Below are 57671 nucleotides of genomic sequence, written 5' to 3'. Positions count from 1 at the left end.
ATGATTGTTACAACGATTGTTGCTAATAAGAACGTTAATCCACCCATAGTTGGTGTTCCTGTTTTCTTCATATGACTCTTAGGTCCTTCTTCTCGAATACTTTGCCCAAATTTTAATTTTTTAAGTGTTGGAATTAAAACGGGTACAAGTATCAAAGTCAATAAAAACGCAATGACAGGTAGCGTAAAATTCATAATTGTTCACCTTTTCTTTTGTATATTATCTATCATCCTGTGATTTATGATTCACTAGATGTTTTTTCTTCTTTACTATCTTTTTTATCATTTTTACTTTTGCTTTCATCTTTAGATGTTTCTTCATCATCTGGAACTTGTCCTATTGAATCATCACCATTCGGATGATTGTTAGAAAGTGTAAACTTAACTTTAGTACCAGATTTAATTGTTTGGTTCTGACTGACAGATTGCTCAGAAACATAACCAGAACCCTCTGATTCTACTTCAATACCTGTCGCTTCTTGTAATTTCAATAAGTCTCGTTTAGTCCAATTTTCAGTATCAGGCATCGTCATTTCACCGTCTGTAACGAGTAAAATTCTTTCTTTATCTTGGACATTTTTACCTTTAAGCGGTATTTGTTTCTTAATTTTATCACCTTTACCAATTACAATTGGCTCAAGTTTTTTACCTTTTATTGCATCCGTTGCTTTTTGTGTACTCATATTAACAACATCTGGTACATCTGATTCATTTGTCTTAGCTTTTCCTTCAGTTTCTTCTACATCTAAATATTTCAATGTATTTTCCATAATTGGATTGAAACCTCTTGATACACCATACTCATATGCCTCTAGATCACGTTTTTGTGCAAGTGACATACCAGCATATACAACCACTTCAGGATCTTTAGCTGGCGCATAGCCCATAAAACTTACGAAATAAGGATTTGCACCATCTACATAACCACCGTTTTTAGTATCTGGTACTTGAGCTGTACCGGTTTTACCTGCAACTCTGTAACCATCTATTTTATAGTTAGTAGCATGACTTTCTTTACTATTTACTACTTTATCTAATTCTGTCATTGTCTTCTTGGCTGTATCTTTAGATATTGGATTACCAACTACTTTTTTCTCGCCTTTTTTAATCGTTTCGTTACTTTCTTTGTTTTGAATCGATTTTACATAATAAGGTTCAAGCATATTACCTTGATTTATAATAGCTGTTTCAGCTTGCAACATTTGGATTGGCGTTACAGTAGTAGACTGACCAAATGAAGATGTCTTTCTTTGAAGTTCGTTATCAAATGCAATATTCCCTGGCGCTTCACTATCAAATAAGCCACCTGTCTTTTTACCGAAACCAAATTTCTCATAATATGCCTTTGCTTTATCAGCACCGACTAAGTCTTGAAGTTTCATCATTAATGTATTCGCTGAATATGTAAATCCAGTTGTCATAGGAATATTTCCCCAACCATCATCGTTCCAATCATAAATTTTAAATCCATCTATTTCTCTATGACCTGATTTAAATTTCTTGTTTGGTTCGAATTTACCTTCTTCAATTGCTGCAGCTAGACCATATGTTTTGAATGTTGAACCTGGTTCGTAAGTATTTTGATATAAATCATTCGCCCATTTTTTCCCGAAGTCTTTTTTCGTATCAGGATTAAACGTAGGTCTCTGACTGTAACCTAAAATTTCACCAGTTTTTGCATCCATGACAACCGCAAATAAATCTTTAGGTTCATAGCGATCTACCATTTCGTCGAGTGCATTTTCAACAAAGACTTGAATATTAGAGTCTAATGTAAGATGTACATCATCACCATTTTGCGCTTTAATACTATCTTCACTGTTCGGCACGAGCATCCCCCATATATCTTGCTTATAAGAGTTTTTACCCGTTTTTCCTTTTAAATAGCTATCAAATACTTTTTCAGCACCTGATACACCTTTTAATTTGTTTGTATCTGGATCTTTATCTGCTAAACCGATAAGATGAGATGCGAAGTTACCATTAGGATAAAATCTTTTTTTCTCCGTTTCAAACGTCAATCCTGGTAATTTAAGCTTTTCAATTTGTGTTTTTTGTTTATAAGTTAAATCTTTACCTTTTTGACCAAACTCAACTTGAAAGGCATTTTTAGTTTTAAGTTTATCTAAAATATCATCTTCATCCATATCAAGAATTTTAGCTAATGCTTTAGCTGTTTTCTTCTTGTCTTTTACGTGTCGAGGTTTATCGCTACCTTCGCTCATTTTTTTATCTAATATTGCCACTAATTTATAACTATCTGTATCTTCGGCAAGCACTTTACCATTACGATCATAAATTTTTCCACGTTCAGGTTCAGCGACTGTTTGTCTTAAATATTTCTCACTTGCCCTGTACGCTAAATCTTCACCAGCTGAGTGACCACTGATCATTAAATACGAATATCTTACGGCCAATATAAAAAAGAGCAGTCCGAAAAAACTTACTAAGAGGACTGCTCCTATTTTATTTTTCTTTATTTTAATTTTGGGCATCACTACGCACTACCTTTACATTGTCATTATTCAACTTTAGACCGTAGTCTTCAGCTTTTTCGTAGATGCGTTCGTATGACGATTGTTTCATTGATTCCGTCTTCAAATCACTGTTTGTTGTTTGTTGTTGTTCAATTTTACTGTCTAATTCTGCGATTTGTGTCTTGTTATTATACGCATCCATTTTTAAAGATAGCATATAAATACTTATCAACGCAATCATAGTTATTAATGATATGTATACGACTTTTTCGATCCTCGATATTCCTACTACCTTGGTCTTTTTTACTTTTTTCTTCTGTGGTTCGAGTTGTGGCTCTTGCCACTCATCAGGTCTATAATTCGGATATACTCTTTCTACTGCCATTCAATTGCCACTCCTCTGTTTACTTCAAAATTTCCGCAACTCTTAACTTTGCACTTCTCGCTCTATTGTTATGCTCAAGTTCTTGTTCATCAGAAATAATTGGTTTTTTGTTTACTCTTTTTAGTTTCGGCTTGTACGCTTCCGGTATAACCGGCAATCCCCTTGGTACATCTGGGCCTTTTTCATATTCTTGAAAGACTTGTTTACACAAACGATCTTCTAAAGAATGGAATGTAATAACTGAAATTCTTCCGCCAACTTTAACGTGTTGTATTGCCGCTTCAATAGATGTTTCAAATGCACCTAATTCATCATTAACTGCTATTCTAATCGCTTGGAAGACACGTTTAGCAGGGTGTCCACCCTTTCTACGTTTAGCTGCTGGAATACCTTCTTTAATTAAATCCACTAGTTCGAAAGTCGTTTCTATAGGTGCTTGTTCTCTTCTTGCTTCAATCTTTCTAGCTATTTGTTTTGAAAATTTCTCTTCACCATATCTAAAAAAGATTTTGACAAGTTGTTCATATGACCATTCATTCACCACTTCATAAGCTGATAAAGATTGTGATTGATCCATTCTCATGTCTAATTTAGCATCATAATGGTAACTAAATCCTCGTTCTGGCGTGTCGAGCTGTGGACTAGATACACCAAGGTCATAAAGTACACCATCTACTTTACTAATATGTAGTTCTTCTAATATATGTTCTAAATTTCTAAAGTTGTTTTGTACAAAAATCACTTTATGCATATGGTCCTTTAAGATACCTTTAGCATGTTCAATTGCTGTTTCATCTTGATCGATTGCTATAAGTCGGCCTTGGTCATTCAATTGTTCAACTAGGTACAAACTATGACCAGCTCCACCTAATGTACAATCAACGTAAGTACCATCTGGTTTTATGTCTAATTTATCTACTGTTTCTTTCAATAGTACGGATACGTGATGAAACATTTAATTCACTCCTAAAAATCAAAGTCAATGAGATCTTCAGCAATGTCCTCAAAATTGTCTTCAGATTCATCATAAAAATCATTCCACGTAGAACGATCCCATATTTCAATTCGGTTAGAAACACCAATAACAGTACATTCTTTACTTAAATTAGCGTAACTTCTTAAATTTTGAGGGATGTTAATACGTCCTTGTTTGTCTAGTTCTACTTCAATCGCACCTGAGAAGAACATTCTCATGAATTTACGGGCATCTTTTTTTGTAATAGGTAAGGTTTTGAGTTTTTCTTCGATGCGCGCCCACTCTTCAAGTGTGTAGCCAAACAAACATTTATCTAGGCCTCTAGTGATAATAAAACGTTCATTCAAATCATATCTGAATTTAGAAGGCACAATCATACGCCCTTTAGTATCCAATTGATGTTGGTATTCACCCATGAACATTTTATCTCACCTCACCTTATTTATAATTTACCACATTCCCCCACAATCCTCCACTATTTATACAAGATTTCTTAAAATTTGTGTAAATAGTAAAAAAAACACCCAATTTACGATTTCGTAAATTGGGTGTTAATCCTTGTTATGACTATAGTTCAAGCGTTATATGTTTAAAAGTGTAACGAAGTGGTGGATAGGTGGAGGGACTGAACATAGTAATCCCAAATTGATTCATAACTTGGATAGGATTCCACACTCTTTCTTGTAATCCGTGGTGAGGATGTAATGTATGCTCCACTATTTCGAAATGTCTCATACTGATTTCATTTTCTCTTTCGACATTTAATAAATATCTATCTATTAAGTATTGATATTGGTGCTGATGTATTTGATTATTTTTTTCGACTAATTTTCTGTTTTGATAATCATTGCCAATTTCTTTAATCAGTTTTTGATGAAATTGAGATTGGCTTTCTTTCATTTCTTCAATTTCTCTTAAGACTTCATCAGAAGCTTTTGCTCTAATAAATTTCTCTTTTTCACTTTGAATACCATCTACTAAAACAGTATCTAGATCTAAGTTATAGTTATCGATACATTTTTTCGCTTCTTGCGTTAAATAACTAATACGCATACGTGGTGTAACTATAGGCATTTCAATATTAAATAAATTGAATACACCTTTTAATTCACCCCAATAAATAATTTCACTTGGCCCACCAATGAAACTTAAAGTATTAAATAAATATTCTTCCATTAAAGGTCTAGTTACAACATTATTAGAAAATCGTTCAGGGTGTTCTTCTACAAGATTGAGTAATTCATCTTTAGTAAAGGTTACATCTGTATCTTTATTTAAATAGAACTTTTCATCTTCGTACATAATGAGCTGTCTTTTATCGTCATGCTCATAGAATAAGTGAACATTACCATCCGTTAAAATCATGCGCCTTTTAATAACTTCAGCAAATTGGTCTTGTGTATTTCTAAATGCTGAATCTACTTCTTCATGTTTTTCAATGATTTCCTTGAAAAATGGTACTTCTAAAGATCTTAGTTCTGGATCATTCGCATCAATTAATAACAACCCATATTCTTTAAACACTTCATGTGTGATGACTTTAAAAATTTCACTCCATGATTCAGAAGACTCGATTGCTTTATGAATCAATGATTGAATATTTTTAGAATGAACAGTTTCTCCGATAGAACTGAACATGTCATTTAAAGCATCTTTGATTAGTGTTTTATCAAAATGATAATGAGAAACACTCTTTTCTGGTGGTTCTAACGTACTATATTTCACCTTATTTAACTGTCTTGAAATACGATCATACGCATATGTATGATTCACTTCATCAAAATCATGATCTTCACCTGCTATCCAAAATACAGGAATAACTGGTGTATCTAATTTTTCACTTTGTTCGTTTGCTAAAACGATAATTGAAATGATTTTATGGAATGTATATAAAGGACCAGTAAAGAGTCCAGCTTGTTGACCACCAATAATAACTTTGTGACCACGTTTTAAATTTTCAATGTTTTCAAGTTGTTTATCTGTTAAATCCAATTGAGACATATAATTGTATATGACTTTTGAAAGTGCTTCTTCTCTACCATTTGCTGATAAATTCGAGCGTCTTTCGAATTCAGATTGTTCCCCTGGTTTATATCCATAAAAGTTTATAATTTCAGTATTATGATTTGTATATCTCTCTATAAAACTATTTTGTTGATCAATTACAGTCTTCTTACAGTCCATACGAGTCTTTCTCCTTCGAAATTAATTACTATCAATAGTATAAAGATTGTAGTTAAATAAAACAATCTAACGGCTTATAATTTAAAATTTTATTCAAATGAAGTATAATTAAGGAAAGAACAAGGGGGATTATCATGGCTAAAGTAGAACATTTACAAATTAATTACAAAACTGAAGAAGCATTCGAACAATTTCGTAACTTCGGAAACGAAGGTTTATATATGGTTGAAGAATTAAAAGGAAAAATGATCGATGCTAGTTCAGATTCACCATTTTACGGTATTTATGTTGGCGACAAGTTAGTAGCAAGAATGTGTTTATTTAAGCAAGATGAAGTAGAAAAAACTTACTTCCCAGCATTTAATGATTACCTCATTTTATGGAAGCTAGAAGTATTAAGAGACTATCAAGATAGAGGATACGGCAAACAGTTATTAGATTACGCTAAGAGCTTCGATTTACCAATCAAATGTATCGCACGTAATCAATCTAAAGATTTCTTCTTAAATCATGGTTTCCAAGATATCGAGCAACAAAACCAATCCGGTGAAGATATTGTGATATGGACACCAGATAAATAATATACTAATGGTCCCGTAGAGTTAGTGCTCTACGGGACCTTCTTTTCGTTTATATTCCCCATAATGTGTAGCAAGCAACTGCTGCCAATAAGATAATCATCGTCAGTGCATGTGTCTTTTTAAACATATAAATGATTGCTAAATATTCTCTAATATATGCATTTGGATAGAAGTATGATTTCGATGATCCGCCCGTAACAGTTGCGTTCATTTTAACTTTCTTAGATAAAAATGCTGCTCTTAAAATATGAAAATGATTAGAAACAATCGTAGCAATTGCATGTTGTTTATAAGTGTTCATTATCTTCATAGAGAACACTAAATTTTCTTCTGTATTAGTTGATTTGTCTTCCATTATAATTTCTTCATTACGTATGCCTTGTTCCACTAAATATCGTCTCATCGCTTCAGCTTCACTGATTGCTTCATCCGAACCTTGACCACCACTTACAATCATTTTAGTATCTAAACTTTTTCGTTTTAATTTAATCGCTTTATCTAATCTCGCTTTTAAAAGTGGTGTTACTTTCTCACCTATAATACCTGCACCCAGTACGATAATAAAATCTTGTTTCTTTCTTTTAGAAATGCCACTCACAATCCAAGCGTATAAATTATGCAATATAAATATTAAATTTAAGTAGTAAAACAAACTTGAAATGACAATTAATATTAATCCGTTCCATAATTCTACTAATAGATACGGTTTAAAAACAATGATTAAAAAGTTAATTAAGATGAAAGATCCGTAACCAATGACAATCATGTTTGTTACAATTTTACCTTCATTTGCTATTCGCTTTTTAGTATTTAATAAAGCTAAGAGCATAACCACAATTACAATTAAACAGTAAATGATATTTGCTATGATAATGTAATTAATATTTAGATTTAACTTTAGTGTTGGCACAATGATTTCTATCAATACCGTACTCATTAAACTAATGATAAACAATCCTAATAAGAAGACATTTTTATATTGTCTAAAATCCACTAAATAACTGATTATAAATAAAATTAAAAATGCTAACGTAACAAACATCATCGTCACCTCCTAGCCTATTATTTTCACAATCAAAGTATATCATCATAACCAACAAGATACACATAAAATTATTTTCAGAATTTTCAAAATAAATATTGAATTAGGTCAATATAGCTGATATACTATTTCACATTACTTACTTAAATATAGGAGGCAATTTATATGGAATATCAATCATCAAGTAGTCAAACAAAGGACGAATGTGAATCCACCTTTGGTAACAAAATGTTAACTATGTCGTATCAATCATCAAAAGGATGGTCTTCTCCTATCATTAAAGATTATGCACCTATCACAATTTCTCCAAGTGCACAATGTCTTCATTATGGTCAAACCGTTTTTGAAGATATGGTCGCCTATCATATCAATGACGATATTCATATCTTTAAACCTTTCGAACACTTTGAAAAGTTCAATCAATCACTGAACCGAATCGAAATGCCAGCTATAATTAAAAGCGAACTACTTTTAGGTATCGAACACCTTATTAATCAAGAACGTCAACTATTCGATTTACATGAACATCAACCTGTTAACATTAGAACAGTTATGTTTGCATCAGAGAATAAATTAGGTGTTAGTAAATCTGATACATATGAACTCATTACATTCCTATCTCCACTACCTAAAAAGCTGAATTGCCAAACACCAGAACTTATAAAAGCACATGTAGAAGATGAATATGTTAAATCTGTTACAGGTGGTGCTGGTTTTACACAATTTGGTGGTAACTACGCCGCTTCATACGCTGCAAAATCTAAAGCAGCTCAATTCGGATACGACCATGTAATTTGGCTAGATGGTAGAGAGAGAACCTATATAGAAGAATTAAATAATATGAACATTTTCTTTGTTATCAATCATACACTGATTACGCCAGCATTAGACGGTATTACAGTACCAGGTGTAACACGACAATCAATTATTAAATTAGCAAAAGAATTAGGCTATCAAATAGAAGAAAGACAAATTAGTATTGACGAAGTCCTTCAATCATATAAAGATGGATTATTAACAGAAGTCTTTAGTACGAGTACTTTGAATGCTATCACCCCTGTCTGTGAAATTAAATATAAAGACAATGTTTTAACCATTCATAACAATAAAATCGGACCAATTACACAACATTTATATACAACATATACATTTATTCAGCAAGGTAAGCTTCCAGACCTGCATCAATGGAACTATACAATAGAACGAGAATCGATCGAAATGTAGTATCTGTAAAAAGACTGGCACAAAAAATTTGCCAGTCTTTTTTATTTGGAAAAATCAAAGTTAGCGGGAGGTGCTATGTTGCTTGTTTTGCGAGTCTTGCAATATACAGGCGTTCTATGTTGCTTGTTTGTGGTGTCTTGCAACATACAGAGCTTCTATGTTGCTTGTTTGGGGAGTCTTGCAACATACAGAGCTTCTATGTTGCTTGTTTGGTATGTCTTGCAACATACAGGCGTACTATGTTGCTTGTTTGGGCAGTCTTGATAAATATGAGGCACCTATTTATCTTGTTTGGCCTGTCTTGATAAATACGAGGCACTTATTTATCTTGTTTGGTCAGTCTTGATAAATACGAGGCACTTATTTATCTTGTTTGGTCAGTCTTGATAAATACCAGGCACCTATTTATCTTGTTTAGTCAGTCTTGATAAATAGGAGGTCCTCAACATTGGTTGTCACGCCTCACTTTCAATATTCAGACCTCTAATATTGCTTGTCGCGTCTCACTTGCAATATTCAGCCCTCCAACATTGCTTGTCACGCCCCACTTGCAATATTCAGACCTCTATTTCTAAAAATATGAAAAGGAGTCTAGAACATTTCTGTCCCAGACTCCTTATGAACTTTATTTATCTTTCACTTCTTTAATGACTAAATTATCTAATACGAAATCTTTAGTCCCTTCAAAGTTCACTTGACCTTCATTTTTAACACCTTTATTGTCTGCCTTTTTATCTGTTGATGCTATGCCAATCCATGTTTGACCATTTTTATGACCTTTAATTGTCGTTTTGAATTGACGATGTTTTTTATTATCTACAGTACCTTTCAATGGTGTTTCTTTATATTTTTGATTATCAATACTGTCGTTACCTGTAGCAAAAGCATATGTGTCATCAGATCCTGCTTCATAATCAAATGAAACTTCATATGTCTTATTTGGTTCAAATCTAAAGTTTTGAGGTATCGTTTGATAAGCAAGTTTATTCTTTTCTACTTGACCATTAATTTTTAATGACCATGTACCATCGATGACATCACTTATACGTTTATTATTCCATCCACGTTGTGTATAAGGTGCATGTTTTTCAGATAAGTGTGTTCTGTTATCTTCTACGCCTTCAATATCAGATACGACAAATGGGAATATGCCTTGAGGTACTTTTTCAAAATTTTGTTTAAACACTTTATCTTGTGAATATAATTGTTGATCATTTTCAAAAATTCGAATGTCATCAAAATATGTGACACCTTCACCTTTATCTCTAGAAAGCGTTAAAGTTGCTTTACCATTTTTAGGTGCTTTAAAGTGCACATACATATTTTGAAAATAACTTTCGTTACCTTTCGTTGCAGATTCTTTAGTTGTATTATGAGCGTTAGCTTTAACATAATTTTTAGCGATAGATTTAGTTGTATAATTTTGATGTGTTGTACCATCTGCATCTACACTAATTCGTGCTTTTTGATCACTTCGATTATCCACACCAACATAAACTGCATATTGTTTACCAGGTTTCAAATCTGTTAATTTTTGTTTCAATTCAACATTTTTCTTCGGATTATTAATCGTTAACATATTGTCGCTACTGTTTGATTTCGTAATAGAAACGTCTTTTTTAGATCCTTTAATTTTCCAATCTTTAAGATTTTCTGTATTAAATCCTGGATCTTTAATATGCATATCTTCTCCGTATTTCACTTTCTCTTTATGTTGTTTTGATTTATACAATACATATGGTGTATTCGCTTTAACATTGGTTAAGGTAACTTTTCCATCTTTAACGCGCACATTATCAACATATTGACGACCATGCTCTGTTAGTTGGTATAATTTTAAATGCTTACTGTTCCAACCTTTTGGTAATTCCCAAGTTGATTCTCCACCATCTTCATTATAATGATAGAGCTTTTGTTTCTTACTGTTTAATTGCTTACCATTTTCATCCCAGTTCCACGGAATTAAATATTTATTGCCATCTAATATCTTCTGACCATTTAACGTTATCGTTCTAGATCTATAATTTTCTTTATCATTTTCATAATCATTAGATTTACGTTTAATAACTACTTTATTTTTACCATTTTTTAATTGGATTTCCATTTCAGGTGTCCATTCAACAGTTTGGTCATTTGCTGTCATTTTGACTGGCTTGCCATCTACCCACTTCGTAACTTCAAAGTGCTGTAAGTATTTAGTAGATAAATTTGTTTTAAAAATATTATTAATGTATTCATCAAAGTTGTTTCTACCTTGCCAACCTTCAAAGTCTTTCATATCATATCCACCTAGTAATGGATAATCAGCTGCGCCTGAATAAGTTTGGTAATTACCTACCCAAGAGTCTTTCTCGTGGTTTCGAATAAATCTTGCGACTTTTGAATTAATCCCTTTGTTTTCATAACCACCATAAGTTAAATCTGCAGCCCAATGTTGGAATGTTGAATCATATTCCATACCGTGACCCCATTCAACAGCTACTCTCCAACCTAAATCTTGTATTTCTTTTGCTAATTGATGAGACATCCAAGCTTGGTTATCACCTGATTGACCATTGCCCCATACATCTACATAAATAAAGTCTAAATCTTTACCTACTTTATCTTTAAAAGCTTTTAATCGGTCTTTCCTACCATGCAACATGTCATATTTTGCATCAATGTTAATACCTTGATCTAACCAATTCCAACCATAATTATACGTACCGTCTTCATTTTTTCTTAAACGGTCGGGATTAAATGCTATAGACTCTGGATATGTTTCACTCGCATTAATATGTACGCCAAACTTTGCACCATATTTCTTACCGTTCTTAAGTAATTTCTTCATATCTTCTGCGCCACCAATACGTTGACCAATATTATCATAATCAAGATGACCAGAATCGTGACCCTCACTACCATATCCTTTTAAAATAATTGACTGACCTAATCCATCTGTATTTAAATTAACTTTTTTAACACCATCAAGTGATTTTAAAAATGGATTTTGTGCTTGTGAACCGAAATTCATTGCGATACGGTGTGCAACTAAATCAGGTACAGACTCTGAACCTGTCGGATGATTCATGATAGCTCTATATGCAATAGCACCATCTTGCCAGTCTGTTTTTCCATCACCATTTTCATCATCCGTTATAACAACTTTTGTTTTCGGCATTAAATGTTGTTCTTTAGCATTTTCATAACCTTGACCAGGCTACAATATCCATTTAGAACTGGATAAACCGACATATTTATCTTTATCTACTTGTTCCGAAGTCGCATTTATTCTCGTATAATCTAACTCTCCAGTTCCTTCAGAATGTTGTGAATTACTCCAAACACCTGCACTCGTCTTATCATTTGAAACAAAACCATACATCATTGGATAATTAAAATCATCTTCAATATCTTTGCTAACTTTAAAGTTTTTATCGCCACTTTTCATCGTATTTGTAGACATACGTGTTGTTTGTAAGTTAGCATTTTTCTGTTTAGAATTCACAGAAACTAATGAATGATTAGGTATTTCAAAATCTTTTATTATAGTATCATCACTTTTACCATCTAACTTATTTTTATAATCCTTCATATCAAAATGCAATTGGTTATCTTTAACCTTCATCTCAATTGTAAATTCAGCATCTATTTTTTTATCTTTATTAGAAGCAATTAATTGATATTGAGCTGCATGTGCATTAAGTTTTTTATACTTAACTTTCGGTTGAACCGATTTACCATTCACTTTAATCGTCTTAATTTCTTTAACTTGGCCATCCATCTTCTTACCATTTTTCAAAGTATATTCAATAGCCCTTGGAAATGACTTATCAACCTTCACTTTCATCTTATTGCTCTTTAATACGTCGCCTTTGTCTTTTGCTTCTACATGATGATTCGTCAGCGTTAATAAGCTGAACAACATAACAGAAACAATTGATACGACAAACAGTTTTTTCCTCCATACAAATGTTTTATTACTAAAATTCAAATTAAACACCCCTTTTTAAATTTGAAAACTTACATTTATTGTATACTTTTATATCATTATAGTCTAGCGTTTTTGTTCTATAACGTTTGATTTAACTTTCTATTTTGTTCATATAAACAAAAAGAACAAAATAATGAGATTCATCATTTCGTTCACAATTCATACTATTTATTTATAATTTTTAATTACTCTGACTATCAGTGCAATCATGGGAAAAATCATTAAGACAAGAACAATATAATATAAATTAACAATACTATTTTCCCAAGTAATTGGCACAATCACACCAAGCGCCATAATAAGCACTAAAATGATAATATTTACAAACATGCATACTAACAAATCACGAAAACTTGATTTATTCTTGTAATCGAATGTTTGCTTCCAAAAATTTATATATGTCATAAGCAACCCTCCATTAAATTTACAAAATATACCAAATATATCAATTAATATCAATTGTTTTTTAGTTGATTATTTAAAGATTTAAATTCTTTATTTATAACATCAATATTATGTCGTAAGTGAATACAACTTTCAATCAGCTCAACATTGAATAAAAACAAATCTTTATATATAATATATTCAAATCATAGACATTAATGAAAATTCAAAATATAAATGTGCAAAATAATATATAAAAGGAGTGATATTTCATGGAAATCATCGAACAAAAAATGCAAACATATTTTGAATGGTTACAACAAAATTATAAATATAAAAAGTTGGAGACTTCCACTGAAATAACTACTCCATTTAAAAACCATTTAAATGACTATATAAGAATATATGCAGATTTATTACCTGATAATCATATTAGACTATCAGATGATGGCCAAACATTTAATGAATTAGACATGTTAGATATTGATTTAACAAAAACACGAAAAAGATTAATTCATTCAATTCTGAACCAATTTAATTTAAGTTTAAAAGATGATGAAATCATAACAAATGTTGACAGTGACAGCTTTCCACAATCAAAACATAATTTAATTCAAGGTATATTAAAAATATACGATTTGACTTTAACAACTAAATCCAATGTATCTAACTTATTTTATGAAGAAGTTTTTGACTTTTTTTATAATGAGGAAATTACGGGCTCAGCAAAAGTGGCAATCCCTGGTGAAACTGGTATAAAATATTCAATTGATTTTATAATACCAGGAACAAAATTAAAATCAGAAAAGCTTGTGAATTTTTCTAATAACCTGGATTATAACAGAATAACAAGTGATCTATTTGCTTATCGTGATGTTAAGAATAATAGACCAAATAGAAATAATTTAAATTCTCAAATGTTAATTATCGCTAATGATTTAGAAAATACCATTTCGAAAAAAGCACAACAAGTAGCTGATTATGAAGGAATTCAAATTCTTAAATGGTCAAATAAAGATGAAATATTAAATACTCTAAAATAACTTACCAATTGTTGATTATAAAATGGTTACTCAATTAGAAATAACAAAGCACCTTAGCCAAAAATGGCTAGGTGCTTTATCTTTGACCTTTTATACTATTTATTATTTATTATAATCTTTTGGTTTACTTCATTAACTTCATGTTTAGTTGTCCAGGTACCTAATCTAAGATTTCTATAGATTTTATTTCACTTTCATCAAAATCATATAATGACTTACCGACAGACAAGTGCATAGAATCTTCGCCAGATTCGTTATCTACTTCATCATCGTAATTTGTAACTTTACCAATAAATTCTTGACCATCCTTTAAAGTTACCAATGCATTTTTACCAATATAAGTCCACAATTTCAACGTTGATTTTCCTTTCTTATTAAAGAATATATCATTATAAACCTATAGCGTTTCAATATTTCTAAAGTAATTGTTAAAAAACTTATTCATAAGGACTTTTATTCTTTTAGTACTCTCTCAAATATAATATATTATAAATTTACCTTATTTCCACTTTATGTAAATTACAGAAAATAATCTACAACATAAATACTTGATGATCCATGTTGTACATTATTATACTTTTGACACTTATTTGACACATGCACCCTTCTTTACTATTACTAATCTTCTATAGAATACCCTTTGTAGTTAATACAATTTTTATAACGTTGGCGTAAAAGTTCTAATACCACATATAACAAGGTACAAACATATACAAAAAAATCCCGTCATATCAACGTTACAAGTAACGAGATACAACGGGATATTGGTAATTTACGTCCTGGGAGGGATTCGAACCCCCGACCGACGGCTTAGAAGGCCGTTGCTCTATCCAGCTGAGCTACCAGGACATTTTCAACACAAGAATAATTATATCGAATAGATACTGATTTATCAATACTTTTTAAAAAGAAAAAGGTTTATTAAATCGCTTTCGAAGTATTATTACACGTTTAGTTATTTTATTTTACTTTTATTCGGTGATAACTATGTCATTAACTTTAACTGTATTGGCTTTTTCGGCTTTACACAAAGATTTATCTTCAAATATTTCTATAACACTCGCATGTACTAGTCCATTTGCTGTTAATACATATATGTTTTCGTTCTTATGTAAGTCGTTATATTCGTTTTTATTTATACAAAACTCATCATCATTGATAACTGATGTAACGTGTGTTCTGCCCATTTCTACCCCTCCTACGTATCATAACTTATTAGTTTTTACATAAAATTAACGACATTCATAATTATAAAACAATTTTTGTTTAATTGAAAGTTTATTCTAAATTTTTAATAAAATTGAGATATTCGTAAGAATATCTCAATAAATAAAATCTATTTGCCATTTTTGTTTTGCAAAATATATATTTAAAGTGCTAATGATAATTTTTCTATTTCTTCATTATTTCTATTTAAATATGTTAAAGTTGCATTATTTAATGCTTCGTCGAATTCGATGATGGCATATGTTTCTTCCCACTGTCCTCTTGTTTGAGAGATGCTTCCTGGATTGATACAATAAACGCCATCTATTGACTCACATAAAGCTATATGACTATGTCCATAAAATGCAAATTTAGCATGGTTATTTTTAGCATGGGCACTTAATACTTCTCTAGATGCTTTAATATCATATCTATGACCATGTGTATAGAAATAACCAATACCTTCTATTTCACCTTGTTCTTCTATTGGAAATTGTGGATCGAAATCACAATTTCCTTTAACTCTTTGATACAAACTTAGTTCTGTATCGTTATAGTCGAATTCAGAATCACCTAAATGTAAAAATAAATCTGCGTCTTTATTTTTTTCGTATATTTCATGAAGTATGCCTTGTTCGCCATGATTATCGCTAACAATTACCCATTTCATTGGAATCGCTCCCCTATGTCTTCATTCATTAATTTAATTGCATTACCACGGTGACTGATTGCACTTTTTTCTGCAGCAGTTAATTCTGCCATCGTTCTGTCTTGTGATGGTACAAAGAAAATTGGGTCATAGCCAAATCCATTTTCCCCTCGTGGTTCGTCTATAATTTCACCAGGTGCTTTACCTTCATATGTAACAGTTTCTTTACCAGGCTCACTTACAGCAATGGCACAAACAAATTCTGCTGCTCTATCTTCTATACCCTTTAAGTTTGTTAATAATTTTTCTATATTATCTTGATCATTTTTTTGTGCGCCTGCATATCTTGCTGAATAAATACCTGGTTCACCATTTAAAGCTTTTACAGATAATCCGCTATCATCAGCAATAACGATTTTATTTAATTGTTTTGAAGCCGCTTCTGCTTTCAAAATTGCATTTTCTTCAAATGTTGTACCTGTTTCTTCTACATCAAAATCAGGTGCAATTTCAGAAATACCTATAACATTTGCTTTTGGAAAAATGGTTTTAAAGTCATTTATCTTTCCTTGGTTATTTGATGCAATAATAATATCTTTCATATTTATCTCTCCTTACAATGTTATTCGTTCAACACGAGCATCTTCTATATGTAGCCACTCTTTTATCGTTCTCGTAATATGTTCAACATCACCATTTGCAAAAAATTGATGTTTCGGATTTGGTGTATAATATGAATGCTCATTACTAAAAGTCAATAATGCACTTACTTCTCTTGCTGTTTCTAAACCTGAAGATATAATTGTCTTGCCATCATCAAAATACTGATGAATCGCATCATATAGTAGTGGATAATGTGTACATCCTAAAATTACTGTATCTGAGTCATCATATCGCCACTGTTTAAGCGTTTGATGGATAACAATACTCGTAATCGTCGGATCTTTATATCTCATTTGTTCAACTAAAGGAACGAATCCTGGACAAGCGACGCCTTTAACTTCTACTTGAGGATTAATAGATTTGATACTTCGTCTATATGCTTCAGATTTAATTGTCCCTTCAGTACCAAGAACAAGTACACGATTATTTTTAGTTGTCATAATTGCTGTTCTTGAACCTGGATCAATAACTCCAATCACGGGTATTGATAACATTTCTTGTAAAGGTTTCAAAGCAACCGCAGTAGCTGTGTTACATGCGATGACTAGCATTTTAATATCTTTTTCAACTAAAAAGTTAGCTAATTGAATGGTAAATGATTTAACTTCTTCTCTTGTTCTCGGGCCATAAGGACACCTTCCTATATCACCTAAATAAAATATCGTCTCATTTGGCAATTGTCGCATGATTTCTTTAGCAACTGTTAAACCACCAATTCCTGAGTCGATTACGCCAATTGGTTTATTCATTCATCTTCACTTCGCATTCTTTTCAACATAATTTCTAACGCTTCATTAAACTTTATTTTATCTTCATCTTCCATAATAGATAGAAGATCTTCAGTATAAATTTGTCTCGCTTGAACAACTTCGTCAATAAGTGCCGTGCCTTTTTCTAATAATTTGACGTGGAATACTCTTTTATCTTTCTCAGATTGAATTCTTTGAACGAGTTCTTTTTTCTCAAGTTTATCTACTATATCTGTTGTTGTAGAATATGCTAAAAATAAACGTTTAGATAACTCACCAATTGTAATTTGATCATGCTCATTGAGCCATTGTAAAGCAATAAATTGAGGCGGTGTTATATCATAAACCTTTAACTGACCTCTTGATTTTAATTTCGTTCTTTCTACTATATGTCTTAACGAATATTCAATCTGTTTTGTAATTTCTTCCATAGTTGTTTGTACCTCTTTTCTCATCAAACTTATATTAATAATAATAACACATACGCTTATTTGCAGTTAATGAATTGGTCTTTATGTTATATAAATAAACAAATAAGAGGCCAAGACATAAAATTATGTCCCAGCCTCTCATATCTTTATTAGTTTACTTCGTGATCTGAACCGAAGAATGATTTAAACATTTGGAAAGTAGCCTCTCTGTTCATTGCTGCGATTGATGTTGTTAAAGGAATACCTTTTGGACAAGCATTTACACAGTTTTGAGAACTACCACACTCTTGTATACCACCATCAGACATAAGTGCTTTAATACGTTCATCTTTAGTCATGCTTCCAGTTGGATGCAAGTTGAACAAACGAACTTGAGATATTGCTTGAGCTCCCATGAAATTATTATTCACGTTTACGTTCGGACAAACTTCTAAACATACACCACATGTCATACATTTAGAAAGTTCATATGCTGTTTGACGTTTTTTCTCAGGCATACGAGGTCCTGGTCCTAAGTCATAAGTACCATCAATTGGTACCCAAGCTTTAACTTTTTTCAAGTTATCGAACATACGAGAACGGTCAACTTGTAAATCACGAATAACTGGGAATGTCTTCATTGGTTCAAGTTTAATTGGTTGTTCCAATTGATCAATAATAGCTGAACATGATTGACGCGCTTTACCGTTAATAACCATAGAACATGCACCACAAACTTCTTCAAGACAGTTCATATCCCAAGTTACTGGTGTCGTCTTTTCACCATTTGACTTAATCGGATTTCTTTGAATTTCCATTAAAGCTGCAATAACGTTCATATTTGGTCTATAAGGAATCTCAAATTTTTCTTCATAAGGTTGAGATTTATCATTTTCTTGACGTTTGATAATGATTGAAATCGTTTTGTTTTCTTGGTTTTGACCTTGTGCATTGTTTTCAACTGTTTGAGTGTCTGCCATAATTATTTACCTCCTTTAGATTTCTTAGAGTAATCACGTTTACGAGGTTTAATGTGACTAATATCCACTTCTTCATATGAAAATTCTGGTGCTTCTTTAGGTCCTCTAAATTGAGCAATCGTTGTTTTTAACCACTCTTCATCATTACGGTCTGGGAATTCTGGTTTGTAATGTGCACCACGTGATTCGTTACGATTATATGCACCAATCGTAATAACTCTTGCTAACACTAACATATTCCATAATTGACGCGTAAAGAATACAGCTTGGTTACTCCAAGTAGATGTATCTTCCATATCAATATTTTGATATCTTTCCATCAACTCAACAATTTTCTTATCTGTTTCTAGAAGTTTATCATTATGACGAACAACTGTAACATTGGCTGTCATAATTTCTCCTAATTCTTTGTGTAACTTATAAGCATTTTCTGTACCTTTAAGTTGTAATAAATGATCGAATTTTTCTTGTTCTTCATTTATACGTTTTTGGAAAATTTCTTCATCTAATTCTGTATATGATTTTTCAATATTATTAGCATATTTAACTGCATTTGGTCCTGCAACCATACCACCATAAATAGCAGATAATAAAGAGTTTGCACCTAATCTATTTCCACCATGTTGTGAGTAGTCACATTCACCAGCAGCGAATAAACCTTTAATATTTGTCATTTGATCAAAGTCTACCCAGATACCGCCCATTGAATAATGAACTGCTGGGAAAATTTTCATTGGGACTTTACGAGGGTCGTCACCAGTGAATTTTTCATATATTTCTATTATACCACCAAGCTTAACATCTAACTCATGTGCATCTTTGTGTGATAAATCAAGGTATACCATGTTTTCACCGTTAATACCAAGTTTTTGGTTCACACAAACATCAAATATTTCACGAGTCGCAATATCACGAGGTACTAAGTTACCGTAATCAGGATATTTTTCTTCTAAGAAATACCAAGGTTTACCGTCTTTATACGTCCAAATACGTCCACCTTCACCACGAGCTGATTCACTCATTAATCTTAATTTATCATCACCAGGAATTGCAGTTGGATGAATTTGAATAAACTCACCATTTGCATATTTAGCACCTTGTTGATAAACAACAGAAGCTGCTGAACCTGTATTAATCATTGAGTTAGTAGATTTACCAAATATGATACCTGGTCCACCAGTTGCCATAATTACAGCATCTGATCCAAATGATTCGATTTTAGAGTCTGTTAAGTTTTGGGCGATGATACCACGTGCAGCATCTTCCTCATCTTTAACAATACCTAAAAATTCCCAACCTTCATATTTTGTAACTAAACCTTTAACTTCATAACTTCTAACTTGTTCGTCTAATGCATATAGTAATTGTTGTCCAGTTGTTGCACCTGCATATGCAGTTCTATGATGCAAAGTACCACCAAATCGACGGAAATCTAAAAGTCCTTCTGGTGTACGGTTAAACATTACACCCATTCTGTCTAATAAATGTATGATACTTGGTGCTGCTGCAGTCATATTTTTTACAGGTGTTTGGTTAGCGAGGAAATCTCCACCATACACTGTGTCATCAAAGTGAATGTCAACAGAGTCGCCTTCACCTTTAGTATTGACAGCTCCGTTAATACCACCTTGAGCACAAACAGAGTGTGAACGTTTAACAGGTACTAATGAGAATAAATCAACATGCGCACCTTGTTCAGCAGCTTTAATAGTTGCCATTAGTCCTGCTAAACCACCACCGACAACAATGATTTTGTTGTTTGCCATAAAAATTGTCACTCCCCTAAAAAGTATAAATCCTATACGAATGCAAAAATAGCTCTTAAGCCAATAATACTAATTACGATAAATACAAATAAAGTTACATAAGTCATAAAACGTTGTGATTTTGGTGATTGTGTAATTCCCCAAGTAATGAAGAATGACCATAAACCATTTGAGAAATGGAATATAACACTTAATACACCAATAACATATAGCGTTACAGAAATTGGATTAGATAAAATATCTGAAACCATATCAAAGTCAACGTGATGACCTAATGCAGCTTGAATACGCGTTTGGTAAACATGAACAGCTATGAAAATAAATGATATGATACCAGTTAAACGTTGTAATAAGAACATCCAGTTTCTAAATAGTGAATGCCTTCCTACGTTTTCTTTAGCTGTAAACGCTATGTATAATCCATAAATAGCGTGGAATAGTATAGGAATATAAATAACTACAACTTCTAATACAATTTTAAATGGTAAATTCCACATAAAATCTGATGCTTTATTAAAAGCTTCTGGACTTATCGTTGCAAAATGGTTAATAACCAAATGCTGAATTAAGAATATTCCTATAGGAATTACACCTAATAATGAATGAATACGACGTAAAATAAACTGTTTTTCGCTTGACGCCAAAAGAAGTCCCCCCTAACTTTAATCTATGGCTCTATCGTTATATTAAGAATATAATAATCTGAAAACGATTACATACATCCCAAAAAAAATTCGATGAGCATTTACATGTATATTGTAACATCATTAAGTATGAATTTGGGCATGAGAATTATTCTCATACCCAAATATATAGATTTTTTGTTGTAATTTTACCATTTATTTACTAAGCTTATCTACTAAGTTTTGAGCAACCTTTTTCGGAACACCAATTTTAACAAAATCCTCTAAATTCGATTCTCTCATTTTTTTAATTGAGCCAAAATGTTTTAATAATGTTTGTTTACGTTTTGGTCCAATACCTTCTATTTCATCTAAAGCTGACTTAAGTGATGTTTTTTGTCGTGTTGATCTATGGAAACTAATTGCAAATCGGTGCACTTCATCTTGAATGCGTTGAAGTAAATAAAATTCTTGAGAATTTTTCTTTAGTGGTATAATTTCTGCTTGTGATCCGTACAATAATTCTGAAGTTTGGTGTTTGTCATTTTTACTTAGACCTGCAATTGGTATATCAAGTCCTAGTTCATTTTCTAATACATCTCTCACTGAAGACATATGTCCTTTACCACCATCGACAATAATTAAATCAGGAATTGGTAGTCCTTCTTTTAATACTCTTGTATATCTTCTTCGAACCGCTTCTTGCATTGACTTGTAATCATCTGGACCTTTTACAGATTTAATTTTATATTTGCGATAGTCCTTTTTACTTGGCTTACCATCCACAAAAGCAATCATAACAGACACTGGATCTACACCTTGAATATTAGAATTATCAAATGCTTCAATTCTAATCGGTGTTTGAATACCCATAGCCTCTCCTAAGTTCTCAATAGCTTTGATCGTTCTAGATTCATCTTTCGCAATTAATTCAAATTTATTTTTAAGTGAAATGCTCGCATTTTTTATCGCAAGATCCACCATTTCTTTTTTCTGACCTCTTTTAGGCTGAACCACTTTTGAATCAACGACTGACTCAACTGTTTTAATGTCTAAATTTTTCGGAATATGAATTTCCTTAGGCGTTAAATGTTGATTTAAAGAATAGAATTGTCCAATAAATGTATAGAATTCTTCTTCAGCAGTTTGAATAATAGGTATCATAGATGCTTGTCTTTCAATTAATTTACCTTGTCTAATAAAGAATACTTGAATACACATCCACCCTTTATCAACAGAATAACCAAATATATCCCTCATTGTCATATCTGCTGACATCATATTCTGTTTATAATTTAACATTTCAATATGTTGTATTAAGTCACGGTATTCTTTCGCTTCTTCAAACTTCAAAGCTTCACTCGCTTGATTCATCTTCTCGTTTAAGTCATTGACGATTGTTTTGTCATCACCATTTAGAAAATCAGTAATTTCTTTAACCATCGTTTGATACTCGCTTTGTTCGACTGGATAAACGCAAGGTCCTAAACATTGGCCAATATGATAATAAAGGCATACTTTATTTGGCATTGTGACACATTTTCTTAACGGATAAATTCTATCTAGTAATTTTTTCGTTTCATGTGCGGCATAAGCATTAGGATATGGTCCGAAGTATTTACCCGAATCTTTTTTTACAGTTCTCGTCACGATAAGTCTAGGGTGTTTTTCTTTTGTAATTTTTATAAATGGATAACTTTTGTCATCTTTTAATAATATATTATAACGTGGTTGATGTTTTTTAATTAAGTTAAGTTCAAGTAATAAAGATTCTATTTCACTTGAAGTCACGATAAATTCAAAATCTCTAATCTCCCCTACGAGTCGAGTTGTCTTTTCATCATGTGCACCTGTGAAATAGCTACGAACTCTGTTTCTTAATCGTTTAGCTTTTCCAACATATATAACCGTTTGTTGTCTATCTTTCATGATGTAACATCCAGGATCTGTTGGTAAAACTTCAAGTTTTTGCTTAATTTTCTTTTGGTAGTCTTCCACCTTTATCACCTACCTTTTTAAATTCATTATATCAATAAAATTTACATTGACCAAAACATATGTTCTATATAAATATCTATCATCACACAAAAACTGCCTACAAAGTCATATGCTTTGTAGACAGTTTGGATTAATCATAGGTTGTAACGATTAATAATGTTTAGATAGTACTTGTTCTAGTTGTTCTTTAGGTTGGAAACCTACTACTTTATCTACAGCTTCGCCATCTTTAAATACGATTAAAGTTGGGATACTCATAACTTCGTATTTAGCTGCTGTTGCTTGGTTTTCATCAACGTCTAATTTAACGATGTTAGCTTTACCTTCAACGTCTTTAGCTAAATCTTCTAATACTGGCGCGATCATTTTACAAGGTCCACACCATGGTGCCCAGAAGTCCACTAAACTAACGCCTTCTTTGATTTGTTCATCGAAATTTGCATCTGTTGCTTTTAATAATGCCATTGGAAAAATCCTCCTTGTTAACTTATGATAATGAGAGTATAGCACGCTTTATTTTGCAATGCATGTTGTTTGCTCAAAGTGTATTGTACTTGATATGAACTATATTAGCAATCACTTAAATTCAGGTTTTCTTTTGTTTATAAATGCATCAATACCTTCTTTTGCATTGTCGCTTTCAATAATATCAACAAAATGTCTTTCTTCAATTTGATCACTTTCTAATGATAAATCTAAATTAGACATTTGCTTGATGACTTTAATAGAGTCTAAAGATTTAGAAGCGATTGTAGTAGCTAATTTTTCAGTAGCTTGTTCTAATGCTTCTTTATCTTCGACTATTTCATTAAATAAATGTTTCACTTCTTCTAAATTGATATTCTCACCAGTTAACGCAGCTTGTAAAGCTTTATGTTGTCCTAACATTGCGGATAATCGTCTGACACCACCAAAGCCCGGGAATATACCTAAGTTAATTTCAGGTAATCCTACTTTTGTATCTTTCGTGATTAATCTCATATCACATGCTAAAGCAAGTTCAAAGCCACCGCCTAAACAAACACCATGAATTGAACTGATAACTGGCTTATGACATGTCTTAATCAATCTAAATAATTTAGCACTTGTAGAAGCTAAATCTAATCTTTCATGTTTAGTTAGTTCTGGGAATGATTTAATATCTGCACCTGCAGAGAAACATTTTTCATTACCTTTTATAACGATGACTTTCACATCTTCATTGAATCCTTCTGTTTCAATTGCTTCAATAATGCTATTTAATACTGCCTCATTTAAAGCATTTACCGGACCATGATTTAATTGTATATAAAGAACGTGGTTTTCGACATTTGTATTTATCAAGAAAATTCCTCCTTATAAAAATATTAAGTATGCAATACCTGCTATAAATGTTAAAGCAGAAATAACGAGTAATACTTTAGCTAGTTTATACATATCAAAATTATCCAATATGTTTCCTCCTTATTTCAATGTTACAACAGTAACACCAAATCCACCTTCTGAAGGCATACCTGTACGATATGATTCTACAGAACGATGTTTTTTAAGATGGTCAGCTACACCTTTTTGTAATGCACCTGTACCTTTACCATGAATAATGTTCACTGTACCGTAATTAGAAAGTACTGCTTGATCGATATATTGGTCTAATTCTAACATAGCATCTTCATATCGGTAACCTCGTAAATCTAAATCCATTTTTATTGTAGAGCGATTCGTTCTAGGAACAACTTTGCTTGGTTGTTGTTTCTTTTTATCTAGTTTTTCTAAATCTTTTACTTCTATTTTCATTTTTAGTATACCCATCTGAACAACAACTTCTTCATCGCTGATCACATCGATAACTTCACCTTTTTGACCGTATGATAATACTTTAACGTCATCACCTTTTTCAATCTTATCGTGACGTTCTTTTTTAACATTTTGTTTCAGAGATTGCGATGTATATTGATTATCAAGTCGTTTCTTTCGCTCAATCAATTCATGCTCTTTTACATTTGCAGCTGAATTATCTCTCATATCTCTTAGTTCTTGAAGGATTGTTTCCGCTTCTTCAGTCTTCTGTTTAACTTCTTGATTGGCTTTATTTCTCGCTTCATCCATCAATTGTGTTTTGAAGTTTTCAAAGCGTTGTAATTCTTGCGTTAATGATTGATGCAAGTCTATAGATTCTTGTTTTAATTTTTCAACTTCAATACGATCATTTTCAACAGATTTAGCATTTTTCTCAAGTGATTCTATCATGACATTGATTTCTTTTTCATCTTGACCAATCAGTGATTTTGCATGATTGATGAGTTCATTTTTTAGCCCTAATTTTTTAGAGATTTCAAATGCGTTTGAGCGTCCTGGTATACCCATTAATAATTTATAAGTTGGTCTTAATGTTTCAACGTCAAATTCAACACTTGCATTCATCACTTTCTCTCGATTATAGCTATATGCTTTAAGTTCAGGATAATGTGTTGTTGCCATGATTAAAGCATCTCTTTCAATCGTATAATCTAAAATACTCATTGCTAATGCTGCACCTTCACTCGGATCAGTTCCTGCTCCTAATTCATCAAATAAAATTAATGAGTCTTTATCCGCTTGATCAATAATGTTGACGATATTTTTCATATGTGATGAAAAAGTCGATAACGATTGTTCAATAGATTGTTCGTCACCAATGTCACAAAATACTTTCTTAAATATTGTTATAATTGCGCCATCTAATGTCGGAATTAACAAACCAGATTGTGCCATTAACGTGATTAAACCAACTGTTTTTAAGGTAACGGTCTTACCACCAGTATTAGGACCTGTAATAATAACAGCATTAATGTCTTCTTTAAATTCAATCGTATTGCTAACAACTTCTGATTGATTAATTAATGGATGTCTTGCTTTAGGTAAATATATTGCTCTATCTTCAGATATGATTGGTTTAGTAGCTTTAATAGTTGCACCAAATTTAGCTTTTGCTGTCACAAAGTCTAAATGCCCCATAACTTCTGTACTTGAAAGTAATTCATAGCCTACTTCGCTTACTTGTTCTGTCAGTATATATAACAATCTATCTTTTTCTTCTTTTTCTTTAGCTTTAACTTGAGCAATTTGATTATGCATTTCAACAATTGCACTTGGTTCAATATATAATGTTTGGCCAGATGCAGATTGATCATGCACGATACCATTAAAATCTTGACGATATTCTGCTTTAACCGGAAGTACATGTCTATCATTTCTAACCGTAACAATTGAATCCGATAATTTCTTCTGATTAGCTGAAGATCTAACCATTTGCTCTAATCTTGATTTAATGCGATCGTTCGTTTTTTTAATTTGATGTCTCAATTCAGCTAATTTCGGACTTGCTGTATCAAACAAATCGTGCTCATCACACTGTTCACTTATTTGATTCAGCAAGTCACTTAATACTGGCAATTGCGCTACATAACCATCGATATTTGGATAAAGGATTGCTTCATCTTCATCAACGATACTAGCGTAAAATGTTTTGAATCTATTTTGAACTTGAATATTACGTTTAATTTGGTTTAATTCTTCAACGTTTAACAAACTGCCAATTTCTGCACGTCTTACATAAGACTTAATATCTTTTAGGCCTGAATAACCAGGTACTCTATGTTTATTATAAATTTGAGTCATTTCGTCTGTTTCATTTATACTTTGCTGAACTGTTTCAAGTTCATCACTTGGTTTAAGTTCGTTAATAAGGCGTTCAGCAATATCACTTGTCGCATGAGTAGACAATTGTTGAATAATTAAGGGATATTCAAGAACTTTTAATGTTTTCTCATTCATATTATCTTCCCTCTTCTTTTAATACTTTATTTTGTTGATTGGATCCATTTTTTAAATGCCTCACGTGATTTAGCATTAATAACTTGTGATTTTTTAACCCAACCTTTTTGAGCCGTTCCAACACCATATTTCATGAAATCAAAATGATCAATATGATGGGCATCCGTATTAATTGTAATCATTAGGTCAGGATTATTTTTTAATACGTCAGCGTTTAAATCTAATCGTTGTGGATTAGCATTCAGTTCTAATACTGTATTAGTATCTCTTGCCATTTTAATAAGTTCATCAATATTAGGACGATATCCTTCTCTTCTGCCAATAATTCTACCTGTCGGATGTGCTATATGTCTGACATATTGATTTTCACATGCAGTTCTAAGTCTATTCATAATCTCCTCTTCAGATTGATTGAAACTTTGGTGGATTGCTGCAATCACATAATCTAATTCTTTCAATACGTCATCTGGATAATCTAAACTACCATCTGGTTTAATATCCATTTCTGTACCACTATAAATATCAATTTCTTTATATGATTCATTTAGTTTTTTAATTTTTTCGTTTTGTTCCAATAAACGTTCAATAGATAATCCATTTGCTACTGCTAAACTTCTAGAATGGTCTGTAATACAAATAAATTGATATTGACGTTCAATTGCCGCTTCAATCATTTCTTCAAGTTTAAATGCACCATCACTATAAGTTGTATGCATATGAATATCACCATTAATATCTTCTAACTGTATGATATCTTGAATATCTTTATCAAATTCTGTACCATCCTCACGCATTGTTGGTGGTATATATGGCACGTTAAAATGATCATAAATTTCCTTTTCACTTTGATAAGTAATGATATTACCATTTGCTTCTTCTATACCATACTCACTTACTTTTTCATTTTTTTGTTTAGCAAGTTGTCTAATTTTTATATTATGGTCTTTAGAACCTGTAAAATGTTGCAATGTATGATAGAAAGCTTCTGGTTGAATCAGTCTAAAATCAACACCAATAACATCATCTTCAATTTGTAAATCTAGAGAAACTTTCGTTTGTCCAACAGCAATTTGTTCTTTAATATCTGGAAAATCAAGTAGTGCTTGTTGTACTTTTGTAGGTTCTTCAGTCGAAATAATATAATCTAAGTCTTTGCTCATTTCTTTCATTCTTCTGAAACTACCTGCAACTTGATATTGAATAATGTCTTCAATATTATCTAAAAATTGATTAATAACTTCATGTGTTTTAATCATAGTATTGATTGGATATTTTTCAGGTCGTTGCCCTAACACTTTCGCTTCTTCAAGAAGTTTTTGTTCAGTCTTTTTCGCAAAACCTGGTAATTCGGACACTTGATTATTTTCACACGCTTTGATTAAATCTTCTTTATTTTTTATATCTAATTCTTTATATAATTTCGCAATTTTTTTACTACCTAATCCAGGTATTTTTAATAATGGAATAAGTCCTTCTGGAATTTCTTGTTTTAACTCATCTAAATAACTTTGTGTCCCATTATCTATATATTCATTTATGACATCGCCTACACCTTTACCAATGCCTTTTAATGATGTCACATCTTCAATTTCGTTTAACGTTCTTTCATCTGTTTCCAATGATTGACTTGCTTTTCTGTATGCTGATACTTTAAATGGATTCTCACCTTTAATTTCCATGTATATTGCAATTGTTTCTAACATTTTTACGATATCTTTTTTTGTTAACATGTCTATTCCTCCGTAAAAAAAGTCATAGGTTCTCCCATGACTTTTTTCAATATGAATTCATTTAATTTGAAAGCCATTTTACTAATTGATCAGATAAGAATGGTGTCTTTGTTAATACTGCATTTCCAATAGAAGATTGTTGTAATGCATCTATAAAAGGTGCTACGGGGATTACCGCAACTGCTGCTAGTATGATAATTACAACTAAATATGCTTCTATAAATCCAAGTACGATACCATAATACCTTGCATATTTACCGTCAAATTCCATTTGATGATAAAAATCAAATACTGTTGCTACAATTTGTAAAATTATTTTAGTAAAAACAAATAAAATGAGAATCGCCATAATATTATAAAATGCATTCTCATTATTAATACTGTTAAATATTGCATTCTTACCTTCTGTAGACGCACTCGGATAAGGTAATATTAAATGCAATTGCTTGCTAAATGGTGCGTAACAAATGCTGGCAATCACCAATGAACTAATCGTGCCGATAGAATGTAATGATTGTAATACTAAACTACGTCTATATCCAATGATGACACCTATAATTAAACATAAAAATATAAGTAATGTTATCATTCTAAATGTCCTTTATTTTTTAATTGTTTGATTTCTTCTCTTAAGTTTTCATTTTCTTCTTCTAATTTAACATATTCATGCATAACATTAACAGCTGTAAGAACAGATTTACGCGTTGTATCCAAGCCTGCATTTAATTGCCCGAGCGCTTGCAACTTTTCATCCACTCTACCAGCTACATATCGAATATGTGATGGATCGTCTTCACCAATAATTGTATAATGTTGATCATTTATAACCACTGTCACTCTATTTTTATTTTCACTCATTATACTACCCCTGTTCAAATTATAAATGGATTTCTATATATGTAATCATACTATATTATACATGACATAAGTTCATTTGTGTATGAATATCCACCAACTTGATTTGAGAAAATTCGTTTATATCATAAATTTATGCTACTCTATTTATAGAAAAAATTAAAAAGGCAGGACTTAAAAGTGGCAAACATCGTAAAAACAATTGACTCCAATACAATCGATCAACTTATAAAACAATATAATATGGAAACAAAGAACTTACCAACTGGCACTTTAGCCCGCAAGAAAATAAAAAGTACACAAGTCCAAATATACCGTTCAAAAAAAATAATGTTTCAAGGTAAAGATGCAGAACAAGTAGCAAGTGAAGTACTTAAACAAAACATAACGTCATCACCATCTAAAGCAACACCAGCTCCAAAAAAACATGAATTTGATATACATAATACAATTGGTAGTGATGAAGCAGGCAGTGGCGATTATTTTGGCCCACTCACAGTATGTGCAGCATATGTATCTAAACAAAACGCTAAAATATTAAAAGAAATCGGTGTGATGGACTCCAAGTCTTTAACTGATCCAAAAATTGTAGAACTAGCTGAACAAATTATACAAATATGCCCTCATTCTCTAATTGTACTTGATAATCCCAATTACAATACAAAGCAAGCAGAAGGTTGGAGTCAAGTTAAAATGAAAGCAGTTCTTCACAATCAAGCTATTAAAAATGTCATCTCACGAATCGACGAACAAGAATTAGAACAAATTGTGATTGACCAGTTTGTACAAGCAAGCACTTATGAACGATACATTATTGGTCAAATGCCACGTAAAGACATTACACACTTTGAAACAAAAGGTGAATCAAAATCTATCGCAATTGCTGCAGCAAGTATTATCGCAAGATATGCATTTGTTAAACACATGGATCAATTAGCAAAATCTTTAAATGTCATTATTCCTAAAGGCGCAAGTAATAAAGTAGATCTAGAAGCAGCAAAAATCGTCCAAAAATATGACATGCAACAGTTAGATAAAATTACGAAAACACATTTTAAAAATAGAGATAAAGTATTAGACCTTATTAATCGAAAAAGGAGAAATTAATATGTTACTTATTACATTCAGTTGGCAAGTCATACTTGCTCTAATCATTATTTGCTATTTAATTTGGTTTATCGGTAAACAACTGACAAATTCAACAAACAAGCGAAAAAAATAATATAAAAACACAGCAATCTGATATGATCCTTCAGATTGCTGTGTTTATTTGTATATCTTATGCTCTTAATGTCGCACCATTTTGTTCTAATGCTGTTAAGATTTGCTCGTGTACTGCTGAAACTTTATCTTCTGTCAATGTTTCATTAACGTCTAAATAATCTAAGCGAATTGCGACCGATTTCTTGCCTGGTTCCATATGTTCGCCTTCGTAAACGTCAAATACTTCTGCGTTATTTAATATATCTGCACCATTTTCATTAATTGTATGAATAAGTGTAGCTGCCGTAACTTCTGTGTTAACAACTAGTGCAATATCTCTTGAAACTCCTGGGAATTTTGGAATCGCTTCGTATTCAATTTTGCCAACAGGTTGTCCTAAGATTTTTGTGAAGTTTAACTCAAACACATAAGTGCGGTCTAAGTCATTTTCTTTTTCAACTTTAGGATGTAGCTCTGCTATTAAACCAACAACTTCATCATTCAATTTAACGTATGCTGTTCTACCTGGATGTAATAAGTCTAATGTCGTCGCTTCATAAGTGAACGTTAAGTTTAATTGTTCTGCAAGACGTTCTACAATTCCTTTTACTAAGAAGAAATCAACAGGTTCATCTTTTTGTTGCCATTTATTACTTGTATATTGTCCTGTTAAAATACCACTTAAAAATTCAACTTCTGTTGGTAATTGATCTTTTCCGTTACTATAGAACACTTTACCAAGTTCATATAAAGCAACGTTTTTATTCTTACGCGCAACATTATAACGTGTAGCGTCAACTAATCTAGGTAATAAACTTTGACGTAATACAGCTTGATCTTCACTCATAGGCATCATAAGTTCTACAACTTCTTGTTGTTCTAAAGTATAGTTTTGAGCAACATCTTTACGAACTAATGAATACGTAATAGCTTGATCTAAACCAGCACCTTCAAGAATTTCTTTAACTTTTCGTGTCTTCAATTGGTTATCTGTTAAATAGCCAGCAGTTGCATTATCAAAGTTTGGCAATGTCGAAGGTAATTGATCATATCCGTAAATACGCGCAACCTCTTCGATTAAGTCTGCTTTAATCGAAATATCATTTCTTCTTGATGGCACTTCTACTTTAAAGGCATCGTCAGATACAATCGTTTCAAATCCTAAACGATTAAATATTGTATTAATTTCATCTGTAGAAAGGTCGAAACCGATTAATTGATTAACATCTTGTGTCGTAATGTCTATCGTACGAGACAATTCTGGTAAATTACCGTCTGATACAACTTCACTTAACACAGTTCCACCAGCAATATCTTGTAATAATTTTGCTGCTCTATCTAAAGCGTCGAGTACTCTTTCACTCGCAATACCTTTTTCGAATCTGCTTGAAGCTTCACTTCTTAAGCCTAATCGTCTTGATGTTTGTCTAACATTTGTAGCATTAAATAATGCACTTTCGATTACGACATTTTGAGTGTTTTCTGTAACTTCTGAGAAATCGCCACCCATTACACCAGCGATTGCAATTGGTTCTTCACCATTTGTTATAACAAGGTCTGAAGTTAGTAGTTCTCTTTCAACATTATCTAATGTTGTGATTTTTTCATTTTCATGTGCATAACGTGCAACAATTTGATCTGACCCAATTTGATCTTGATCAAACATGTGTAACGGTTGACCATACTCTAAAAGTACGTAATTCGAAACATCTACCACGTTGTTAATTGGACGGATGCCAGCTTTCATTAATCTAGACTGCATCCATGATGGAGATGGTGCAATTGTTACATTTTTAACAACTCTAGCTGCATAGAATGGAACACCTTCTTGATCTTGAACAGTCACTGATAATGATTGACTAGCTTTCTCTTCAGATTCATCTAAAGAAGTATTTGGGTATTGTATGTCATTGCCATATAATGCACTCACTTCATGTGCAGCACCAAGCATACTTAAACAGTCTGCTCTATTTGGTGTCAAATCAAAGTCTAATACATCGTCATTTAATAATAATGCTTCTAGAGCATCACTACCAGGCGTTGGTTCGTTTGAGAAGACGTAAATGCCATCTGCATATTTTTTAGGCATAACATTTGGATCAATACCTATTTCTTGTAATGAACAAATCATACCTTCTGATACTTCACCGCGTAATTTAGCTCTTTTAATTTTAACGCCACCAGGTAAACGACCACCTACTCTTACAACGATGACATATTGATCTTTATCTACATTTGGTGCACCACAAACGATTTGTACGGGTTCTTCTTCACCAACATCCACTATACAAATATTCAGTTTATCTGCTTCTGGATGTTTCTCTTTAGAAACCACATGTCCAACGACTAATTTTTTAATATCGTCTCCATAATGTGTAACACTATCAACTTCAATACCGCTTCTTGTAATTTTCTCAGCTAAATCTTCAGTATTAGCATCTATATTTATATATTCACTTAACCACTCTTTACTTACTAACATTATGCTTCACCACCATCTTCTACAGGCTTAAATTGTTCTAAAAATCTCACGTCATTTGTATAGAAATGTCTAATATCTTCAATTCCATATTTCAACATTGCCATTCTGTCTGGTCCTAAACCAAAAGCAAATCCAGAATATTTATTTGAATCAAAGCCTGCCATTTCTAATACATTTGGATGTACCATTCCTGAACCAAGAACTTCTATCCAACCTGTTTGTTTACAAACGTTACATCCTTTACCTTTACATTTGAAACATGACACATCTACTTCAACTGACGGTTCAGTGAATGGGAAGAAACTTGGTCTTAGTCTAATTTCACGATCTTTACCAAATAATTTACGTGCTAATAATTCTAATGTTCCTTTTAAGTCACTCATCTTGATATTTTCAGCTACGACTAAACCTTCAATTTGTGTGAATTGATGACTGTGTGTCGCATCATCAGAGTCTCTACGGTAAACTTTACCTGGACAGATGATTTTAACTGGTCCAACACCATTACGTTTTTCTAAAGTTCTCGCTTGTACAGGAGATGTATGTGTACGCATTAAGATTTCTTCTGAAATATAAAAAGTATCTTGCATATCACGTGCTGGATGAGACTTTGGTAAATTAAGTGCTTCAAAGTTATAATAGTCAGATTCTACTTCATAACCTTCAACGATTTCATAACCTAAACCAATAAATAAATCTTCTAAATCTTCATTGATTTTAGTTAGTGGATGTTTCGCACCTAAACTTACTTTTCTACCAGGCAACGTTACATCGATTGTTTCATTCTCTAATTGTTGGTTTAATGCTTCCTCTTCTAAAAGTACTTGTTTAGCTTCGATTTCTTTCTCAACAGCTTTACGTACTTCGTTCACAAGTTGACCAAATTCTGGTCTTTCTTCTTTAGGTAATTCTTTCATTTCTTTCATAAGGCCTGTAATAACGCCTTTTTTACCTAAATAATTTACTTTCACGTCTTGTAATGATCTTTCTGCTTTTGCTTCATTAATTCTTACAAGCGCATCTTGTCTTAATTCAGATAACTTTTCTCGTAATGACATATATATCCTCCTATTTTGGTCGAAAAAAAGACTCCGCCTCCTCAAATATAGAGGGACGAAGTCTTCCGTGGTACCACCCAAATTTATACATAGTTATGCATACACTTATATGTTGATAACGGATCTACATTCCGACTTAAATTTCTTTAAGTAGCTAAAAAGATGAAAAAAATTAAGTTACAACATAGGATTTTTCAGTCTCGAATCCATTCCCTTGTCATGTGTAAACATTAATTTACGTCCTTTTGTAAGCTCATATTGATTATGAAATCATTATATTAAATATTATATAATTGGTCAACCTTTCAAATGATAAAGCAAGATACCACAAGATACAGCTACATTTAAACTTTCAGCTTTGCCATATAGCGGTATATGAAGATTCTTAGTCGTTTGTTCAAGTATCTCTGAATCAACGCCAGCACCTTCATTCCCCATGATTAACGCAAAGTTTGTATGACTTTTGACTTCTCGATATTCAACTGCATTTTGAAGACTTGTTCCGTAAGTTTCGCCATCAAATTGTTCCATAAATTCAAATATATCTTGCTCAACAACTGGTAAATGAAAGACACTACCTTGTGAAGCACGTAATACTTTATCTTGATACGGGTCTGCACTACCTTTTGAATAAATAACAGCGTCCATACCTGCAGCGTCAGCGTTACGAATCAACGCGCCCATATTACCTGGATCTTGTACTCTATCTAATACAAGGACTTGTTTAAAATTACTCGTTTCGTATGTAGGCATTTCGACAACCGCAAATATACCTTGAGGTGTCGTTGTGTCAGATAATGATTCTGCCACTTTAAAATTAATGACATATGCTTCCTTTGCATATTCAACAATTTTCTCATCAACTCTTGCATAATCTACTGCTAATAATGTAACGATATTCAGTTGACTATGATAAGCTTCTTCAATTAAATGAAAACCTTCAATAAGAAATTGCCCTTGTTTAACTCGTTCTTTTTTCTTTTTTAATTTATTCATTTGTTTAATTTTATTATTTTGAACTGAAGTAATTTCTTCCATAGTAACACCTCATCTTCTCATTATGATATAAAAATATTATATACGAAAAAAGACTGCCAACAAAGTCAAAGACATTGATGACAGTCTTAAGCACCTTAGTTTAGGTGTTTAAATATTAATTATTATTTAGAAACGACTTCTTTACCTTTGTATGATCCACATGCTTTACATACACGGTGAGATAATTTCATTTCTCCACAGTTTGAACATTCTACCATACCTGGTACTGAGATTTTGAAATGCGTACGACGTTTTCTTTTAGCTGTTTTTGAAGTTCTTCTAGCTGGAACTGCCATGTCTTATTCCTCCTTAAATTTTATAAACACTTTTCCGATTATTTTTCGTCATCGAAGAATTGTTGTAATTTTTGAAGTCTTGGATCAACTTTCTTTTCAGTTTCTTGTTCTGAATCTTCGGTTGACTCAATTTGATCTTCGCCAATAACTTCCCAACCATCGCCTGCCATTGAAATATCTTCGCTACCTTCAGAGAATACTTGTAACGGTTTCTCTAAAATAACAAGTTCTTCAATGATTGGTAATAAATTAATCATGCCGCCTTCGAGTTTATGTCTCAATTCGTCATCATTATTATTACTTTCACTAAATTCATCTAGCTCAAATATTTCTACTGATGTAGTATCAAATGGTAGCTCTACTGGCTTTAAAGTACGGGCACATGGTAACGTCAATACACCATTAATGTCAAGATTGACAATTATCTCATGCATTCGCACTTGAACGTCTCCTGTTACTTTTATTGGAGATATATCGATAAGTTCATCTACCCTATCAATAAGGTATTTCATATCGATTTCTTTATCAAAAGTAAATGGTTCGTTTTGGTATTTTTTAAGTTGTGTTATTGACCACTTCATCTGGGTTCACCTCTTACAAACACAAAAATTATTGTAACCTTAACGACAATGTTTGTCAAGATTTTTTCTTAACATTCATTATCTGATACAATACTTATGATGAAGTGAAATGGGAGGAAATGCAAATGAAAAGTGTTGCTTTAATAACAGAATATAATCCATTTCATAATGGGCATGTATATCACGCAGAATCTTCTAGAAAATTAACAGAAAGTGATGTTGCTATTTCTATTATGAGTGGTTCTTTTACAATGCGTGGAGAACCAGCAATTTTAAGTAAGTTTAAGCGTGCCGAAATGGCCATTCAATATGTAGATTTAGTCATTGAATTACCACTTGTATATGCCATATCATCTGGTGATTTATTTGCTAAAGGCAGCGTTCAAATAGCAGAACAACTTGGATGTGACACATTATCTTTCGGAAGCGAATCTGGAAATATTGACGATATTAAACATGTCATTAAAGAAATAGAACAAGTATCTAAAAGTGAAAAATACAAACAAATGCTGAAAGAAGGTAAATCACACCCGAGAATTATTTCAGAATTAATACCTCATAATCAAATGCTTAAAGGTTCAAATAATTTACTCGCAATTGAATATGTGAAACATATTATGCAGCATAACTTAGCAATAGAACCAACAACGATTCAAAGAATAGATAATATGTATTTAGATGCTCATTTAAACGAAACAACACACATTTCAAGTGCAACTTCTATACGTAACGCCTATTTCAGACAGGACGATACATATCAATTAAGTTTACCGACAACAAGTTCAAATATATTAAAACACGCTCATGCAGTTAACTGGGATCACTTTTTCCCATTATTAAAATGGACAATATTAAGAGCTACCCATGAAGAATTGCGAGACATATATATGATGACTGAAGGATTAGAATATAAAGTTAAAAAAGAAATTAAAGATAGTACGAACTTTGAAATGTTTGTACAAAAGCTCAAATCTAAGAGATATACGTGGACAAGAATACAACGCTTGTTAACCGCAATTTTATTAAATGTTACGAACGAACAAGTTTCTGAATATAATCCAACTGCCATACGTGTACTTGCAATGTCTAAAAAAGGACAAGCATATTTAAAATCTATTAAAGAATCATGTCCATTACCTATCGTTACAAATGTTAATAAACAAACAGCAACTCACTTCACTAATGAAATTAAAGCAACAGATTTATATCAATATATTTCAGGTGATTCTGATACTGATTTTAATAAACCAGTCATAATAAAAAACGCATGACATATGCATGCGTTTTTTATTATGACTCTTTATTTTTAATTTTTTCTTTCAGTGCTTTATTCACATTTTCAGGAACAAATTCCGAAATATCGCCGTCAAATTGTGCAACTTCTTTCACAACACTTGAACTTATAAATGAATAATGATTATTTGTCATCATATATAATGTTTCAATGTCATCATCTAATTTTTTATTCATAGATGTCAATTGCATTTCATACTCAAAGTCGCTAACAGCTCTTAATCCTCTTACAATCGTGTTAGCATTTATTTCTTTACAAAAGTCTACAAGTAAACCATGAAATGAATGAACCACTATGTTTGGTACATCTTGTACCGCTTCTTTAATTAATTCAACACGCTCTTCAGTACTAAATAACCCTTTTTTAGAACTGTTTTTCAATACAGAAACATGAATCTCATCAAATATTTTAGCACTACGCTTAATAATATCAATATGTCCTAATGTTATTGGATCAAAGCTACCTGGAACAACTGCTATTCTCTTAGTCATTGTCTTCTCCTTTTGTTAGCAACATAACATGCGTCAGTCCATATTCATACTTTTTGAGAACTTTGAACGCACCCGTATCTATGTCTTCACTTTTATCAAATTCGCAAATTATTGTACCATTTACATTTAATAAGTCAAACGCTTGAATTTTTTCTAATGATTGATCAATAAGCGATTTTCTATAAGGTGGATCTAGAAATATATAATCAAACTTAATATCGCGTTTATTTAAAGCTTTTAACGCTCTAATTGCATCATTTTTATAAACTACGTATTGAGTTTCAGGTATATGTAATGTGTTTAAATTTTCTTTTATCATTTTAGTTGCTTTGAAATTACCGTCCACAAAAATCACTTTATCTAAACCTCTAGATAATCCTTCGATACCAAGTCCACCGCTACCTGCAAATAAATCTAACCCGATACCTTCTAAATCTTGAAGGCCATTAAAGATATTCTCTTTCACTTTATCTGTTGTCGGTCTCGTTGATTGACCATCTATTGTTTTTATATGAAGTCTCTTGTATTTTCCACCTATTACTCTCAATGTTAATCATCACTTTCTTTATTATTAATTATTATTTATACTTATCCTTATAGTATTTAAACGAAAACGAGGTTTATAAAAATGAAACAATCATTTATCGTCATCGGTCATGGTCTAACTGATTTATTTGAATTTCAAACGTTAATCGAATATAACCATGAACGTATTTCCGACATTATTATGTTACATACACCATTATCTAAGGAGAAACTATCTTCAGCTTGTATCATTATGAAGCCTACTAAAGGTCAACATTTCCAAGCGATTTACATGATAATGGAAGGTATTAAATATCCGTACCCTGATTCAAATAAGAAATTCGATTTAATCAATGAATGGGCTAATGCATATCACATACAAGTTAAAGGTCTTGATGTTAAATCACGTGCTGATTTCGCTGAAGATGAACTTTACTTCGCCTATTTAAAAGGTGTATTAAGACTTGAAAGATACTTGCCACCGCTTCAGTAGTTAAAAGTTTAAATACTCTTTTTTGTCCGTATTTGAATTAGAGTAATCTCTTTTAACATATTTAAATGGTGAAACTTTTACATCTTTAACATATTTTAGTTTCATTAAATGTTGAACAGTATCGTCTATTTTATCTTCATTTGTATATAACATGACGTATTGTTCTTTTCTATGTGCAAAGTATATATTACCAAACTTGCGTAATTGTCGTTCGTGTTTCATATTCTTTAAATATACGACAATACTGATTCGTTCTACTAATTCCATCAAAATAACCTCCTAACGCTTTTTATTTTTATATTAGCACTTTCTATAAAATGATGAAAGAAGATAACTTCAAGCGTATGTGACTTGCTTTCTTATCTTAAATCAATTTGATAGAATATATATAAGTCTTTATTTGCATTTCGAAAGGATAGGATAACATGTCAAAAATTAATTTATTAAAAACAACAGGTCTTATCGGAGGCATTGTTGCGGGTTCTTGGATTGTGACAAAAGCAACATCAAACGTTAAACCACGTACAATTAAACCATTCTTTACACAACCAGCTCCTTATGTATTCGCTCATCGTGGAGGCATGGCGTTAAGACCAGAACATACACGCTTAGCTTTTGATCATGCACTCAAATACGAAGTAACTGGATTTGAAGTAGACGTTCGACTTACTAAAGATGAAGTACTTGTCGTAACACATGATGACACTGTTGATCGTACAAGTAACGGTTCAGGCTATGTAGGTGATCATACATTAGAAGAACTTCGCCAATTAGATTTCGGATACCACTTCAAAGATATTAATAACGAGCATCCTTATAGAGGAGATGCAAAAGCTAAAATCGTCACTTTAAAAGAGTTATTAACTGAATATCCAGATGTCTTAGTAAATATAGATATTAAAGACCACCCTGAGTCATATAGTGGTAGTTTAGCACCATCACACTTATATCGTTTAATTACAGACCTTAAAGCTGAAGATCGCGTTAATATTACGAGTTTCTATGATAAACAAATTGATCGCTTTAATTTATATGCTCAAGATTCCATTGCATTAGGTACAGGTCAAAGCGAAGTGGCTAAAGCGTTCTTAGCTTACCAATCAGGATATGGTCATACGTATCAACCTAAATCTGATACATTCCAAATACCAACACAAGCTAAAGGCCTTCCTTTAGACTCAGAAGGTTTCATTCAATTTTTAACATCACTCAATATATCTGTTGCTTATTGGGTTGTAAATCAAATCGATACAATGGATGATTTAATCCAAAAAGGCGCACATACGATTGTAACCGATCGCCCAGATACTGCGCACTTCTTAATAAAAAAACAATACTAATTTAAAAAGCTTTCCATCTGTCAAATGACAAATGGAAAGCTTTTTTATGTTATGTTGAACATCCACAAGAACCACCAGTAGAACAACCGCCACCATGTGACTCACTACTAAAGAATGGATTACCCGTATCCACTTTAACATTGCTGGAGACTGAATAAGAAACAATGCTAATCACTTCATCTAATAAATCTTGTAATGCAGTTTCTTTAGTCTTAAATTCAGAAACAACTGGATGCATTTCATATGCCCTCTTTTGTTGTCTTGTTTCTTTCATGACTCTACTGTAATCAGGATGATATCTGCCAAATCTTAAACAATCATCATAATGTGATTTTATTTGATCAAATTTTTGTCTTAATATTTTAACTTCAAAATTTGTTTCCAGTTGATGTTTTGCTTCGATATATTCTTGATAAATATATGAATCTTTAATACATGCGCTTAGTTCATCTGATTGATCAAGTATATCAACTGTTTCTGCAGTAAACATAATATGATTCCCCCTTATTCTTTATTTTCTTTAAAAACAAGTGAATAGTATTCGCGAGAATTACCAGCACCAAATTCATCATATTGACTACCTAATAACTTTTCTCTATAAGTATTGTTGTTTAACCAGCTATTGATAAGTGTTGGTACATCATAGAAATTGTAAGCTAAATTTTGGTTAATAGATTCATATTCAATTTTTTGATTATTGATATGTTTTGTGATGCCGTCTTCTAGGGATTTAACTGCCTCTTCTTCATCTATATCATCTTCAATTAAATCTGCTTCCATTTGTGTTATATACGTAAGTTGATCATTAATCTGTAATGGTTTGACATCTTTCATTTCTCTAATTTCATTTACGATTTCAAGAAGTGATAAATCTTTATTTATATGAGCTTGGAAGTCTTGTTTGTCTGTTCTCTTTAGTTTGTGCTCTTTATCACCTTTTATTTTAGACATTGAAAAAGGTGCATTTTCAATGACAACATCTGAATCCATAAACTGTACGCCCATCACTTCATTTGTTTCACTATCAATTAAGACTTGTGTATAAACATTGCCATATTTAATCAATAATTGTGTCTTGATATCACGTTCAGATAATTCTAATTGATATTTACCATATGTACTTTCAACAACTGGTTCCATATCTATATTTGTACCATTAAAAAGCTTTGTTGCATCTTGTTTCATTTTAATTGGTGAAACATTCACTTTATTTCCTGTAGCAAATACTGAAGAGACTTTATCATTTTTAGTAGATATTAAATAATAATGCTCTTTATTTTTAAAGACATAATTCTTTCTACCGTGCTCTGCCTTATATACCCTATCTGGTTGTCCTAAATCATTTATGACTTCTTTAATATTTTTATAGACATATGTACCTACGCCTTCTTTCAACTTTGCATTGCCAGTTGATTTCTCGGCTTGTTGCTCATAATAATTCTCATTTGCTTTATCATGAGAGTAGTTAGGATTCTTTAAAACATCAAATTCTAATTTAGGTGAATAGAATAAATAAAAGAGTACAATGATTAAAATAGTTATTGCTACAACTTTTATGATAATATTTTTCAACTATTTACCTCCTCATTTATTCCTATATTCAATTATATCATTTTACAGGAAAACATTTACCTAAATCAATCGAAATGTTGTCATATTTGTTAAATATAAATGTACATTGCAACATTGGCGCTTTTATCATAAAATAAACTTAAAGGTACTTAGAGGGAGGAAAAATACATGGTATTTGATAATACAGGTCTTGAAAAGGTTATCATTGAACAAGAGCTATTAAAAGATGTTATGAATAAACATGGTTTTATTGCTGGAGGACATTGGGATTATGAACGTATTACTTATGATTTTAAATATGAAATAAGTGAAGGCGTCTATTACCTAAGAATTCCAGGTTATGCACTTAAAGGGGACATTGGTGCCAATAACGCAACAATTCAATTAATGGATCCATATCTCGGTAAACACTACTATCCAACAGGTGTAGAATACGGAGATGATGAAGTTTACCCAGATAATTTAGTTGCACATTGTAACTTATTAATTGAACGTATCACATCAGATATTAATGCATTAAATACATTAGGTGCGCATTAATTAAAATAATACTAACAGAGTAGAGACGTGATATTTCACGTCTCTTTATTTATATATAAATGAGCAAAGAGGTCATCATTATGAAAAGATGGATAAACAAACGAAACATAAGCATATTTATCATTATAGTTTTATCTATTCTATTTATTTATTTCATTTTACCGATATCAATACCTTTAATAACAGCACTTGTTATCGCATTAGCACTCAATCCGCTCGTTAATAAACTTACACATAAAATTAAAAGCCGGAAATGGAGCGTAACGATTATTTATACGTTACTCCTTACGATAACAGGATTTGTTATATTTTTATTTTTAACAAAATTAATAGACCAGATTGTGCTATTTATTAAAGATTTGCCTAATAAAATTAATATACTCATCACTGTAATTGAACAATACAATGACAAAATGAAAGCTATTTTACCGGATGAAATGGCAGTTACTATCAACAAAGAACTGCAAAATTTCGTTGCTTCATTGAGAGATTCAATTGCAAATTATTTAAGCGTTGAAAATATAACAGAAGTTGTATCTTCTTTACCTGGTTTCATTATTAGTCTTGTTGTGTTTCTTGTAGCATTGTTCTTATTTATGCTAGAAATACCAAATATTCATAAATTTATTAAACAACATCTATATCCATCGACTTATCATGAAGTTTATAAAATATACAATAAAATAGGTCATTCTATTATTGGTATGATATCTGCTACCGTCGTATTAAGCTTTATTACTTGGTTATTTACATACGTCGGTCTACTAATCATTGGTGTAGATTCAGCGTTTATTATCAGTTTATTTATATGGTTTATAGATATCTTACCGATTATTGGTGCAACAGGTTTTACAATTCCGTGGGCAATTTATGCTTACATAGTTGGAGACCCAACGCTCGGTATTCAGCTGATTATACTATCTGTTATTTTACTCGTTCAAAGAAAAATATTAGAACCTAAAATATTCGGTACAGGTGTTGGTTTATCTCCACTACCTACTTTAATATCCATGTTTATCGGTTTAAAATTACTAGGCTTTATTGGATTCTTTATTGGACCATTATTCTTAATCGTTATCAAAACAATACTAGAATCTGGTCTTATAAAAACAGACTTTAAAATATAATATATGCAAAAAACCTCTCAACCCATTATAAACGGATTGAGAGGTTTTAATTTAATGTCCTAAAATTGCTTTTATCATAGATGTTGTATCACCACCATGATAGAACACATATAATAATAAATAAACGGCAACACCTGTAATAGCTGTACAGAACCAAATAATAGATGTTACTGGCCCAAATTTACGGTGTCTATCCAGTTTGTTAGTCCAACCTAAATAAATCGTATAGATCCCCATCACTGCCCCGACAGTCGCTAGTGTTATATGGAAAATCAAGAAAATTGTATAATAAATTTTGATATTATCCGGTCCACCAAATGAAGTATTTCCAATAAATACTGTTCTACTAGCATAAATGGTAAAGAATACGACTGCAGAAACTGCAGCAGATATCATAAATTTTTTATGTGTTTCAATTTTTCGTTGTGCAATAAAGTACCATCCGATAGCAACTAAAATTGCGCTTAATACGATGAAAGTTGTACTTATTGTCGGTAAAATTGGTAAATTCATTTTCATACATCCTATCTAAATTGATTATATAATGCTTTTTGCTCTTGTAATTTTCTCAAGCTATCTTCAGTGATTTGCTTTTCATTTTTTCTCTCATATCTAAACCATCTCATGAAAATGATATATAAATAAATACCAAACACGATTTCTTGCATAACTTTCATGATGACGCCACCTGTTTGCTGATCTTCTAATGGTGTGAAATTCGTGAAGTATTCTGGACCAGATAATCCTGTTCCTTGGACGACTGTATTTAACGTATCAGCTGGTACACATAAAGTCATCGCACCAAGCCATGCTTTACCTGACGTGTATGTTTCATACATTGCAGTTCCACTAAATATGATAAGTCCACATGAAGGTGTTAACAACACACCGATAAAGAAGATATATAAGATTTTCTTAATGTTACTCATGTGCAGTTCTTCAGGAATATGTTTGTTAAATATTGGATGCCACATAAACCATGCACTTATGAATAGAATAATCGTATATAACTCATGCAAAACTAGATCTTGTTTTAATGTATCTAACACAAGTGGTATATGATATACAGAGAATAAACCGTTAAAAAGAAAAATTGCTAATATCGGCTTTGTAAATAATTTAACAATCTTATTAATTACAGGTAGTTCTTCCACATATTTGATGATGTATTCTGGGATAGCAAAATACAGCAATGGAACTACAATTAAAAATAATAAAGCCATTTGCAACATATGGAAACTAAATATGATATGTGAAAGCAGATCAATAGGTCCACCTTCTAAAAAGTATATCGTTAACATTAAGATAACGAAAAGTGTCGCTTCACCTTTTCTTAAAGGTCTTCCACCTGGTATATCTTTATACCATTTTCCACAAATCAAAAAGTATAAGATAATTACACATAATACGCCTACAAAGAAGAATGGCGTCCAGTTTGCCCAAAAACCGAATATAGATATTGAGGTTAAGTTACCCATCTCTTTACACTTCCCCACTTAGTCATTACTTTTATTATAAAATTTAATGAACCGTTAAACAACCCAACAATGTAAATAGTTATGACAATGATATGACCAAATAAAAAGACTCGAGAACTTATATAACAAAGTTCTCGAGTCTTTTATAAATTATTTTGTTTTTACGAATAATGGATCGCCTAACCATACGATGTAAATAAATGTTACAACGAACGATAATCCGAAGAATACACCCGTAATCATAAATAATTTTGATATACCATGCTTTTCAGCTTTCATATGCATGAAATAATAGAATTGTAATACAACTTGTAGTACTGCTAATCCTAAAATAACCGGTATAACGAACTCTTTAGGAAGTTCAGCAGCAACTAATGCGAAAGCAATAAAAGTAACAAAAATCATAATAGCGAAGTTTGTAACTTGCATACGCATTTCTTTTGTACTTTTACGCTTCTTATAATCTCTAAGTGCTTGTGCGTCATGATTTAATTGTTGACTCATATTATCCTAACGCTCCCATCAAGTATACTACTGTAAAGATAAACACCCATACAACGTCAATGAAGTGCCAATATAAAGCAGCAGTATTAAATTTATGTGCATTATAAATACTTAATCCTCTAGCTCTATTACGGAAGATGAGTAATGTTAACCATACTAAACCTATAAGTACGTGGAATCCGTGTGTTCCTACTAAGAAGTAGAAGGCACTACCGAATGCACTTGAACGGAATGTATGACCTTGATGTACATACTCAACGAATTCATAAATTTCTAATCCTAAGAATCCTAATCCTAACAATATTGTAATACCAATCCAAAGGAATAATCCTTTAGCATTGAAATTACGCATATGATATAAAGCATACACACTTGTTAGAGATGATGTTAATAATAACATCGTCATTACGAACGCTAATGGTAAATGGAATAAATCTTTAGCTAATAAATGATCTTCACTTGGTACAGCATCTTTTAGTGCTAAGTAAGTAGCGAATAGTGATGCGAATAATGCAACCTCTCCACCTAAGAACACCCAAAATCCTACGAGTTTGTTCTTGCCTTCCATAGATGCTGTTTCAGGATGGTTTGGCCAATTGTCAGCTGTAAATTTTGCTTCTTCATGTGACATTAACGCTCACCCCTTTCATACTCTAATAACTCTTCTTTAGAAATATGATGACCGTGATCATCTTTAAGTGATCTTACAATCATACTTCCTGCAGTAATACCTAAACCAAGAATCAATACGTATACTGCCCATGGTTTTTCATGTAAATCTTTAACTGCATCTAAAGCCCATTCTTTACCATCTGCAAAGTATAAAGCACCGAATGCAGCTACGAATAAACCGAATGCTTGCATAAATGGAATAAATGAATTATTAGGCATATGAATCTCATCTAAAGATTCAGCTGGAAGAATTTTTCCGTCACCTTGAGTTTTTTCAATCCATAATGCATCTAATCCACGAACTAATGGTGTTTGTGCAAAGTTATAATGAGGTGTTGGTACTGGTAACGCCCATTCTAATGTACGACCGTCTCCCCAAGCATCTTTTCCAACTTTTTCACCTTTAGCTAATGTCATGATTACATTGATTACTTCAGTAATAACAGCTACTGCCATGAATAGCGCACCAATTGTTGATACTAAGTTTGGTATGTCATACCCTTGACCAGGTAAGTATGTAAATACTCGACGTGGCATACCCCATAGTCCTAAGAAATGTTGAATTAAGAATGTTAAATGGAAACCAATAAAGAATAACCAGAATGTTACTTTACCTAATTTTTCACTTAACATTTTACCAGCTATTAGCGGGAACCAATAATGTAAACCAGCTAATAATGCGAATACTACACCACCAACAATTACGTAGTGGAAGTGAGCAACGATAAAGTATGAGTCATGTAATTGATAGTCAGCTGGTGCTGATGCTTGCATAACACCTGTTACCCCACCCATAACGAATGATGGAATAAAGAATAACGCATATAACATAGGTGTTGTGAATTCAACGCTACCGCCCCATACAGTCAGCAACCAGTTGAATATTTTAACACCGGTTGGAACAGCAATTGCCATTGTTGCAACAGCGAATATTGCGTTAGCTACTGGACCTAAACCTACAGTGAACATGTGGTGAGCCCAAACCATGAATCCTAAGAATCCGATTAATACTGTAGCGAATACCATCGCTGAATAACCGAATAAACGTTTTCTAGCAAATACAGGTATAATTTCAGAGAATATACCAAACGCTGGTAATACTAAAATGTAAACTTCTGGGTGTCCAAAGATCCAGAATAAATGTTCCCAAATAATTGTGTTACCACCTTGAGATGCAACAAAGAATGATGTACCAAACATTCTATCGAATATTAATAAGAAAATACCGATAGTTAATGGTGGGAATGCAAATACGATTAATGTAGAAGCAACAAATGTTGTCCAAGTCATTAATGGCATACGCATATACGTCATACCAGGTGCTCTCATGTTAACGATTGTAGCTACAAAGTTAATACCAGCAATTAATGTACCAGCACCAGAGATTTGTAACCCTAGAGCATAGAAGTTAATACCATGCCCTGCCGATTCTAAAGATAAACTTGCATAAGATGTCCAACCTGCGTTAGGTGCTCCACCCAAAATCCATGATAAGTTTAAGAATATTCCACCGAAGAAGAATAACCAGAAACCTAATGCATTTAAGAATGGAAATGCAACATCTCGTGCACCAATTTGTAATGGAACAACTGCGTTCATATAACCGAATAGTAAAGGCATTGCGGCTAAGAATATCATTGTTGTACCATGCATTGTGATAATTTCATTAAACAGTCCAGCTGTAACAAAGTCGTTTTCTGGAACTGCTAACTGGATACGAATTAACATTGCTTCGATACCACCGATAGCAAAGAATAATCCCCCAGCAATTAAATACAAAATAGCAATTTTTTTGTGGTCGACTGTTGTTAAATAGTCCCAAATAGTCGATCCAAACCCCTTTTTACTTTGAGTAGACACTAGAGTAACCTCCCTTTCAATTCTTACTTATCAACTTTTCTTTCCATTAAGTAGGCAGATAAAGCGTCAATGTCTTCATCAGAAACTTTATATTGACCAGTCATCTTATTACCAGGTTTAACGCTTTCTGGGTCTTTAATCCATTTTTTAAGATTTTCTTCATCATGTTTTAAGTAACCTGCAATTAAATCACGATCACCAAAGTTAGTTAAGTTAGGGCCTTTAGCGCCATCTCCAGTTGGTGTAACAGCGTGACATCCTGCACATGATTTGTTAAATACCTTTTCACCTTCTTTAGCTTGGCTAGAAGTAGCGGCTACAGGTTTTTTAACGTCTTTCATATCTTTAACCCATTTATCAAAATCATCTTGTGGTAGGGCTTTCACTTTAAAGTCCATTAAAGCATGTGATGGTCCACATAACTCAGCACACTTACCATAGAATAGATTTTTGACTTCTTTAGCTCTTTTATCATCGAATTTTAAGTAGAATTTATTAATACCTTCTACGTTAGTATCCAATTTTCCTCCAACTGCTGGTACCCAGAATGAGTGTTTAACATCAGCTGAATGTAATCTGAAGTAAACTTTCTTATCTGTTGGTACAACCAGTTCTTGGCTGGTAACAATTTTTTCATTTGGATAACTAAACTCCCACCAATAAAGGTTAGCAGTTACATCAATAACAAGTTCTTTACTTTTACCTTTTTCATCTACTTTGTCGATTGCTTTCGTATCTCCAAGTGAGAACGTAAGCATCACAGTAGGAATTGCTAGAATAATAAGTAAAATGATTGGGATGATTGTCCAAACCAATTCTAATTTATGATTTCCTTCAACGTCTTTAGGTACATAATCTTCACCTAATTTTTTACGACGGAATTTAATCATTGCAAATAAGAATATAACAACAACTACAATAATAACTAGCAACATAATGCCTATTGAAAGCATTAGTAAAAAGAATTGTTTATCAGCAACTTCACCAGCTGGGTGAAGTACTGATAAATGTTTTTGTCCACAACCTGCTAATACAAACAGCAAAGTAGCAAGCAAACCGAACATTTTCGTGTTTTTTAAACGTGTCTTCATTCGTTTAACCCCTCTTTCATGCATTCATTCATAATTAATTATATTAATTGTATAACAGTTACGATAACTGTCATGACAAAGAAAATAACAAGATAATTTAAAGAAAAAACAAACATACTCGTAGCCCATTTTGATTTGTTTATTTCTTTTTTAAATCCATATAAAGCTAATAACATCCATGCTAAGTTGAGCAGTGTTGCAATAACGATAAACACTGTACCAAGTTGCGTCATTAAGAACGGTATCGGTAATAATAGAACTACCCAAAACAACATACTTAAACGCGTTCTATTGAAGCTTTTAACTGACGGTAACATTGGTATATTAGCTAAGGCATATTCATCTTTACGACGATAAGCTAAAGCATAAAAATGAGCAGGTTGCCATGCAAATAACACTAAGAATAGTGTCCATGCTAATGGGCTTAATGATGGATCAATACTCGCCCAACCGATTAACGGCGGTATTGCACCTGGAAAACTTCCTACAACTGTATTCCAAACGGTATGTCTTTTTGACCATATTGAGTACAGTACTACATATCCAAATATACCAAGTAATCCAATTATGCCAGTTGGAATATTTATCATGAATAATAAAATTTCACCCACAACCATTAATCCGAAACTTAATTGTATTAAGTGGCGATTACTAATACGTCCATTTACTGTAGGTCTCTTTTGTTTTGAAGGCATGATAGAATCGATATCTTGATCGTAATAATTGTTTATAGCACATGCTCCGCCCATAATTAGGGTTGATCCTACCATCATTAATAGAACAACCGGTAAACTGTGGAAGAAGTTAAATCCACCAAATACTATTGCAAGCCACGCACCCGCAAATGTTGGAATCAGATTTCCTTGAACAAGACCCATTTTAATGATGGCTTTAATTTCATACAAAGTGAGACGTCCAGTTTCTATTTCTTTCTCAGAAGTCACACTATATTGATTTTGTTGCAATTTTGTCCCTCCTTCCATTATCTTTCACATATAACTCAATGATATATGAAAATTGTCACATAATCTATACATTTTTGAAACAAAATTTTGACATTTTATTACTTATACTTTGTTCGCATAAAAAGTCATTATTGTGTAACATTTACAATGCACATTCATTGTTATACTATATATATTAGTGTTTAAATTAGAATCGTATTAAAGTAAGAATAGTTGTTAATACGTTGTTCTCTTAAATTCTATCATATTTTGACATATAAATAAGGTTTATTTTAGAATAAAACTCATTTTATAGTACTATAAATATCAATTTTAATTTTACTTGAGGTGTTCGAATTGTTTAGTGATAAATTTTTAAAATGGCTATCTACTATAACGACAATTGTGATGCTCTTTGTCCAATTAGGTGGCGCATTAGTTACTAAGACTGGCTCCGCTGATGGTTGCGGAAACTCTTGGCCATTATGTCATGGCTCTGTTATACCTGCAGATTGGCCAGTTGAAACGATTATAGAATTAGCACATAGAGGCGTATCTGGATTAGCACTTATTCTTGTTTGTCTACTTACTTATATAAGTTGGGTCAAACTTGGTCATATTAGAGAAGTTAAACCACTTTGTATTACAAGTATTGCATTTATTTTTGCACAAGCTTTAATTGGTGCAGCTGCTGTAATTTGGCAACAAAATGATTTTATTTTATCTCTACATTTCGGAATATCACTTATTAGCTTCGCATCAGTTTTATTATTAACATTAATTATTTATGAAGTTGATCAAAAATTCGAAGCTACAAGCTTAATAATAGATAAACACTTAAATTTCCACACTTATGCTGTTACATTATTTATATATTTTGTGATTTATTCAGGCGCACTTGTAAGACATGCAGATGCAAGTTTAGCATGTTTAAGTTGGCCATTATGTAGAAACGGTGAAGTCGGACTACCTCAAAACTTTTATGAATGGGTTCAAATGTCACATAGAACTTTAGCTTTCATCATATTTATTTGGATATTATATATATTCATTCATGCTTTCAAAAATTATACACAATACCGCGTTATTAAATACGGTTGGACATTAGCTTTTGTACTAGTTTGTTTACAAGTAACAACAGGTGCTTTATCAGTTATCACACGTGTTAATTTATTTATCGCACTCTTCCACGCATTATTTATAACAATGTTATTCGGATTATTATGTTACTTTATTATGCTAATATCACGTTCTAAACGTCGAAGTTAACTTACAAAAAGCCGCTTAAATCATCAATTGATTTAAGCGGCTTTTATTTTATTATGCTTTATCGATTGTAATAATCAAATCTTGTGTTTGAATACTGTCACCAGCTGAAACGTAAATATTGCTTACCGTTCCATCAAATGGTGCTTGTATTGTAGTTTCCATTTTCATTGCTTCAGTAATGATAAGTGCATCACCTTGTTTCACTTCATCACCTTGTTTTACTTTCACTTCTGAAATTGTACCAGGCATTTGAGCACCGATATGAGATTCATTACTTAAATCTGCTTTTTGTAGTACTGCCTCAGATACTTTAACATGTTCATCTTTAACGTATACTTTTCTAGGCTGACCATTCAACTCATAGTATACCCAACGATGACCATCTTCGTATACATGACCAATAGAAAGTAATTTAACGATTAAGATCTTACCTTTATCAATTGTTATTTCTACCGTTTCATTTTTCTTCATACCGAATAAGAATGTAGGTGTGTCTAACAATGATAAGTTTCCGAAACTTTCATATGTCTTAATATATTGTTCGTAAACTTTAGGATAAATGGCATAACTGATTAAATCTTGTTCCGTTACTTCCTCTTGTTGTTTAGCTTGTAGCTCTTCACGCAATGCATCAAAATCAACAGGCTCTAATAATTCACCTGGTCGTTTTTCAATTGGTTGTTGCCCTTTTAAGATGACTTTTTGTAATTCTTTATTAAAGCCATTTACCGGTTGACCAATTTCACCTTTAAAGAATGAAACTACTGATTCAGGGAAATCTAGTGAACGTCCACGTTTAATGACACTTTCTTCATCTAAATCATTTTGAACCATGTATAATGCCATGTCTCCAACTACTTTAGAAGAAGGTGTTACTTTTACGATATCTCCAAATAATAAGTTAACACGTTTATACATGTCTTTAACTTCATTAAATCTTTCACCTAATCCTAAACTCTTAGCTTGTTGACCAAGGTTAGAATACTGTCCACCTGGCATCTCATGTTGATAAATCTCAGTATGTGGAGAACGAATATCACTTTCAAAATCAGAATAATAGTTTCTAACTGTATCCCAATATTGAGATAATCTTTCAAGACCATCAATATTTGTTCTAACATCTCTTTCATTTCCACTTAATGCATAGTATAAAGAGTTAGCTGAAGGTTGTGATGTTGTACCACTCATACTTGCTACTGCAGTATCGATAACATCGACACCTGCTCTAATCGCACTTTGATAAACAAGTAATCCGTTACCGCTCGTATCATGAGTATGTAAATGGATTGGAATATCAATTTGTGTCTTCAATTCACTAATTAATTCATAAGCTGCTTTAGGTTTTAACAATCCAGCCATATCTTTAATGCCCAGAATATGTACACCTTCACGTTGTAATTCTTTAGCTAGATTAATGTAATACTCTAAAGTATATACGTTAGATCTTTCAGGATTTAAGATATCGCCTGTGTAGCAAATTGCACCTTCAGAAATTTTACCTGATTTTTGTACCGCTTCATTTGCGACTTTCATTTGATCTAACCAGTTTAATGAATCGAATATTCTAAATACATCGATTCCAGCTTCAGCACTTTCTTTAACAAATTTTTCAATCACATTATCAGGATAGTTTTTATATCCAACTGCGTTTGATGCTCTTAATAACATTTGGAATAACACATTTGGAATTTTTTTACGTAATCTTGTTAAACGTTCCCATGGATTTTCTTTTAAGAAGTTGTATGCCACATCAAATGTTGCACCGCCCCACATTTCTAATGAAAATGCGTCATTTAAATATTTAGCTGTTTCAGGTGCAATTTGTAACATATCGTATGTTCTCATACGTGTTGCTAATAATGATTGATGTGCATCTCTAAACGTCGTATCCGTCAATAATACTTCTTCTTGTTCTTTTAACCATTTACTTACGCCTTCAGGTCCATGTTGTTCTAGAATTTGTTTCGTACCTGATAATGATGCAATTTCTTCATTAGATACTTCTTCTAATTTGAACTTTTCAAAGTGTGGTTTTTCTCGTTTTTCAACACCAGGGAATCCATTTACCGAAATGTTCCCGATATATTGTAACGTCTTTGTACCTCTATCTCTAGTCGGTGTAATATCAAATAGTTCTGGGTTGTTTTCTAAGAATTTAGTTGTATATGTACCCTTCGCGAACTTCTCGTGATTTACCACATTATATAAGAATGGAATATTTGTTTTAATACCTCTTATTCTCATTTCTTTAAGAGAACGTAGCATTTTTTCAGTCGCTTGTCTTAATGACATAGCATGTGTTGAAACTTTCACTAATAATGAATCGTAATAAGGTGAAATTTCTGCACCTTCAAATCCATCACCAGCATCTAGTCTTACACCGAAACCACCACTTGAACGGTAAGCAATAATTTTACCTGTATCTGGCATGAAGTCATTTAATGGATCTTCAGTTGTGATACGACTTTGAATTGCGAAACCTAAAGTAGTAATGTCTTCTTGTTGTGGCATTTCAATTTTGTCACCAAATAATGATTCACCTTCAGCAACTAGAATTTGCGTCTTAACAATATCAATACCTGTTACCATTTCAGTAATGGTATGTTCTACTTGTACACGTGGGTTAACTTCAATAAAGTAGAATTCATCACCAGATACTAAGAACTCAACCGTACCTGCATTTACATATCCGATTTTCTTCATTAAGTCTAATGCGACATTACAAATACGATGTCTCAGTTCATCACCTAATGAAACAGATGGTGCAACTTCAACGACTTTTTGATGTCTACGTTGTACTGAACAATCTCTTTCATATAAATGAACTAAGTTTCCGTGTTCGTCACCTATGATTTGAACTTCAATATGTTTTGGTTGATCTATGTATTTTTCGACATAAACTTCACTATTTCCGAAAGATTTTCCAGCTTCTGATTTAGCTCTTTGGTATGCATCTTCTAATTCACTCGCATTATTGACGATACGCATGCCTTTACCACCACCACCTGAAATGGCTTTGATGATAACTGGGAAACCGTGTTCTTTTGTAAATGCTTCTACTTCCTCAAATGATTCAACCGCACCATCAGTTCCTGGAATAACTGGAACATCTGCAGCTATAGCTGTCGCTCTAGCTTTTACCTTATCCCCAAACATGTCTAAATGTTTAAGTTCTGGTCCGATAAATTTAATACCTTCTTCAGCACATCTCTTAGCGAATGTTTCATTTTCACTTAAAAAGCCATACCCCGGGTGAATCGCATCGACGCCTGCTTTTTTGGCAACTTTTATAATTGCTTCTATATTTAAATAACTTTCAGTTGGCCCTAGGTTTTCATCTACTAAATAAGACTCATCTGCTTTATATCTATGCAATGCCCCTAAGTCTTCATTAGAATAAATCGCTACCGTTTCAATATCTAACTCTGTTGCTGCTCTAAAAATTCTGATTGCAATTTCGCCTCGATTGGCTACTAATAATTTATTTATTTTGCTCATATTTGGAGGCTCCCCTCAATGTATTTGAATTTTCTAAAAACAATATATTAGTCCATTATATAAAAATTGCGGATTATATTCTACTATAATCCGCAATTTTTATATAATTTATTAATTTGATTGATTAATTATGCATTTATCTCGTGCTTTGACGACTCTCAATTCTTATCTGTTTAGCCGTTAATAATAGTATACCTGTCGCGATACTTAAGCTTAACATTGAGGATCCACCAAATGTCATAAATGGCAATGGAACACCTGTTAAAGGAATTGTTCCTGAAATACCAGCTAAGTTTACAAAAGTTTGAATACCAATATAGCTTGAAATACCTACACATACTAATTTAAAGAAATATGAATCCGTAAGGGCTGCATATAAGAAACCTTTATATACAATGAACCCAAGTAATCCTATTATGAATAACACGCCGACTAAGCCTAGTTCTTCTGCAATAACTGCAAAAATAAAGTCTGTATGCGGTTCAGGTAAATAACCTAATTTCATTATGCCATTACCTAGCCCTTTACCGAAGAGACCGCCGTTACCGATTGCTAATAATGAATTAGCTAAGTGATATCCAATACCGCTTTCGTAGTTGAAAGGATTTTCAAGTACATGAAATCGGTCTGCTTGGTGTTGTGACAGAATGCCACCTTTAAACACTATACTAAAGATAATGAGTAATACAACACCTGCAAAAATTGGACCAGACCATTTTAAAATTGCTTTAATACCAATACCTGAATATGCGAAGATACATAATACGATCATACATAGTATCAACGCTTGACCTGTATCATTTTGTAATAAGACTAATCCAATACAAGTACCAATTAAGAATAAAGGCATCATCAGTGCAAGTTTAAATTGTTTAAGTCGATTTCGTCTTTTATCAATAATGAATGATAAGTATAAAATCATTGCAACTTTCAATATTTCAGATGCTTGTAAGTTCATAAAACCTAAGTTAATCCAACTTTTTGCACCGTTAATTGTCGTACCAACAAGTAAAGTTAACACGAGCAAACCAAATATTGTAAATATAACAATTTGTTGTACTCTTTTATTTTTTAAAATGTTAATGTGCATAAAATACGACATAAAAAACACAATAAAAAATCCAACTATACAATATAGTAACTGCCTCACAAAAAAGTAAGTACCCGATACTGGGATACCACCTGTTAAAGTACCTTTTGTAGCAGCTACCATACTTGCGCTGTATACCATCACTAAGCCAATGAATGATAAAATGATATAAGTAATTAACAATGTGAAATCTATGTATTTTGAGTAATTCTTAATGTACTGGAAAAACCTCTTAATATATTCCATCGACTCATTCCAATTCTAAAAAAATAAGTCTAAAGAAAGATTTCTCCTCTCTAGACTTTGTATAATTTAAGCATTTGTGAAAGCATCATGCAATTTAGATAGTTCCTTTTCTAAACTTGCCATAAGTGTCTGACCCTTTTCTCTATCAACAAGTCCAATTTGTACTGCAAAATCTACTTCCTTTTGAAGACCAAACATTTGCGTATCTAAAACTTCCTCATATAAAGGACATTGTGGCATAGTTAAGTTGTCCATTTGTACCTTTATTAACTGAAGGATTTTTTCAGAATCGTTATATAATTGGTCATATGCCCTTTGACAAATTTCTGAATCGTAATGCATGACATACTCCCCCTTAATCTTTTTTAAGTTTCTATACTTATAAAATTTTAGACTACAAATCTGAAAATTGCAAGCGAAAACAGAAGGTTATTAATTACAAATATGTTAAAATTGAATTGTGAGATTGATAGGAGTGAAAAAATTGATACAAATTAAAGGAAATACGAAGTTTAATATTACGTTAGATGCAACAACATGGATTTTTGATGATCGCAAAGTAAAAATTGAAGATTTAGAGCAAGGTATCTTTAATGGCGAAAAGCCAATTGAATTTGAAAATAATGTTGCATGGAACCGTGCAATCCTTGAAGGTGCTACAAATCCTCCAACATTAAATAGTGAAACAACTTATAAAAGACGTTCATTTTTAAAAGATACTTATGTTATAAATGCGATGCCTTTTATCAAAAATGCTGAACCAAATGAAAACGCTACAAAAGTAGTCTTAAAAAATGATCAAGATTCAATTGATATTCCAATTGAACAATGGCCATATTTATTTTTCCAATTCTCTAAAGAAGGAAAAATGATATATAAAGATGGTAAAATCGACGCTTTTACTTATGATCAAGAAAATGGTTACCAAAATAAATTCAGTTATGTTTCAGACATAGAGGTTGTTTAACCATGATTATGAAAGTAAAATGTATTATTTGTGATTCTGTCGTTAATTTAGATTCTAAATCTAAAGAAGCAAAAAGATTAAGAAATCACCCAATCCGTACATTTATGTGCGATGATTGTAAAGCAAGACTTGATAAACCTAAATCAGAATACAAATAAAAAAGGCAGCTCTTAGGCACTGCACCCTTACTAAGGAAGCTCAATAAAAACACTATTTTCTAGGCTGCTAATTCCCTATATTCTATAGGGGATAAGTAGCCTAGTTTTTGTTGAATTCTAACTTTATTATAGTTTTCAATGTAATTTTCGACAATATCTATTACA

At 32.1% G+C, this 57671-nt stretch carries 59 protein-coding genes and 1 tRNA gene (1 of these 60 running past the window's edge); 12 read left to right on the top strand and 48 right to left on the bottom strand.

What is annotated here, in order from left to right; translation table 11 throughout:
- The 6 genes from mraY to bshC form a co-directional block, all read right to left on the bottom strand.
- A protein-coding gene (mraY, locus tag LQ686_RS02210; RefSeq protein WP_107596654.1) for a phospho-N-acetylmuramoyl-pentapeptide-transferase crosses the window boundary here: on the bottom strand, positions 1-194 show its 5' portion. The gene continues 772 nt to the left of window position 1, outside the view; the window shows 194 of its 966 coding nt (coding positions 1-194); it begins with the start codon at positions 192-194; the stop codon falls past the left edge of the window.
- Between the two features lie 44 nt (positions 195-238).
- Positions 239-2494, bottom strand: coding sequence for a penicillin-binding protein (locus LQ686_RS02205; RefSeq protein WP_107596653.1), 2256 nt, complete (start codon positions 2492-2494; stop codon positions 239-241).
- On the bottom strand, positions 2481-2861 hold the full coding sequence (ftsL, locus tag LQ686_RS02200; protein ID WP_037587528.1) for a cell division protein FtsL: 381 nt from the start codon (positions 2859-2861) through the stop codon (positions 2481-2483). Before ftsL ends, LQ686_RS02205 begins: the two co-directional genes overlap by 14 nt.
- Before the next feature lie 19 nt (positions 2862-2880).
- Complete coding sequence (rsmH, locus tag LQ686_RS02195) at positions 2881-3816, bottom strand: 16S rRNA (cytosine(1402)-N(4))-methyltransferase RsmH (protein ID WP_037587526.1); 936 nt, start codon at positions 3814-3816, stop codon at positions 2881-2883.
- An 11-nt stretch (positions 3817-3827) separates the two neighbouring features.
- Positions 3828-4259 (bottom strand): division/cell wall cluster transcriptional repressor MraZ, encoded by a 432-nt coding sequence (gene mraZ / locus LQ686_RS02190; RefSeq protein ID WP_025904608.1) that lies wholly within the window; start codon positions 4257-4259, stop codon positions 3828-3830.
- 145 nt (positions 4260-4404) lie between these two features.
- Positions 4405-6021: a bacillithiol biosynthesis cysteine-adding enzyme BshC gene (gene bshC / locus LQ686_RS02185; protein ID WP_107596652.1), complete on the bottom strand. Its 1617-nt coding sequence runs from the start codon at positions 6019-6021 to the stop codon at positions 4405-4407.
- A 134-nt stretch (positions 6022-6155) separates the two neighbouring features.
- Between bshC and LQ686_RS02180 the strand changes: the two genes are divergently transcribed.
- Positions 6156-6602, top strand: coding sequence for an N-acetyltransferase (locus LQ686_RS02180; RefSeq protein ID WP_037587520.1), 447 nt, complete (start codon positions 6156-6158; stop codon positions 6600-6602).
- A gap of 49 nt (positions 6603-6651) precedes the next feature.
- Here the strand turns inward: LQ686_RS02180 and LQ686_RS02175 are convergent, their stop codons facing one another.
- On the bottom strand, positions 6652-7647 hold the full coding sequence (locus LQ686_RS02175) for a YdcF family protein (RefSeq protein ID WP_232339585.1): 996 nt from the start codon (positions 7645-7647) through the stop codon (positions 6652-6654).
- A 162-nt stretch (positions 7648-7809) separates the two neighbouring features.
- Between LQ686_RS02175 and LQ686_RS02170 the strand changes: the two genes are divergently transcribed.
- The gene (locus tag LQ686_RS02170; protein ID WP_107596650.1) at positions 7810-8868 is read left to right on the top strand and encodes an aminotransferase class IV; all 1059 of its coding nucleotides are present in this window, start codon (positions 7810-7812) and stop codon (positions 8866-8868) included.
- 625 nt (positions 8869-9493) lie between these two features.
- On the opposite strand, the gene LQ686_RS02165 is transcribed toward LQ686_RS02170, so the two are convergent.
- The 3 genes from LQ686_RS02165 to LQ686_RS02160 all read right to left on the bottom strand — a co-directional run bounded on the left by LQ686_RS02165 (position 9494) and on the right by LQ686_RS02160 (position 13246).
- Positions 9494-12028: an endo-alpha-N-acetylgalactosaminidase family protein gene (locus LQ686_RS02165; RefSeq protein WP_275068167.1), complete on the bottom strand. Its 2535-nt coding sequence runs from the start codon at positions 12026-12028 to the stop codon at positions 9494-9496.
- Positions 12029-12067: 39 nt separating this feature from the next.
- Positions 12068-12841 carry a hypothetical protein gene (locus LQ686_RS14160; RefSeq protein WP_275068166.1) on the bottom strand — a complete coding sequence of 258 codons (774 nt, stop codon included), beginning with the start codon at positions 12839-12841 and terminating at the stop codon, positions 12068-12070.
- A gap of 168 nt (positions 12842-13009) precedes the next feature.
- A complete protein-coding gene (locus LQ686_RS02160) occupies positions 13010-13246 on the bottom strand; it encodes a hypothetical protein (RefSeq protein WP_037559882.1) in 237 nt (78 codons plus the stop codon).
- A 251-nt stretch (positions 13247-13497) separates the two neighbouring features.
- Between LQ686_RS02160 and LQ686_RS02155 the strand changes: the two genes are divergently transcribed.
- Positions 13498-14268, top strand: a complete 771-nt coding sequence (locus LQ686_RS02155; RefSeq protein ID WP_084754799.1) for a DUF1828 domain-containing protein — start codon at positions 13498-13500, stop codon at positions 14266-14268.
- 160 nt (positions 14269-14428) lie between these two features.
- Here the strand turns inward: LQ686_RS02155 and LQ686_RS02150 are convergent, their stop codons facing one another.
- From LQ686_RS02150 to zapA, 17 genes are all read right to left on the bottom strand, one after another.
- The gene (locus tag LQ686_RS02150; RefSeq protein ID WP_107596691.1) at positions 14429-14623 is read right to left on the bottom strand and encodes an LSM domain protein; all 195 of its coding nucleotides are present in this window, start codon (positions 14621-14623) and stop codon (positions 14429-14431) included.
- A 420-nt stretch (positions 14624-15043) separates the two neighbouring features.
- Positions 15044-15117: transfer RNA gene (locus LQ686_RS02145), tRNA-Arg, on the bottom strand.
- A 122-nt stretch (positions 15118-15239) separates the two neighbouring features.
- Positions 15240-15455, bottom strand: coding sequence for a hypothetical protein (locus LQ686_RS02140; protein ID WP_037587508.1), 216 nt, complete (start codon positions 15453-15455; stop codon positions 15240-15242).
- Positions 15456-15637: 182 nt separating this feature from the next.
- Complete coding sequence (locus tag LQ686_RS02135) at positions 15638-16144, bottom strand: metallophosphoesterase family protein (RefSeq protein ID WP_037587506.1); 507 nt, start codon at positions 16142-16144, stop codon at positions 15638-15640.
- Positions 16141-16725, bottom strand: coding sequence for an XTP/dITP diphosphatase (locus tag LQ686_RS02130; RefSeq protein ID WP_107596692.1), 585 nt, complete (start codon positions 16723-16725; stop codon positions 16141-16143). The genes LQ686_RS02135 and LQ686_RS02130 overlap by 4 nt, the downstream gene beginning before the upstream one ends.
- Before the next feature lie 12 nt (positions 16726-16737).
- Positions 16738-17535, bottom strand: coding sequence for a glutamate racemase (racE, locus tag LQ686_RS02125; RefSeq protein ID WP_107596693.1), 798 nt, complete (start codon positions 17533-17535; stop codon positions 16738-16740).
- The gene (locus LQ686_RS02120; RefSeq protein ID WP_025904623.1) at positions 17532-17966 is read right to left on the bottom strand and encodes a MarR family winged helix-turn-helix transcriptional regulator; all 435 of its coding nucleotides are present in this window, start codon (positions 17964-17966) and stop codon (positions 17532-17534) included. The genes racE and LQ686_RS02120 overlap by 4 nt, the downstream gene beginning before the upstream one ends.
- A gap of 149 nt (positions 17967-18115) precedes the next feature.
- Positions 18116-18925 (bottom strand): succinate dehydrogenase iron-sulfur subunit, encoded by an 810-nt coding sequence (gene sdhB, locus LQ686_RS02115; protein ID WP_037587502.1) that lies wholly within the window; start codon positions 18923-18925, stop codon positions 18116-18118.
- 2 nt (positions 18926-18927) lie between these two features.
- Positions 18928-20691 carry a succinate dehydrogenase flavoprotein subunit gene (gene sdhA, locus LQ686_RS02110; protein WP_107596694.1) on the bottom strand — a complete coding sequence of 588 codons (1764 nt, stop codon included), beginning with the start codon at positions 20689-20691 and terminating at the stop codon, positions 18928-18930.
- A 32-nt stretch (positions 20692-20723) separates the two neighbouring features.
- Positions 20724-21335: a succinate dehydrogenase cytochrome b558 subunit gene (locus LQ686_RS02105; protein ID WP_025904626.1), complete on the bottom strand. Its 612-nt coding sequence runs from the start codon at positions 21333-21335 to the stop codon at positions 20724-20726.
- 195 nt (positions 21336-21530) lie between these two features.
- On the bottom strand, positions 21531-23312 hold the full coding sequence (gene uvrC / locus LQ686_RS02100) for an excinuclease ABC subunit UvrC (RefSeq protein WP_107596695.1): 1782 nt from the start codon (positions 23310-23312) through the stop codon (positions 21531-21533).
- Between the two features lie 150 nt (positions 23313-23462).
- A complete protein-coding gene (gene trxA, locus LQ686_RS02095; RefSeq protein WP_025904628.1) occupies positions 23463-23777 on the bottom strand; it encodes a thioredoxin in 315 nt (104 codons plus the stop codon).
- A 111-nt stretch (positions 23778-23888) separates the two neighbouring features.
- On the bottom strand, positions 23889-24635 hold the full coding sequence (locus tag LQ686_RS02090; RefSeq protein WP_107596696.1) for an enoyl-CoA hydratase/isomerase family protein: 747 nt from the start codon (positions 24633-24635) through the stop codon (positions 23889-23891).
- A 120-nt stretch (positions 24636-24755) separates the two neighbouring features.
- The gene (locus LQ686_RS02085) at positions 24756-27104 is read right to left on the bottom strand and encodes an endonuclease MutS2 (RefSeq protein WP_119475373.1); all 2349 of its coding nucleotides are present in this window, start codon (positions 27102-27104) and stop codon (positions 24756-24758) included.
- 26 nt (positions 27105-27130) lie between these two features.
- The gene (polX, locus tag LQ686_RS02080; RefSeq protein WP_107596698.1) at positions 27131-28834 is read right to left on the bottom strand and encodes a DNA polymerase/3'-5' exonuclease PolX; all 1704 of its coding nucleotides are present in this window, start codon (positions 28832-28834) and stop codon (positions 27131-27133) included.
- 61 nt (positions 28835-28895) lie between these two features.
- Complete coding sequence (locus tag LQ686_RS02075; RefSeq protein ID WP_239733119.1) at positions 28896-29423, bottom strand: CvpA family protein; 528 nt, start codon at positions 29421-29423, stop codon at positions 28896-28898.
- Positions 29420-29692 carry a cell division protein ZapA gene (zapA, locus tag LQ686_RS02070; RefSeq protein ID WP_107596699.1) on the bottom strand — a complete coding sequence of 91 codons (273 nt, stop codon included), beginning with the start codon at positions 29690-29692 and terminating at the stop codon, positions 29420-29422. Before zapA ends, LQ686_RS02075 begins: the two co-directional genes overlap by 4 nt.
- Before the next feature lie 177 nt (positions 29693-29869).
- On the opposite strand from zapA, the gene rnhC reads away from it, so the two are divergent.
- Positions 29870-30796, top strand: coding sequence for a ribonuclease HIII (gene rnhC, locus LQ686_RS02065; RefSeq protein WP_107596700.1), 927 nt, complete (start codon positions 29870-29872; stop codon positions 30794-30796).
- A 172-nt stretch (positions 30797-30968) separates the two neighbouring features.
- Here rnhC and pheT read toward each other — a convergent pair whose 3' ends face one another.
- The 5 genes from pheT to LQ686_RS02040 form a co-directional block, all read right to left on the bottom strand.
- Positions 30969-33374: a phenylalanine--tRNA ligase subunit beta gene (pheT, locus tag LQ686_RS02060; protein ID WP_107596701.1), complete on the bottom strand. Its 2406-nt coding sequence runs from the start codon at positions 33372-33374 to the stop codon at positions 30969-30971.
- Complete coding sequence (gene pheS / locus LQ686_RS02055) at positions 33374-34432, bottom strand: phenylalanine--tRNA ligase subunit alpha (RefSeq protein ID WP_025904636.1); 1059 nt, start codon at positions 34430-34432, stop codon at positions 33374-33376. The genes pheT and pheS overlap by 1 nt, the downstream gene beginning before the upstream one ends.
- Before the next feature lie 297 nt (positions 34433-34729).
- The gene (locus LQ686_RS02050; protein WP_107596702.1) at positions 34730-35470 is read right to left on the bottom strand and encodes a TrmH family RNA methyltransferase; all 741 of its coding nucleotides are present in this window, start codon (positions 35468-35470) and stop codon (positions 34730-34732) included.
- Positions 35471-35592: 122 nt separating this feature from the next.
- Entirely contained in the window at positions 35593-35766 is a 174-nt protein-coding gene (gene rpmF / locus LQ686_RS02045; RefSeq protein ID WP_025904638.1) for a 50S ribosomal protein L32, read from the bottom strand.
- A 38-nt stretch (positions 35767-35804) separates the two neighbouring features.
- Positions 35805-36347 carry a YceD family protein gene (locus LQ686_RS02040; RefSeq protein WP_107596703.1) on the bottom strand — a complete coding sequence of 181 codons (543 nt, stop codon included), beginning with the start codon at positions 36345-36347 and terminating at the stop codon, positions 35805-35807.
- 125 nt (positions 36348-36472) lie between these two features.
- Here LQ686_RS02040 and LQ686_RS02035 point away from each other — a divergent pair, with 125 nt between their 5' ends.
- Positions 36473-37618, top strand: a complete 1146-nt coding sequence (locus LQ686_RS02035) for a nucleotidyltransferase (protein WP_107596704.1) — start codon at positions 36473-36475, stop codon at positions 37616-37618.
- Between the two features lie 19 nt (positions 37619-37637).
- Here LQ686_RS02035 and coaD read toward each other — a convergent pair whose 3' ends face one another.
- Together coaD and rsmD are read right to left on the bottom strand one after the other, a co-directional pair.
- Positions 37638-38132, bottom strand: coding sequence for a pantetheine-phosphate adenylyltransferase (gene coaD, locus LQ686_RS02030; protein ID WP_025904641.1), 495 nt, complete (start codon positions 38130-38132; stop codon positions 37638-37640).
- On the bottom strand, positions 38125-38679 hold the full coding sequence (gene rsmD / locus LQ686_RS02025; protein ID WP_239733118.1) for a 16S rRNA (guanine(966)-N(2))-methyltransferase RsmD: 555 nt from the start codon (positions 38677-38679) through the stop codon (positions 38125-38127). The genes coaD and rsmD overlap by 8 nt, the downstream gene beginning before the upstream one ends.
- 81 nt (positions 38680-38760) lie before the next feature.
- On the opposite strand from rsmD, the gene LQ686_RS02020 reads away from it, so the two are divergent.
- Positions 38761-39150, top strand: coding sequence for a DUF7147 family protein (locus LQ686_RS02020; protein ID WP_025904643.1), 390 nt, complete (start codon positions 38761-38763; stop codon positions 39148-39150).
- On the opposite strand, the gene LQ686_RS02015 is transcribed toward LQ686_RS02020, so the two are convergent.
- Positions 39151-39417 carry a DUF2129 domain-containing protein gene (locus tag LQ686_RS02015; protein WP_037587474.1) on the bottom strand — a complete coding sequence of 89 codons (267 nt, stop codon included), beginning with the start codon at positions 39415-39417 and terminating at the stop codon, positions 39151-39153.
- Positions 39418-39575: 158 nt separating this feature from the next.
- Between LQ686_RS02015 and LQ686_RS02010 the strand changes: the two genes are divergently transcribed.
- On the top strand, positions 39576-40490 hold the full coding sequence (locus tag LQ686_RS02010; RefSeq protein WP_107596705.1) for a glycerophosphodiester phosphodiesterase family protein: 915 nt from the start codon (positions 39576-39578) through the stop codon (positions 40488-40490).
- 49 nt (positions 40491-40539) lie between these two features.
- Here the strand turns inward: LQ686_RS02010 and LQ686_RS02005 are convergent, their stop codons facing one another.
- Positions 40540-40980 (bottom strand): YlbF/YmcA family competence regulator, encoded by a 441-nt coding sequence (locus LQ686_RS02005; RefSeq protein WP_037587470.1) that lies wholly within the window; start codon positions 40978-40980, stop codon positions 40540-40542.
- A 14-nt stretch (positions 40981-40994) separates the two neighbouring features.
- Complete coding sequence (locus LQ686_RS02000; RefSeq protein WP_025904647.1) at positions 40995-42062, bottom strand: CAP-associated domain-containing protein; 1068 nt, start codon at positions 42060-42062, stop codon at positions 40995-40997.
- Between the two features lie 168 nt (positions 42063-42230).
- On the opposite strand from LQ686_RS02000, the gene LQ686_RS01995 reads away from it, so the two are divergent.
- Both LQ686_RS01995 and ytvI read left to right on the top strand, forming a co-directional pair.
- Complete coding sequence (locus tag LQ686_RS01995) at positions 42231-42602, top strand: YugN family protein (protein ID WP_025904648.1); 372 nt, start codon at positions 42231-42233, stop codon at positions 42600-42602.
- Between the two features lie 80 nt (positions 42603-42682).
- Complete coding sequence (ytvI, locus tag LQ686_RS01990; protein ID WP_107565744.1) at positions 42683-43729, top strand: sporulation integral membrane protein YtvI; 1047 nt, start codon at positions 42683-42685, stop codon at positions 43727-43729.
- Between the two features lie 51 nt (positions 43730-43780).
- On the opposite strand, the gene LQ686_RS01985 is transcribed toward ytvI, so the two are convergent.
- The 7 genes from LQ686_RS01985 to cyoE form a co-directional block, all read right to left on the bottom strand.
- Complete coding sequence (locus LQ686_RS01985) at positions 43781-44242, bottom strand: DUF420 domain-containing protein (RefSeq protein ID WP_180991487.1); 462 nt, start codon at positions 44240-44242, stop codon at positions 43781-43783.
- Between the two features lie 11 nt (positions 44243-44253).
- Positions 44254-45207 (bottom strand): cytochrome c oxidase assembly factor CtaG, encoded by a 954-nt coding sequence (gene ctaG / locus LQ686_RS01980; protein WP_025904651.1) that lies wholly within the window; start codon positions 45205-45207, stop codon positions 44254-44256.
- 150 nt (positions 45208-45357) lie between these two features.
- Positions 45358-45711, bottom strand: coding sequence for a cytochrome C oxidase subunit IV family protein (locus LQ686_RS01975; protein ID WP_025904652.1), 354 nt, complete (start codon positions 45709-45711; stop codon positions 45358-45360).
- Between the two features lies 1 nt (position 45712).
- Positions 45713-46342, bottom strand: a complete 630-nt coding sequence (locus LQ686_RS01970; RefSeq protein ID WP_025904653.1) for a cytochrome c oxidase subunit 3 — start codon at positions 46340-46342, stop codon at positions 45713-45715.
- Positions 46342-48243, bottom strand: a complete 1902-nt coding sequence (gene ctaD, locus LQ686_RS01965; RefSeq protein WP_025904654.1) for a cytochrome c oxidase subunit I — start codon at positions 48241-48243, stop codon at positions 46342-46344. The genes LQ686_RS01970 and ctaD overlap by 1 nt, the downstream gene beginning before the upstream one ends.
- 23 nt (positions 48244-48266) lie before the next feature.
- A complete protein-coding gene (gene coxB / locus LQ686_RS01960; protein WP_025904655.1) occupies positions 48267-49334 on the bottom strand; it encodes a cytochrome c oxidase subunit II in 1068 nt (355 codons plus the stop codon).
- Positions 49335-49372: 38 nt separating this feature from the next.
- Entirely contained in the window at positions 49373-50299 is a 927-nt protein-coding gene (gene cyoE, locus LQ686_RS01955) for a heme o synthase (protein ID WP_025904656.1), read from the bottom strand.
- A gap of 336 nt (positions 50300-50635) precedes the next feature.
- On the opposite strand from cyoE, the gene LQ686_RS01950 reads away from it, so the two are divergent.
- Entirely contained in the window at positions 50636-51547 is a 912-nt protein-coding gene (locus LQ686_RS01950) for a COX15/CtaA family protein (protein ID WP_107573150.1), read from the top strand.
- Between the two features lie 51 nt (positions 51548-51598).
- Here the strand turns inward: LQ686_RS01950 and LQ686_RS01945 are convergent, their stop codons facing one another.
- The 3 genes from LQ686_RS01945 to LQ686_RS01935 form a co-directional block, all read right to left on the bottom strand.
- The gene (locus LQ686_RS01945; protein WP_025904658.1) at positions 51599-55045 is read right to left on the bottom strand and encodes a pyruvate carboxylase; all 3447 of its coding nucleotides are present in this window, start codon (positions 55043-55045) and stop codon (positions 51599-51601) included.
- Between the two features lie 136 nt (positions 55046-55181).
- Positions 55182-56381, bottom strand: a complete 1200-nt coding sequence (locus LQ686_RS01940; protein ID WP_103360517.1) for an FtsW/RodA/SpoVE family cell cycle protein — start codon at positions 56379-56381, stop codon at positions 55182-55184.
- Between the two features lie 66 nt (positions 56382-56447).
- Positions 56448-56723 (bottom strand): Fpa/YlaN family protein, encoded by a 276-nt coding sequence (locus LQ686_RS01935; RefSeq protein ID WP_025904660.1) that lies wholly within the window; start codon positions 56721-56723, stop codon positions 56448-56450.
- A gap of 142 nt (positions 56724-56865) precedes the next feature.
- Here LQ686_RS01935 and LQ686_RS01930 point away from each other — a divergent pair, with 142 nt between their 5' ends.
- Together LQ686_RS01930 and LQ686_RS01925 are read left to right on the top strand one after the other, a co-directional pair.
- Positions 56866-57348, top strand: coding sequence for a hypothetical protein (locus tag LQ686_RS01930; RefSeq protein ID WP_107565748.1), 483 nt, complete (start codon positions 56866-56868; stop codon positions 57346-57348).
- A 5-nt stretch (positions 57349-57353) separates the two neighbouring features.
- Positions 57354-57506, top strand: a complete 153-nt coding sequence (locus LQ686_RS01925; RefSeq protein WP_080690503.1) for a DUF2197 domain-containing protein — start codon at positions 57354-57356, stop codon at positions 57504-57506.
- Positions 57507-57565: 59 nt separating this feature from the next.
- Here LQ686_RS01925 and LQ686_RS01920 read toward each other — a convergent pair.
- Positions 57566-57671, bottom strand: a 106-nt coding sequence (locus LQ686_RS01920) for an IS3 family transposase (RefSeq protein WP_142397671.1), incomplete at its 5' end; no start/stop codon positions are given.

Source organism: Mammaliicoccus sp. J-M41 (genome assembly GCF_022385935.1).
GTDB classification, from domain to species: domain Bacteria; phylum Bacillota; class Bacilli; order Staphylococcales; family Staphylococcaceae; genus Mammaliicoccus; species Mammaliicoccus sciuri_A.
Note: the sequence above shows the minus strand (reverse complement) of the source record. Positions and strands in the feature narration are given on the sequence as shown.

Excerpts from the sequence above, each read along its gene's own strand:
- ftsL (WP_037587528.1), bottom strand. The coding sequence starts at position 2,861 with ATGGCAGTAGAAAGAGTATATCCGAATTATAGACCTGATGAGTGGCAA.
- LQ686_RS02180 (WP_037587520.1), top strand. The coding sequence starts at position 6,156 with ATGGCTAAAGTAGAACATTTACAAATTAATTACAAAACTGAAGAAGCA.
- sdhA (WP_107596694.1), bottom strand. The coding sequence starts at position 20,691 with ATGGCAAACAACAAAATCATTGTTGTCGGTGGTGGTTTAGCAGGACTA.
- LQ686_RS01940 (WP_103360517.1), bottom strand. The coding sequence starts at position 56,381 with ATGGAATATATTAAGAGGTTTTTCCAGTACATTAAGAATTACTCAAAA.
- ytvI (WP_107565744.1), top strand. The coding sequence starts at position 42,683 with ATGAAAAGATGGATAAACAAACGAAACATAAGCATATTTATCATTATA.
- LQ686_RS02075 (WP_239733119.1), bottom strand. The coding sequence starts at position 29,423 with ATGATAACATTACTTATATTTTTATGTTTAATTATAGGTGTCATCATT.
- LQ686_RS02050 (WP_107596702.1), bottom strand. The coding sequence starts at position 35,470 with ATGGAAGAAATTACTTCAGTTCAAAATAATAAAATTAAACAAATGAAT.
- LQ686_RS02120 (WP_025904623.1), bottom strand. The coding sequence starts at position 17,966 with ATGGAAGAAATTACAAAACAGATTGAATATTCGTTAAGACATATAGTA.
- pheT (WP_107596701.1), bottom strand. The coding sequence starts at position 33,374 with ATGTTAGTAAGTAAAGAGTGGTTAAGTGAATATATAAATATAGATGCT.
- trxA (WP_025904628.1), bottom strand. The coding sequence starts at position 23,777 with ATGGCATTATTAAAAGCAACAGATGCAAATTTCGATGAACAAATCAAA.
- LQ686_RS02160 (WP_037559882.1), bottom strand. The coding sequence starts at position 13,246 with ATGACATATATAAATTTTTGGAAGCAAACATTCGATTACAAGAATAAA.
- LQ686_RS02020 (WP_025904643.1), top strand. The coding sequence starts at position 38,761 with ATGAAACAATCATTTATCGTCATCGGTCATGGTCTAACTGATTTATTT.
- LQ686_RS02005 (WP_037587470.1), bottom strand. The coding sequence starts at position 40,980 with ATGTTTACTGCAGAAACAGTTGATATACTTGATCAATCAGATGAACTA.
- coaD (WP_025904641.1), bottom strand. The coding sequence starts at position 38,132 with ATGACTAAGAGAATAGCAGTTGTTCCAGGTAGCTTTGATCCAATAACA.
- racE (WP_107596693.1), bottom strand. The coding sequence starts at position 17,535 with ATGAATAAACCAATTGGCGTAATCGACTCAGGAATTGGTGGTTTAACA.
- LQ686_RS01995 (WP_025904648.1), top strand. The coding sequence starts at position 42,231 with ATGGTATTTGATAATACAGGTCTTGAAAAGGTTATCATTGAACAAGAG.
- LQ686_RS02085 (WP_119475373.1), bottom strand. The coding sequence starts at position 27,104 with ATGAATGAGAAAACATTAAAAGTTCTTGAATATCCCTTAATTATTCAA.
- LQ686_RS01970 (WP_025904653.1), bottom strand. The coding sequence starts at position 46,342 with ATGTCACATGAAGAAGCAAAATTTACAGCTGACAATTGGCCAAACCAT.
- LQ686_RS02015 (WP_037587474.1), bottom strand. The coding sequence starts at position 39,417 with ATGGAATTAGTAGAACGAATCAGTATTGTCGTATATTTAAAGAATATG.
- LQ686_RS02135 (WP_037587506.1), bottom strand. The coding sequence starts at position 16,144 with ATGAAATGGGTAATTGTTAGCGATAATCATGGCGAACAAGGCATACTT.
- LQ686_RS01985 (WP_180991487.1), bottom strand. The coding sequence starts at position 44,242 with ATGAATTTACCAATTTTACCGACAATAAGTACAACTTTCATCGTATTA.
- LQ686_RS02205 (WP_107596653.1), bottom strand. The coding sequence starts at position 2,494 with ATGCCCAAAATTAAAATAAAGAAAAATAAAATAGGAGCAGTCCTCTTA.
- pheS (WP_025904636.1), bottom strand. The coding sequence starts at position 34,432 with ATGTCATTACGAGAAAAGTTATCTGAATTAAGACAAGATGCGCTTGTA.
- LQ686_RS02140 (WP_037587508.1), bottom strand. The coding sequence starts at position 15,455 with ATGGGCAGAACACACGTTACATCAGTTATCAATGATGATGAGTTTTGT.
- LQ686_RS02035 (WP_107596704.1), top strand. The coding sequence starts at position 36,473 with ATGAAAAGTGTTGCTTTAATAACAGAATATAATCCATTTCATAATGGG.
- LQ686_RS02165 (WP_275068167.1), bottom strand. The coding sequence starts at position 12,028 with ATGCCGAAAACAAAAGTTGTTATAACGGATGATGAAAATGGTGATGGA.
- LQ686_RS01975 (WP_025904652.1), bottom strand. The coding sequence starts at position 45,711 with ATGAGTCAACAATTAAATCATGACGCACAAGCACTTAGAGATTATAAG.
- LQ686_RS02175 (WP_232339585.1), bottom strand. The coding sequence starts at position 7,647 with ATGATGTTTGTTACGTTAGCATTTTTAATTTTATTTATAATCAGTTAT.
- LQ686_RS02010 (WP_107596705.1), top strand. The coding sequence starts at position 39,576 with ATGTCAAAAATTAATTTATTAAAAACAACAGGTCTTATCGGAGGCATT.
- rsmH (WP_037587526.1), bottom strand. The coding sequence starts at position 3,816 with ATGTTTCATCACGTATCCGTACTATTGAAAGAAACAGTAGATAAATTA.
- zapA (WP_107596699.1), bottom strand. The coding sequence starts at position 29,692 with ATGAGTGAAAATAAAAATAGAGTGACAGTGGTTATAAATGATCAACAT.
- LQ686_RS02170 (WP_107596650.1), top strand. The coding sequence starts at position 7,810 with ATGGAATATCAATCATCAAGTAGTCAAACAAAGGACGAATGTGAATCC.
- LQ686_RS01945 (WP_025904658.1), bottom strand. The coding sequence starts at position 55,045 with ATGAGCAAAATAAATAAATTATTAGTAGCCAATCGAGGCGAAATTGCA.
- LQ686_RS02130 (WP_107596692.1), bottom strand. The coding sequence starts at position 16,725 with ATGAAAGATATTATTATTGCATCAAATAACCAAGGAAAGATAAATGAC.
- LQ686_RS01935 (WP_025904660.1), bottom strand. The coding sequence starts at position 56,723 with ATGCATTACGATTCAGAAATTTGTCAAAGGGCATATGACCAATTATAT.
- bshC (WP_107596652.1), bottom strand. The coding sequence starts at position 6,021 with ATGGACTGTAAGAAGACTGTAATTGATCAACAAAATAGTTTTATAGAG.
- ctaG (WP_025904651.1), bottom strand. The coding sequence starts at position 45,207 with ATGGGTAACTTAACCTCAATATCTATATTCGGTTTTTGGGCAAACTGG.
- polX (WP_107596698.1), bottom strand. The coding sequence starts at position 28,834 with ATGTTAACAAAAAAAGATATCGTAAAAATGTTAGAAACAATTGCAATA.
- coxB (WP_025904655.1), bottom strand. The coding sequence starts at position 49,334 with ATGAAGACACGTTTAAAAAACACGAAAATGTTCGGTTTGCTTGCTACT.
- sdhB (WP_037587502.1), bottom strand. The coding sequence starts at position 18,925 with ATGGCAGACACTCAAACAGTTGAAAACAATGCACAAGGTCAAAACCAA.
- rpmF (WP_025904638.1), bottom strand. The coding sequence starts at position 35,766 with ATGGCAGTTCCAGCTAGAAGAACTTCAAAAACAGCTAAAAGAAAACGT.
- LQ686_RS02155 (WP_084754799.1), top strand. The coding sequence starts at position 13,498 with ATGGAAATCATCGAACAAAAAATGCAAACATATTTTGAATGGTTACAA.
- mraZ (WP_025904608.1), bottom strand. The coding sequence starts at position 4,259 with ATGTTCATGGGTGAATACCAACATCAATTGGATACTAAAGGGCGTATG.
- LQ686_RS02040 (WP_107596703.1), bottom strand. The coding sequence starts at position 36,347 with ATGAAGTGGTCAATAACACAACTTAAAAAATACCAAAACGAACCATTT.